52 protein-coding genes (1 of these 52 running past the window's edge) are annotated in these 57671 nt (G+C 62.8%); 28 read left to right on the forward strand and 24 right to left on the reverse strand.

Features of this window, described 5'->3' with window-relative positions:
- Positions 1–38: 38 nt before the first annotated feature.
- From BBX50_RS08710 to BBX50_RS08720, 3 genes are all read right to left on the reverse strand, one after another.
- Positions 39–1592 carry a DEAD/DEAH box helicase gene (locus tag BBX50_RS08710; protein ID WP_065775407.1) on the reverse strand — a complete coding sequence of 518 codons (1554 nt, stop codon included), beginning with the start codon at positions 1590–1592 and terminating at the stop codon, positions 39–41.
- A gap of 294 nt (positions 1593–1886) precedes the next feature.
- Entirely contained in the window at positions 1887–2987 is a 1101-nt protein-coding gene (locus tag BBX50_RS08715; protein ID WP_065774931.1) for a DNA alkylation repair protein, read from the reverse strand.
- Positions 2988–3006: 19 nt separating this feature from the next.
- Entirely contained in the window at positions 3007–3306 is a 300-nt protein-coding gene (locus tag BBX50_RS08720; protein WP_065774932.1) for a hypothetical protein, read from the reverse strand.
- 141 nt (positions 3307–3447) lie between these two features.
- On the opposite strand from BBX50_RS08720, the gene BBX50_RS08725 reads away from it, so the two are divergent.
- Together BBX50_RS08725 and BBX50_RS08730 are read left to right on the forward strand one after the other, a co-directional pair.
- Positions 3448–4122, forward strand: a complete 675-nt coding sequence (locus BBX50_RS08725) for a YafY family protein (protein ID WP_065774933.1) — start codon at positions 3448–3450, stop codon at positions 4120–4122.
- Between the two features lie 127 nt (positions 4123–4249).
- Positions 4250–4699 carry a host attachment protein gene (locus tag BBX50_RS08730; protein ID WP_065775408.1) on the forward strand — a complete coding sequence of 150 codons (450 nt, stop codon included), beginning with the start codon at positions 4250–4252 and terminating at the stop codon, positions 4697–4699.
- Between the two features lie 67 nt (positions 4700–4766).
- Here BBX50_RS08730 and BBX50_RS08735 read toward each other — a convergent pair whose 3' ends face one another.
- Together BBX50_RS08735 and mnmD are read right to left on the reverse strand one after the other, a co-directional pair.
- Complete coding sequence (locus BBX50_RS08735; protein WP_065774934.1) at positions 4767–6350, reverse strand: trimethylamine methyltransferase family protein; 1584 nt, start codon at positions 6348–6350, stop codon at positions 4767–4769.
- Positions 6351–6476: 126 nt separating this feature from the next.
- A complete protein-coding gene (mnmD, locus tag BBX50_RS08740) occupies positions 6477–7193 on the reverse strand; it encodes a tRNA (5-methylaminomethyl-2-thiouridine)(34)-methyltransferase MnmD (protein ID WP_065775409.1) in 717 nt (238 codons plus the stop codon).
- Positions 7194–7232: 39 nt separating this feature from the next.
- Between mnmD and BBX50_RS08745 the strand changes: the two genes are divergently transcribed.
- Positions 7233–8375: an FAD-dependent oxidoreductase gene (locus tag BBX50_RS08745; protein ID WP_065774935.1), complete on the forward strand. Its 1143-nt coding sequence runs from the start codon at positions 7233–7235 to the stop codon at positions 8373–8375.
- 79 nt (positions 8376–8454) lie between these two features.
- Here BBX50_RS08745 and BBX50_RS08750 read toward each other — a convergent pair whose 3' ends face one another.
- Positions 8455–8844 (reverse strand): PRC-barrel domain-containing protein, encoded by a 390-nt coding sequence (locus BBX50_RS08750; protein WP_065774936.1) that lies wholly within the window; start codon positions 8842–8844, stop codon positions 8455–8457.
- A 287-nt stretch (positions 8845–9131) separates the two neighbouring features.
- On the opposite strand from BBX50_RS08750, the gene BBX50_RS08755 reads away from it, so the two are divergent.
- Complete coding sequence (locus BBX50_RS08755; protein WP_083213600.1) at positions 9132–9932, forward strand: DUF1045 domain-containing protein; 801 nt, start codon at positions 9132–9134, stop codon at positions 9930–9932.
- Positions 9933–9946: 14 nt separating this feature from the next.
- Here the strand turns inward: BBX50_RS08755 and BBX50_RS08760 are convergent, their stop codons facing one another.
- Positions 9947–10387 carry an NUDIX domain-containing protein gene (locus BBX50_RS08760; RefSeq protein WP_065774937.1) on the reverse strand — a complete coding sequence of 147 codons (441 nt, stop codon included), beginning with the start codon at positions 10385–10387 and terminating at the stop codon, positions 9947–9949.
- Positions 10388–10564: 177 nt separating this feature from the next.
- On the opposite strand from BBX50_RS08760, the gene puuE reads away from it, so the two are divergent.
- The 4 genes from puuE (at position 10565) to uraH (ending at position 13023) form a co-directional block, all read left to right on the forward strand.
- A complete protein-coding gene (gene puuE / locus BBX50_RS08765; protein ID WP_065774938.1) occupies positions 10565–11494 on the forward strand; it encodes an allantoinase PuuE in 930 nt (309 codons plus the stop codon).
- A complete protein-coding gene (gene uraD / locus BBX50_RS08770) occupies positions 11494–11997 on the forward strand; it encodes a 2-oxo-4-hydroxy-4-carboxy-5-ureidoimidazoline decarboxylase (protein WP_065774939.1) in 504 nt (167 codons plus the stop codon). The genes puuE and uraD overlap by 1 nt, the downstream gene beginning before the upstream one ends.
- 96 nt (positions 11998–12093) lie before the next feature.
- Positions 12094–12591: an ureidoglycolate lyase gene (locus BBX50_RS08775; protein WP_065774940.1), complete on the forward strand. Its 498-nt coding sequence runs from the start codon at positions 12094–12096 to the stop codon at positions 12589–12591.
- A gap of 69 nt (positions 12592–12660) precedes the next feature.
- Positions 12661–13023, forward strand: a complete 363-nt coding sequence (gene uraH / locus BBX50_RS08780) for a hydroxyisourate hydrolase (protein ID WP_065774941.1) — start codon at positions 12661–12663, stop codon at positions 13021–13023.
- A gap of 216 nt (positions 13024–13239) precedes the next feature.
- Here uraH and BBX50_RS08785 read toward each other — a convergent pair whose 3' ends face one another.
- The 4 genes from BBX50_RS08785 to BBX50_RS08800 form a co-directional block, all read right to left on the reverse strand.
- Positions 13240–14376: an alpha-hydroxy acid oxidase gene (locus BBX50_RS08785; protein ID WP_065774942.1), complete on the reverse strand. Its 1137-nt coding sequence runs from the start codon at positions 14374–14376 to the stop codon at positions 13240–13242.
- Positions 14377–14491: 115 nt separating this feature from the next.
- Positions 14492–15808, reverse strand: coding sequence for a guanine deaminase (gene guaD, locus BBX50_RS08790; protein WP_065774943.1), 1317 nt, complete (start codon positions 15806–15808; stop codon positions 14492–14494).
- Positions 15805–17043: a urate hydroxylase PuuD gene (gene puuD, locus BBX50_RS08795; protein ID WP_065774944.1), complete on the reverse strand. Its 1239-nt coding sequence runs from the start codon at positions 17041–17043 to the stop codon at positions 15805–15807. The genes guaD and puuD overlap by 4 nt, the downstream gene beginning before the upstream one ends.
- 73 nt (positions 17044–17116) lie before the next feature.
- Entirely contained in the window at positions 17117–18031 is a 915-nt protein-coding gene (locus tag BBX50_RS08800) for a LysR substrate-binding domain-containing protein (RefSeq protein ID WP_065774945.1), read from the reverse strand.
- A gap of 29 nt (positions 18032–18060) precedes the next feature.
- Here BBX50_RS08800 and BBX50_RS08805 point away from each other — a divergent pair, with 29 nt between their 5' ends.
- A complete protein-coding gene (locus tag BBX50_RS08805) occupies positions 18061–18381 on the forward strand; it encodes a hypothetical protein (RefSeq protein ID WP_083213601.1) in 321 nt (106 codons plus the stop codon).
- Positions 18382–18398: 17 nt separating this feature from the next.
- On the opposite strand, the gene xdhB is transcribed toward BBX50_RS08805, so the two are convergent.
- The 3 genes from xdhB to BBX50_RS08820 form a co-directional block, all read right to left on the reverse strand.
- A complete protein-coding gene (gene xdhB, locus BBX50_RS08810) occupies positions 18399–20735 on the reverse strand; it encodes a xanthine dehydrogenase molybdopterin binding subunit (RefSeq protein WP_065774946.1) in 2337 nt (778 codons plus the stop codon).
- A gap of 2 nt (positions 20736–20737) precedes the next feature.
- On the reverse strand, positions 20738–22213 hold the full coding sequence (xdhA, locus tag BBX50_RS08815) for a xanthine dehydrogenase small subunit (protein WP_065774947.1): 1476 nt from the start codon (positions 22211–22213) through the stop codon (positions 20738–20740).
- Between the two features lie 153 nt (positions 22214–22366).
- Entirely contained in the window at positions 22367–23143 is a 777-nt protein-coding gene (locus BBX50_RS08820; protein WP_065774948.1) for a 3-hydroxybutyrate dehydrogenase, read from the reverse strand.
- Positions 23144–23400: 257 nt separating this feature from the next.
- On the opposite strand from BBX50_RS08820, the gene glpK reads away from it, so the two are divergent.
- From glpK to sbmA, 5 genes are all read left to right on the forward strand, one after another.
- Positions 23401–24888, forward strand: a complete 1488-nt coding sequence (glpK, locus tag BBX50_RS08825; RefSeq protein ID WP_065774949.1) for a glycerol kinase GlpK — start codon at positions 23401–23403, stop codon at positions 24886–24888.
- A 100-nt stretch (positions 24889–24988) separates the two neighbouring features.
- A complete protein-coding gene (locus tag BBX50_RS08830; protein ID WP_244513121.1) occupies positions 24989–26113 on the forward strand; it encodes an LLM class flavin-dependent oxidoreductase in 1125 nt (374 codons plus the stop codon).
- A gap of 101 nt (positions 26114–26214) precedes the next feature.
- On the forward strand, positions 26215–26964 hold the full coding sequence (gene map / locus BBX50_RS08835) for a type I methionyl aminopeptidase (protein ID WP_065774950.1): 750 nt from the start codon (positions 26215–26217) through the stop codon (positions 26962–26964).
- Positions 26965–27113: 149 nt separating this feature from the next.
- Positions 27114–28313, forward strand: coding sequence for an MFS transporter (locus tag BBX50_RS08840; RefSeq protein ID WP_201723460.1), 1200 nt, complete (start codon positions 27114–27116; stop codon positions 28311–28313).
- A 154-nt stretch (positions 28314–28467) separates the two neighbouring features.
- Positions 28468–29727 (forward strand): peptide antibiotic transporter SbmA, encoded by a 1260-nt coding sequence (gene sbmA / locus BBX50_RS08845; RefSeq protein WP_065774951.1) that lies wholly within the window; start codon positions 28468–28470, stop codon positions 29725–29727.
- 21 nt (positions 29728–29748) lie between these two features.
- Here the strand turns inward: sbmA and BBX50_RS08850 are convergent, their stop codons facing one another.
- Positions 29749–30756: a polysaccharide deacetylase gene (locus tag BBX50_RS08850; RefSeq protein WP_065775412.1), complete on the reverse strand. Its 1008-nt coding sequence runs from the start codon at positions 30754–30756 to the stop codon at positions 29749–29751.
- A 225-nt stretch (positions 30757–30981) separates the two neighbouring features.
- Here BBX50_RS08850 and BBX50_RS08855 point away from each other — a divergent pair, with 225 nt between their 5' ends.
- From BBX50_RS08855 to der, 3 genes are all read left to right on the forward strand, one after another.
- On the forward strand, positions 30982–31569 hold the full coding sequence (locus BBX50_RS08855) for an NnrU family protein (protein ID WP_065774952.1): 588 nt from the start codon (positions 30982–30984) through the stop codon (positions 31567–31569).
- A gap of 175 nt (positions 31570–31744) precedes the next feature.
- Complete coding sequence (locus tag BBX50_RS08860) at positions 31745–32413, forward strand: tetratricopeptide repeat protein (RefSeq protein ID WP_065774953.1); 669 nt, start codon at positions 31745–31747, stop codon at positions 32411–32413.
- A 497-nt stretch (positions 32414–32910) separates the two neighbouring features.
- On the forward strand, positions 32911–34338 hold the full coding sequence (gene der / locus BBX50_RS08865; protein ID WP_065774954.1) for a ribosome biogenesis GTPase Der: 1428 nt from the start codon (positions 32911–32913) through the stop codon (positions 34336–34338).
- A gap of 66 nt (positions 34339–34404) precedes the next feature.
- Here der and BBX50_RS08870 read toward each other — a convergent pair whose 3' ends face one another.
- Positions 34405–35322: a sugar kinase gene (locus BBX50_RS08870; protein WP_065774955.1), complete on the reverse strand. Its 918-nt coding sequence runs from the start codon at positions 35320–35322 to the stop codon at positions 34405–34407.
- A gap of 166 nt (positions 35323–35488) precedes the next feature.
- Here BBX50_RS08870 and BBX50_RS08875 point away from each other — a divergent pair, with 166 nt between their 5' ends.
- Entirely contained in the window at positions 35489–37123 is a 1635-nt protein-coding gene (locus BBX50_RS08875; protein WP_065774956.1) for an alpha-glucosidase, read from the forward strand.
- Complete coding sequence (aac(6'), locus tag BBX50_RS08880; RefSeq protein ID WP_065774957.1) at positions 37123–37587, forward strand: aminoglycoside 6'-N-acetyltransferase; 465 nt, start codon at positions 37123–37125, stop codon at positions 37585–37587. The genes BBX50_RS08875 and aac(6') overlap by 1 nt, the downstream gene beginning before the upstream one ends.
- A 111-nt stretch (positions 37588–37698) precedes the next feature.
- Here aac(6') and ade read toward each other — a convergent pair whose 3' ends face one another.
- Both ade and BBX50_RS08890 read right to left on the reverse strand, forming a co-directional pair.
- Entirely contained in the window at positions 37699–39396 is a 1698-nt protein-coding gene (gene ade / locus BBX50_RS08885; protein ID WP_065774958.1) for an adenine deaminase, read from the reverse strand.
- Between the two features lie 131 nt (positions 39397–39527).
- Positions 39528–40853: an aspartate aminotransferase family protein gene (locus BBX50_RS08890; protein WP_065774959.1), complete on the reverse strand. Its 1326-nt coding sequence runs from the start codon at positions 40851–40853 to the stop codon at positions 39528–39530.
- Between the two features lie 276 nt (positions 40854–41129).
- Here BBX50_RS08890 and BBX50_RS08895 point away from each other — a divergent pair, with 276 nt between their 5' ends.
- On the forward strand, positions 41130–43382 hold the full coding sequence (locus tag BBX50_RS08895; RefSeq protein ID WP_065774960.1) for a glycoside hydrolase family 9 protein: 2253 nt from the start codon (positions 41130–41132) through the stop codon (positions 43380–43382).
- 56 nt (positions 43383–43438) lie between these two features.
- Positions 43439–44527: a Gfo/Idh/MocA family oxidoreductase gene (locus tag BBX50_RS08900; protein WP_065775413.1), complete on the forward strand. Its 1089-nt coding sequence runs from the start codon at positions 43439–43441 to the stop codon at positions 44525–44527.
- A 26-nt stretch (positions 44528–44553) separates the two neighbouring features.
- On the opposite strand, the gene BBX50_RS08905 is transcribed toward BBX50_RS08900, so the two are convergent.
- The 6 genes from BBX50_RS08905 to BBX50_RS08930 all read right to left on the reverse strand — a co-directional run bounded on the left by BBX50_RS08905 (position 44554) and on the right by BBX50_RS08930 (position 49993).
- Positions 44554–45588 carry a Gfo/Idh/MocA family oxidoreductase gene (locus BBX50_RS08905; RefSeq protein WP_065774961.1) on the reverse strand — a complete coding sequence of 345 codons (1035 nt, stop codon included), beginning with the start codon at positions 45586–45588 and terminating at the stop codon, positions 44554–44556.
- A gap of 171 nt (positions 45589–45759) precedes the next feature.
- A complete protein-coding gene (locus BBX50_RS08910; protein ID WP_065774962.1) occupies positions 45760–46104 on the reverse strand; it encodes a metalloregulator ArsR/SmtB family transcription factor in 345 nt (114 codons plus the stop codon).
- A gap of 119 nt (positions 46105–46223) precedes the next feature.
- Positions 46224–46967, reverse strand: a complete 744-nt coding sequence (locus BBX50_RS08915) for a HugZ family protein (RefSeq protein ID WP_065774963.1) — start codon at positions 46965–46967, stop codon at positions 46224–46226.
- Between the two features lie 95 nt (positions 46968–47062).
- Positions 47063–48112, reverse strand: coding sequence for a choline ABC transporter ATP-binding protein (choV, locus tag BBX50_RS08920; protein WP_065774964.1), 1050 nt, complete (start codon positions 48110–48112; stop codon positions 47063–47065).
- The gene (gene choW / locus BBX50_RS08925) at positions 48109–48954 is read right to left on the reverse strand and encodes a choline ABC transporter permease subunit (protein WP_065774965.1); all 846 of its coding nucleotides are present in this window, start codon (positions 48952–48954) and stop codon (positions 48109–48111) included. The genes choV and choW overlap by 4 nt, the downstream gene beginning before the upstream one ends.
- Before the next feature lie 82 nt (positions 48955–49036).
- Entirely contained in the window at positions 49037–49993 is a 957-nt protein-coding gene (locus BBX50_RS08930) for a choline ABC transporter substrate-binding protein (protein WP_065774966.1), read from the reverse strand.
- Positions 49994–50241: 248 nt separating this feature from the next.
- On the opposite strand from BBX50_RS08930, the gene BBX50_RS08935 reads away from it, so the two are divergent.
- From BBX50_RS08935 to BBX50_RS08965, 7 genes are all read left to right on the forward strand, one after another.
- Positions 50242–50829: a thymidine kinase gene (locus BBX50_RS08935; RefSeq protein WP_065774967.1), complete on the forward strand. Its 588-nt coding sequence runs from the start codon at positions 50242–50244 to the stop codon at positions 50827–50829.
- Positions 50830–50915: 86 nt separating this feature from the next.
- Positions 50916–51302 carry a cytochrome c family protein gene (locus BBX50_RS08940; RefSeq protein ID WP_065774968.1) on the forward strand — a complete coding sequence of 129 codons (387 nt, stop codon included), beginning with the start codon at positions 50916–50918 and terminating at the stop codon, positions 51300–51302.
- A gap of 164 nt (positions 51303–51466) precedes the next feature.
- Positions 51467–52555 (forward strand): hypothetical protein, encoded by a 1089-nt coding sequence (locus tag BBX50_RS08945; protein WP_065774969.1) that lies wholly within the window; start codon positions 51467–51469, stop codon positions 52553–52555.
- Positions 52556–52613: 58 nt separating this feature from the next.
- Entirely contained in the window at positions 52614–53762 is a 1149-nt protein-coding gene (locus BBX50_RS08950; protein ID WP_065774970.1) for a hypothetical protein, read from the forward strand.
- Between the two features lie 2 nt (positions 53763–53764).
- Entirely contained in the window at positions 53765–55681 is a 1917-nt protein-coding gene (locus BBX50_RS08955) for an AAA family ATPase (protein ID WP_065774971.1), read from the forward strand.
- Between the two features lie 136 nt (positions 55682–55817).
- Positions 55818–57107 (forward strand): DUF6638 family protein, encoded by a 1290-nt coding sequence (locus BBX50_RS08960; protein ID WP_065774972.1) that lies wholly within the window; start codon positions 55818–55820, stop codon positions 57105–57107.
- A gap of 3 nt (positions 57108–57110) precedes the next feature.
- On the forward strand, positions 57111–57671 hold the 5' end (the start) of the coding sequence (locus BBX50_RS08965) for a DUF2333 family protein (protein ID WP_065774973.1). The gene runs 666 nt beyond the window's last position; only the first 561 of its 1227 coding nucleotides appear in the window; its start codon is at positions 57111–57113; the stop codon falls past the right edge of the window.

Here is a 57671-nt window from a genome sequence, read left to right on the forward strand (position 1 = left end):
AGATGTGTATAAGAGACAGGTTCAGCGATTTTCAGATATCAGCCCTGATGACCGCGATTGCCGCCGTTGCCACGGCGCTGGCCCTGGCCGCCTTCGCGACGCTCGCCACCACCACGGTTCTCGTTGCGGCCGCCATGGTTGCGGTCACGCCGTTCGCCCTGCTTCTGGCCAGGACGCCCGTGGTTCTTCTTGCCTTCGTGGTTGCGGTTGCCTTCGCCACGACCGTCGTTCTGCGGATGGCCGTGATCGCGGCGCTCCTGGCGCTGCGGACGGCGTTCGTCGCGCAGAAGGTCGTCACCGGTAAAGCCGCTGGTCGCAGCCACCGGCTCGCCGGCGGGGCGCTCGCGGCGCGCAGGACGGCCGCCGCCATTGTGGTGCTGACCGCCGCCATTTCCCTTGCGGTGGCCGGCGCCGTTGTTGCCGCGGCCGCTGCGGCCCTTGGACGGGCGCGCCTGGTCAGCCGGTGCTTCGCCGCTGGCAACAGCAATGTTGATGCCCATCAGCTTCTCGATGTCGCGCAGCAGGCGGATTTCGTCCGGGGCGCAGAAGGCGATCGCGATGCCATCGCGGCCGGCGCGCGCGGTGCGGCCGATGCGGTGAACATAGGCGTCGGGCACTTCCGGCAGGTCATAGTTGTAGACATGGGTGACGCCGGGGATGTCGATGCCGCGGGCGGCGACGTCGGTGGCGACAAGCACACGGATCTCGCCGTCACGGAAGGCCTTGAGTGCCCGCTCGCGCTGGCCCTGGCTCTTGTTGCCGTGGATCGAAGCGGCCTTGAAGCCGACGTGGTCGAGATGCTTCATCAGCTTCTCGGCGCCATGCTTGGTGCGGCTGAAGATCAGCGACAGGCCGTCCGGGTTTTCGGTCAGCGTCTTCTTGAGAATGGTTGTCTTCAGGTCCTTGCCGGGGACGAAGTGAACATACTGCTCGACCTTGTCGGCGGCCTTGCCCGGAGGCGTCACCTGAACCTTGACCGGGTCGGTCAGGTATTCGCCGGCGAGTTCAGCAATCTGCTTCGGCATGGTGGCCGAAAACAGCAGCGTCTGACGGTTCTTCGGCACCAGCTTGGAAATCTTGCGCAGGTCGTGGATGAAGCCGAGGTCGAGCATCTGGTCGGCTTCGTCAAGCACGAGGTAGCGACCCTGGGTCAGGGTGACCGCCTTGCGGGCGACGAGGTCGAGCAGGCGGCCCGGCGTTGCGACGAGAATGTCGACGCCGCGGGCGAGCTGTTCGGTCTGCTTGTTGATCGAGACGCCGCCGACGACAACGCCGATCTTCAGCGGGGACTTCTTGACGAACAGCTTGAGGTTGGCGGCGATCTGGTTGACCAGTTCGCGGGTCGGGGCCAATACGAGGGCGCGGATGTTGCGCGGATCGGGGCGCTTGCCTTCGGCAACGAGCTTTTCGATCATCGGCAGGCCGAAGGCGGCCGTCTTGCCGGTGCCGGTCTGGGCGAGACCGATGAGATCGTTGCCCTTCAGCACGAGCGGGATGGCCTGCGCCTGGATCGGCGTCGGTTTTTCGAAGCCGTTGGCCGACAGGGTCTCCAGGATGTGCTCGGAGAGGCCGAGATCTTTAAAGGTGGACAAATGCATATACCTTTTGGGGGCGCCAAACGCATTCGCCGGAACCGCATCCTTGCTGTTCCGGTGTCGTTCGGCGTCAAGAACCCCGCGTGAATTGGGAACTTGTGGGTTAAGAAAAAGTCGTCAAGCGCCTGTGCTGTGCCGCCATTGCGGCGATGGGTGCGCTTTTCCTTCTTCACGGCTTTCTGTGTTGCCGAGGGCGCGCTCACGCGGCGGCCTGAAGGTGACGCTGGGCACCATGTCGTCGTTTTAGCCGAAAAAGTCAAGGTCCATCTTTTCGCAGGTGCGAAATGAGGTCTACTCCAGCGCGAGATCGAAGTCGGCCTCGGCCGCTTCCTGGCCGTTCACGAGGACGACGATGCGGTGCGCGCCGGGATAGTATCGACGGGTGGTGATCGGCCGGATCGCATGGCGCTTCTCGATCTCGATCGAAACGCCGGGCGCCAGCATCGCCGACGTCCACTTGAACACTTTCGGCGACCTCGTACCGTTCGCCTTGCGGTGATGCACGGCGTAGTCGATCATCACCTTCTGGCTGGTTTCGGCATCGTGGCTGACGGCAAGCCGTAAGTTCAGGCTCTCGCCGAGAACGATCTCGGAACGGTCAAGCAAGAGCTTGGCCTCGATGCCGGCAGGTGCGGCAAAGCCGAAATTCGAAAGCGCGGCCGGGTGGCCCTGTTTCAGGAGCGTGCGCGAGGCGTGGCGCAGAAGCTGGCGGCGCTCCGGCGAGGCATTGCCGATATGTGCGGCGACGAAGCCCGCCACCTTGTCGGGGTGATCCTTGGCGATGTCGTTGAGGCTGTTGGCAACCGAACGGCGGACATAGCCCTCCGGGTCGTCCAGGAGCGCCGTCAGGATCGGCAGGATTGGCTCCGGGTCGCGGACGAGCTTCGGTAGCCGCATCGCCCAGGGCAGGCGCGGGCGGGTGCCTTCACTCGCCAGTCGCCGCACATGATGGTTGGCATCACCGGTCCAGGTTCCGATCGTGGCAAGGGCGCGGTCCTGATCGCGGTCGATGAAGACGCGAATACCGAATTCTGAGGTGAAATGCGGCGTCAAGGCGCGCAGTAGTGACAGCGAGAGATCGAAGTCCTCAAGTCCGCGCAGGGCGATGTACTGGCTGATCGGTAAAAGCGACCAGCCCGCGATGCCGGAAACGCCCTCCTGCGGCAGGCTCGCTGTGAGAATGGCGGCGGCTTCGGGAAAGGCCTGCGGCAGCGCCTCGACCAGCGCATCGCGGATCTTGAGCGAGCGCTGCATGAGTTCCAGCACTTCGAGACCATCGCCCGCAAGCGCCAGAAATTTCTCCCGGTCGAAGGTATCGGTGTTGCGGTCGAGCTGATCGGCGATGGCGATCACGACGCCGGGATGCAGCAGGTTCTTCAGCGGCTCAGGCATTGGCGGGCGCTCTCCGGGTTCAGATCTTCTGACCGATCGAAAAATGCTGCACCAGCATGACCGCGCTGATCGTCGCCGCATAAGGGGCGAATTCCGGATCGAGGCGGACGCGCTCACCAGCCGATCGGGCGGCTTCCAGCGTTTCCCATTCGACCAGGTCGGCAAACATGCCCGATGTCTCGCAGGAATCGACCGCCTTCCAGGAAACGAAGCCGGGATAGCGCGAAACAGCCTGCATCGCGCGGTGGCGCGTGGCGGTTGCCGCGGGCTTGTCGGTAACGATGCAGACGGCGAGTTCGAGGATGTGGTCGCTGGTCATCTCATGCTCCATGTCAGTTGCCTCTTGATCTAGCACAGGGCAACTGACAGCCTTATGGCCATTATCGACTGCCCCTGCGCTTGTGAGTGCCGAACGGTCGCTGTAGCCCTTTTAAGGTTAGGGGAAGGATGGGACGCCACGATGAGACCTGCCGACCGGTTGTTCCGCATCATCCAGCTCATGCGCGCCACCGGGCGGGCGATGACGGCGCGCGAGATTGCCGAGAAGATGGAGGTCGCACAGCGGACCATCTACCGCGACATGGAGCACCTGATTGCATCGGGGGCTCCGATCGATGGCGAGCGTGGCGTTGGCTATCTGTTGCGCGGGGCCTTTGACGCGCCGCCGCTTGCCTTCACCTTCGAGCAGCTCGAAGCTCTCGCCTTCGGTGCCCGCGCCGTGCAGATGCTGGGTGATGGGCGGCTTGCCCAGGCGGCGCGCGAAGCAATGGAGAAGATCGCCCATGGCCTGCCGCCGGAACACCGTCAGCGACTGACGGCAGCACCGCTTCGTGCCTTCCGCTCGGCGCTCCAGCCGGAGCCGCCGGTTCTGCTCGGAGATCTGCGTCAGGCGATTGCTGAGCGGCGCAAGCTTCGGCTGGCCTATGACAGCCTCAAGAACGAGCACTCCGAGCGCACCATCTGGCCGCTTGGCCTCAGCGTTTTCGGTCATCTCTGGCTACTGACGGGCTGGTGCGAGCTGCGCCAGGATTTCCGGGACTTCCGCGTCGACAGGATCAGCTCTGCTCGCGTCGAGCGGGAGCGCTACGAGGCGACGCCGGAGCGCAGCTTCGAGGCCTATCTCGCGCGGATGTGAAGACCGCCGCGCTGTAAATAAATCGAGCTGGACGGCGTCGGCGATGGAACCGAACCGGGGTTCGATCGTTCTCTTTAAAGGGCCACTTCGGCCCGCCACGATCCACACCTTTCATTGGGAGACAATCGTGCAGAACCGGACATGGATACTGGCCGCGGACGGCAACACCGCGCGCATCGTCAAGGGCGTCAACCTCTTGAAAGAGGAACGCCAGCGGCCGGACGAGGAGACCTTTCACACCGAACCGAAGCGCGTTCAGGACATTATGGCCGACAAGCCCGGCCGGTCGCATTCGTCGGTTGGACACGGCCGCTCCGCGATGGAATACAAGAGCGACCCGGTTCGCGAGGAGCAACAGCGTTTCGTCGCTGACGTTGCCGAACGGCTGGAAAGCTATGCGGCCAACCACGCTTTCGACAGCCTGGTGATCTGCGCCGCACCTCGCACACTCGGTGATCTCAGGAAACAGCTTTCGGCACACGTCAGGGAGCGGACCGTTGCCGAAATCGACCGCAACTGCGTCGCGGCGACCACGGAACAACTGATCGCCACGGCGCGGGCTGCCGTCTTTCCCTGAGTGGGATGCTCTAAGTCGCGCCATCGCTGTGCGGTGAACCGCACAGGAAAGCCCTTGTGGTGCCCCGTCAGAAATCGGTCGGGACGCCGCCCTCTGCCTTGCGTCTGGCAACGAACGCGTCAAGTTCCTCTTCGATCGCCGGATCGAGCGACGGGCGCTCGTACTCGTTGAGCTTCTGCTTGAAGATCCGGTTGGCATGATCGTAGGTCGTCGGCCGCCCTGCTTCCGTCCAGGTCTCGAAGTTGCGCCAGTCGGACAGGATCGGCGAATAGAACGCCGTGTCGTAGCGCTGCAGCGTGTGCAACGTGCCGAAGTAGTGCCCGCCGGGCCCGACGTCGCGCACCGCATCGAGACCGAGCGCGTCCTCGCTGACGTCGAGCGGTGTCAAATACTCCGCCACCATCTGCAGCATGTCGACGTCGAGAATGAACTTCTCGAAGGAGGCCGTCAGCCCGCCTTCGGTCCATCCGGCCGCGTGCATGATGAAGTTGCCGCCGCCCTGCGTCAGTGCCCAAAGCGACATGGCGGACTCGTAGGCCGCCTGCGCATCGAGCGTGTTGGCGGCATTGGTGTTGGAGGTGCGGTAGGGGATGTTATACTTGCGGGCGAGTTGGCCGCCGGCGACCACCGCCTTCATGTATTCCGGCGTGCCGAAGGCCGGTGCTCCGGTCTTCATGTCGACATTGGACGTGAAGCCGCCATACATCACCGGCGCGCCGCGCCTGACCATTTGGGTAAACGCGATGCCGCAAAGCGCCTCGGCATTCTGCTGGACGAGCGCGCCGGCGATTGTCACCGGCGCCATGGCGCCGGCGAGCGTAAACGGCGTGACCACCACCACCTGATTGCGCGAGGACATCTCGATGATGCCCTGCAGCATCGGCCCGTCGAGGCGGAGCGGTGAGGAGGTGTTGATGATGGTGAAGAGCGAGGGCTCGCGTTCCATCTGTTCCATCGAAATGCCGCGGCCGATGCGGGCGATCTCGATGCCGTCGGTGTTGCGCTGCTTCCCAAGCGAATAGACATGGAAGACCTTGTCGGTGAGCTTCACCATGTCGGAGAGGCAATCGAGATGGCGCACCGAGGCGTGGATGTCGACCGGCTCGACGGGATAGCCGCCGGTCGTGTGCACGATGTCGTAGGACTGGGCGAGCTTTACAAGCTTGCGAAAGTCTTCATGGTTGCCGGTGCGGCGGCCGCCGTCACGATCCGCGACGAAGGGGGCGCTGGCGATCTGGGCGAAGACGAGGTTGTTGCCACCGATCGCGACGTTACGGGCCGGATTGCGCGCATGCATTGTGAAGGAGGAGGGAACCGAGGCGATCATGTCCATGATCAGACCGCGGTCGAAGCGGACGCGATCGGTCCCGGGGGTGATGTCGGCGCCCGCTGCCTTCATCCGCTCGCGCGCCTCGGGCAGGATGACATCCATGCCGATCTCTTCAAGGATCGTCAGCGACGCCTGATGGATCGCTTCGAGCGCATCGTCTGACAGCACCGAGGATTTGGTCTGGGTGTTGACGAGATTGAGATATTTGCCGCCTGAGGATTTTCGTGTGCGCTCGCCGCCCCGGCCGCCGGGCCTGCGCCGCCGCTCGAGCGGCGAGGAGGATTCGCCTGTCGCAGCATCCGGAAACTGATCGTTGTTCATGAGAAATCCACCGCGTTGCCGATGGCATTCTGTCGCAGATTTTTCGCGGCAATGCCCCTGCCATTTGCGACAGTTCAGGCCTCTGATGGAGTAAAGGCTGTCAAATCGTCCCAGAGAGAGCCTGGGTCAGCGCTTGTCGCCGCGCAACATTTCGCGCTTGCCGGCAAAGCCCTTGCGCTTTTCGACGGCAAAGCCGGCGCCCGTCAGATTGCGGCGCACGAAGCCGGCGGCGGCATAGGTGGCGAAGCTGCCGCCGGGCGTGGTCTTTTCGAAGACGCGGTGCATCAGCTCTTCCGACCACATGTCGGGATTGCGCGACGGGGCGAAGCCGTCGAGGTACCACGCGTCGAAGCGACCTTCAGCCTTGGCAACGCCCTCCAGTGCCGGGCCACAGATGACGGCAAGACGTACACCGTCACCGAAGTCGATATGAACGTCGCCCCCATGCGCGTCCGGCCAGTGCGTGACCAGCGCCTGCCGCTCCGTATCAATTTCCGGCCAATGGCTGAGCGCGCGGGAAATCTCGTCGGCCGCCATCGGGAAGCGCTCGAACGACACGAAATGCAGCCGATCGCCGGTGGTTGCCGTCGCCTTCCACTGCCGCCAGGTTTCGCAGAAATTGAGGCCGGTGCCGAAGCCGAGTTCGCCGATTGTGAATAGGCCAGCACCGACCCAGCGCTCCGGCACGCCGTTGCCGGAAAGGAAGACGTGGCCGCATTCCAGCCGCCCGTCGGTGCGGCAATAAAAGTGATCGCCAAACTCCCGGGAATAGGGCATATCGCCCTCGTGCCAATCAAGGTTTTGGTGCGCCGGGGGCTCGATCGGGTCTGCTGGTTCTGTCATGGCGAAGGCGATAATCCGCCGGCCGGAGAAGGTCAATCGATGAGCGAGCTTTTGGTCGTCGGCGGCGGCATCATGGGGCTGTGGGCCGCTCTCGTTGCCGCGCGCCAGGGCATGGCGGTGCGGCTTGTCGAGCGACAACGGATCGGAGCTGGCGCGAGCGGTGGTCTCCTTGGCGCGCTCATGCCGCATATGCCTGACCGCTGGAACGCCAAGAAACAATTCCAGTTCGATGCGCTGGTTTCGCTGGACGGGGAAATTGGCCGGCTCGAAGCGGAAACCGGGCTATCGACCGGCTATCGCCGTACGGGCCGGCTGATGCCGCTTGGCAAGCCGCATCTGCGCGACATTGCGCTTGGCCATGAGCAGGACGCGCTGACGCGTTGGCAAGCGGCCGACCGGCAATTTCTCTGGCAAGTCCGGAACGAGGCGCCTGAGGGGTGGCCGAGTGCCAGGGCGGCCGTTTACGGTGTCGTGTTCGATACGCTGGCTGCAAGGGTCTCACCGCGCCGCATGCTGGCAACCTTGCGAACGGCTCTCCTGCAGTTGCCGAACGTTCGGCTCGAGGAGGGAGCGGGTGTGCGCGCAATCGACCCGACGCACGGACGCGCCGAGCTCGATGACGCCAGCCGGGTCACGTTCGATCATTGCATCATTGCCGCCGGTATCGGCAGTTTTCCCTTGATCGACGCCTTGTCCGTTCCATTGAAGGCGACGAGCGGCACTGCCGTCAAAGGCCAGGCAGCACTTCTCAAGGCCGATGTCGATCCTGATCTGCCCGTCATCTTCACGGATGGCGTCTACGTCATCGCCCATGACGACGGCCATGTGGCGGTGGGCAGCACCAGCGAGAATCGCTTCGCCGACCCCTTGTCGTGTGACGAACAGCTCGATGAGCTGCTTCGGCGAGCCTTGGTGCTCGCGCCGCGCCTGGCGGATGCCACGGTGGTGGAACGCTGGGCGGGGCTTCGGCCAAAGTCTGCGGGACGCGAGCCGATCGTCGGGCGGCATCCGGATCACCGGAACATCTTCGCTCTGACGGGCGGCTTCAAGGTGAGCTTCGGTATCGCGCACAGACTGGCGCAGGTTGTTGTCGACGAGGTTGCTGGCCTGCCGACGGCAGATATTCCGGAATCCTTCTTGTGCCAGACTCACATAGCGGCACTTCGCGAGAAACATCTTTAAGGCGAGCGGCAAAGGAAAGGCTCCACCAGCGGCAGAGCCCTGTTCCATTGAACGACGCTGGTGCTTGAGCACTCAGACCTTACATCCAGTAAGGCGGCACGCCATAATAGTCGTAGACGCGGCGGCCGTTCTCCTGGTCCCAATTGTATTCTTCGGTGCCGTGATACTTCGGCGCACGCTCGACCTGATCGCGAGTCACATCCGTGCGATAGCCGCCGAGCTTCTCGTCATAGGTCAGCTTCGCCCAGGGCAGCGGATAGTGGTCTTCGCCGATGCCGAGAAAACCGCCGAAGCCGAGCACGGCATAGGCGACGCGGCCGCTGCGCTTCTCGATGATCACGCGCTCGATCGAACCGACGTGCCTGTCGTCTGGGCCATAGACCTTGGTGCCTTCAACCTTGTCGCTGGCGATCAGGTCATGGGTTTCCTTGATGCTGGCATCCTGAAGGCTCGAATTATGATAGGTCACGCTTCTTCTCCATCCTTGTTTGTCACTTCAGGGGAACGGGTGGTTGGCTGGATGGTTCCGAAAAACCTGTGGGCGCACTTCGGGCGCTAATGGGCAATGTTGCCCCGCTTACTTCGTCAATCTGTCACGCAAATCACCTAAGACGCGGCCATTAGATGACGATGATTGCGGGCCGGATCGATCCGCAATCGTCAGCATGATCGATCGTTGTAAGTTGGAGCGAGATACGGGCGGAAACCGTATGCACCTTTCCTCATCCCGCTCTAACGGACACCCGGAGCCAGTCCATGCGCTACGCCATTTGTTTCACGCCACCGATGTCCGACCCGCTTTCCGGGGTCGCTGCGAGCTGGCTTGGGCGCAATGTCTACTCCGGCGAACCGGCCGAATTGCCGTCGGTCGCAGGACTGAGCGCTGCCGACATCGCCTATCATACGGCCGTGCCGCGCCGCTTCGGTTTCCACGCTGTCATGATGTCGCCATTTCGGTTGCACCCCGACAAATCGGAATCGGAGCTTCTCAAAGCGCTCATGCATTTCGCCGGCGCGCAGACGCCGTTCAAGGTTGATCGCCTGGAAGTTGCCCGTCTTGGCCGCTGCTGGGGCCTGATGCCGCAGGTTCCGAGCACCGCCGCGCATTTGCTGGCAGCCAGTGTCGTTCAGGAGTTCGACGCCTTTCGCGCGCCGCTCAGCGAAGACGATATCGAACGGTCGGATCCGGACCGGCTCACTGCACCGCAGTTTTCCAACCTGCATCGGTGGGGCGATCCTCATGTCATGGATGAGTACCGTTTCCACATGATGCTGACCGGACCGCTTGCCAACGACGCCTTGCGCCATGTTGAGGCGCCGTTGCGCGAATTGTTCGAGCCGTGCCTTGCCATGCCGTTGTCGATCGGCAGCCTGGCTCTCTTTGTCGAGCAGACGGGCGGGCCGATGCGGGTGCATTCGCAGCATCCGCTCGGCAAGATCTCGACGAATGCGCGCGCCGACCGGGCCAAACGCGCCGCCGTCGCCGATCCGTCGCTCGGCTCGGGCGCGATCCGGCCCCTGCCGCTCATCGTTGCGGCACTGATGGCGCACCGCTAGAGCCGGACGAAGAGCTATTTCGCAAACAACATCGGACGCGGATAGGGCAACGCCAGAGGCGGCATGCCCGTTTCCGAAAAGTACCGGATCGATTTCGTCTCTCCATCGGAGATCGGGCGCTGAGTACTGATAATCCGGCATCGGAAGAGGGTAACGACATATTCGACCTGGTCGCCGTTCGGATAGGTGTAACGAAACGCCTTTCCGCCGAAGACGCCAAGGATCCTGTCGATTGAAACCGGGAATCCGGTTTCTTCCATGACCTCCCTGATGACCGCCTCTTCAGGCGTTTCGCCGAGCTCGATTGCTCCGGCCGGCAAACTCCAGCCTTCGCCGCTCGCTTTTTCCTGCAACAATATCTGCCCTTCGGCGTTATTTATGACGGCAGCGACCGATGGGCAGAGCAGGAGGTCGGTCCCGACCTTTTCGCGGAGATTTTGGATGTAGGTTTTCATCGCCTTGCACTGTGTGGTTGAAGCCAACTGCACCTAAGATCGTTTCGCAAAAGATCTCAATTGCGATCTTTGCCCATCGCAACGGCGTGGCGGCGGAGAGCACTGTCGCGGGTAGATTTCGGTATCGACAATCCGGTCGGCGGTGATACCGTTCGGGAAAAACCGAAGGATGATTTGATGTCTGAGACCAGCTATCCGCGCGACCTCGTAGGCTATGGCCGCAATCCGCCGAAGGCGAACTGGCCCGGCGACGCGCGCATCGCCGTGCAGTTCGTGCTGAACTACGAGGAAGGCGGCGAAAGCTGCATTCTCGATGGCGACCCGGCTTCCGAGTGCTTGCTGTCGGAGATCGTCGGGGCGCAGCCTTGGGCTGGCCAGCGCAACCTCAACATGGAATCGATCTACGAATATGGTTCGCGCGTCGGTTTCTGGCGTCTCTGGCGCATGTTCACCAGCCGCAACGTGCCGCTCACCGTATACGGCGTGACACAGGCCATGGCGCGCAATCCAGAAGCGGTCGCCGCGATGAAGGAAGCCGGCTGGGAGATCGCCAGCCACGGCCTGCGCTGGCTCGAATACAAGGACTTTCCGGAAGAGGTCGAGCGCGAGCATATCCGTGAAGTGGTCCGGCTGCACACGGAGCTGACAGGCGAGCGGCCGCTCGGCATCTACCAGGGCAAGCCCTCGGCCAACACGCTGAAGCTGGTGCTGGAGGAGGGAGGCTTTCTCTATTCCTGCGACAGCTATGCGGATGAGCTGCCCTACTGGGTGCCGGGTCTTGCGGCCGACAAGCCGCATCTGATCATCCCCTATACGCTCGATGCCAACGACATGCGCTTTGCGACCCCGCAGGGCTTCAACAGCGGCGACCAGTTCTTCGCCTATCTCAAGGACACCTTCGACGTGCTCTACGAGGAGGGCCGCGAAGGTGAGGCCAAGATGATGAACATCGGTCTCCACTGCCGTCTCGTCGGCCGGCCGGGCCGGGCCGCAGCGCTCGCGCGCTTCGTCGATTACGTCATGTCGCACGACAAGGTCTGGGTGCCCAGGCGCATCGACATCGCCAACCACTGGTACCAGCACCACAAGCCGGAAGGGGCGCGCTGATGTCCGACCGCGAAGCCTTCGTCGCCCGTTTCGGCGGCGTGTTCGAGCACTCGCCCTGGGTGGCCGAACGGGCCTACGACCGGGCCGCGGCGACGGGGCTGACGGCCGGAACCGTACATTCGGCCCTCTGCCAAGCCTTTAGCACCGCGCTGCCGCGCGAGAAGATGCAAGTGCTGCGCGCCCACCCGGATCTGGCTGGCAAGCTGGCGATCGCCGGCAAGCTCACGGCGGATTCGACGGCGGAACAGGCGTCCGCCGGTCTCGACCGGCTGACGGAAGAGGAGCATCAACGCTTCACGGCGCTCAACGACGCCTATACGAAGAAATTCGGCTTCCCCTTCATCATCGCGGTGAAGGGGCTCACCAAGGGGCAAATTCTTGCCTCCTTCGAAAGCCGCATTGACAATTCGCCCGAAGAGGAATTTGAAACCGCTTGCGCGCAGGTGGAGAAGATCGCCCGCCTGCGCCTGCAGTCGATGCTTCCTGGAGACGAAAATGCCTGACAACACCGTTCGATCCGTGTCCTCGTTCTCTTGGAGGGCCGTCGAACTGGAGCTGACATCTGCGATTGCCGTGGAAACCTGCGAGGCCCACGCCTGATGTCGCGCGTGCTTACGATCGAACCGCTGACGCGTGAAGCCTTCGCCCCTTTCGGGACCGTGATCGAAGCCGATCCCGCCACCATGCGCTACATCAACGGCGGCAACACCGAACGCTTCCATGGACTGGCGCGTGCCGACGTCGTCGGCGACGGCGCCAATGTCATCATCAACATCTTCCGTGGCCAGCCGCGTGCGTTTCCCTATGCGGTGACGATGATGGAGCGCCATCCGCTCGGCAGCCAGAGCTTTTCGCCACTCGACGATCGCCCGTGGCTGGTCGTCGTTGCAGAAGACCGAAATGGGCGTCCCGGTGAGCCGCGGGTGTTCCACGCGAGTGGCCGGCAAGGTGTGAACTACGGACGCAACGTGTGGCATCATCCGCTGATGTCGATCGGCGCCGTCAGCGATTTCATCATCGTCGACCGGGAAGGTCCGGGCAATAATCTCGAAGAGTTCTTCTACGACGAACCCTTCGTCATCGAGAGCGCGACCTAGCGGGGTGAGGAAAAGCGTGGGCGGTTTTCCGCCCGCATCCCACGCCAAGTTTATGGGAAGAGAGAAGCGATGAGCAGCACCGGCCGCCTGACGACCCACGTTCTCGACACCGCACTCGGCAAGCCGGCCGAGGGCCTGCGCATCGACCTCTACTGGCTCGAAGGCGAAGAGCGGCAGTTGATCCGCACTGTCCACACCAACAGCGACGGCCGTGTCGACGGGCCGATGGTCGAGGGCATCGGCTTCATGGCCGGCACTTATGAGCTGGTCTTTCACGCCGGCGACTATCTGCGCCGGTCCGGCGCGACGCTGCCGGAACCGGCTTTCCTCGACCGCATCCCCTTGCGCTTCGGCATCGCCGATCCGGCGAGCCACTATCACGTGCCGCTGCTGCTCTCGCCCTATGGCTACTCGACCTATCGCGGGAGCTGAGGGGAGAGCAAAGGGCGGTAGGCTTCGCCCTCATTTCCCGGGGTCTTTGGTGCGAGCGACACCCCACTCTCCGTCATCCTCGCCCTTGTGGCGGGGATCGAGCGACCCGACGTCGGTCGGGTCGAACGACTCTTTCAGCCCAAGGACTTGGGCTGCTGGATTCCTGTGACGAGCACAGGAATGAGGGGTATCCCTTTAGAGCCGGGCTACCAACTCTCAATCCGCCAGGATGCTGTGGTCGACGTCGTTGATGTCGCGCTTGCCGCAGAGCGCCATGGTGATGTCCATCTCCTTGCGGATGATTTCCAGCGCCTTGGTGACGCCGTCCTTGCCCATAGCGCCGAGGCCATAGAGGAAGGGGCGGCCGATATAGGTGCCCTTGGCGCCCATGGCGATGGCCTTCAGCACGTCCTGGCCGGAGCGGATGCCACCGTCGAGATGGACCTCGATCTGGTGGCCGACCGCATCGACGATGCGCGGCAGCATGCTGATCGAGGAATGGGCGCCGTCGAGCTGGCGGCCGCCATGGTTGGAAACGATGATCGCATCGGCACCGGTTGCCGCCGCCATCTTCGCGTCCTCGGGATCGAGGATGCCCTTGAGGATCAGTGGCCCACCCCAGCGCTCCTTGATCCAGGCGACATCCTTCCAGGAGAGCTGCGGATCGAACTGTTCCGCCGTCCAGGCGCCGAGCGAGGAGAGGTCGGTGACGCTTTTCGCGTGGCCGACAATGTTGCGGAAGGTGCGGCGCTTGGTGCCGAGCATCTTCATGCACCAGCCAGGTCGTGTCGCCATCTGCCAGAGATGCTTCGGCGTCATCTTCGGCGGCGCGGAGAGGCCATTGCGCAAGTCCTTGTGGCGCTGGCCGAGGATCTGCAGATCGAGCGTCAGCACCAGCGCCGAGCACTTGGCAGCCTTGGCGCGGTCGATCAGGTTGAGCACGAACTCGCGCTCGCGCATGACGTAGAGCTGGAACCAGAAGGGTTTTGTCGTGACCGAGGCGACGTCCTCGATCGAGCAGATGCTCATGGTCGAGAGCGTGAAGGGAACGCCGAAGGCTTCGGCGGCCTGGGCCGCCAGCATCTCGCCGTCGGCATGCTGCATGCCGGTAAGGCCGGTTGGCGCCAGTGCCACCGGCATCGACACCTTCTGGCCGATCATCGTCGTTTCAAGCGAGCGGTTGGTCATGTCGACCAGCACCCGCTGGCGCAGCTTGACCTTGGCGAAATCCTCCTCGTTGGCGCGGTAGGTGCCCTCGGTCCAGGCGCCGCTATCGGCGTAATCGAAGAAGAGCTTCGGCACCCGGCGCTTGGCGAGCGCCTTGAGATCGCTGATTTCGAGGATTTGCGTCATGGAAACGGCCTTCGTCCAACGGAGATTGAACGAGCCATTACCATGTTTGCCGGAGGCTTGTTAATAGCCAGATCGCAAAGAGGTCAATTTTCTTGACCTCTTTGCGATCTGCGGATCAGGCGGCCACCAGCACCGATTTGGCAGGTTTGCCGGCGACATAGGTCTCGATGATCGCGCGGTCGTCGCCCATGGTCTGCAGTAGGAAAAGCTCATCGGCGAGAGAATTGACCACTTCGGCCCGGAGTGCCATCGCCGGTGTCGCCGCCATGTCGAGCACGATGAAATCGGCGTCCGTCCCGGCTTCGAGCGTGCCGATGCTGCCCTCGAGCGAGAGCGCCTCGGCGTTGCCGCGGGTCATCATGAAGAAGCTGTCGAAGGGATTCAGCCGCTCTCCCTGCAACTGCAGGATTTTGTAGGCCTCATCGAGCGTCTTCAACATGGAGTAGCTGGTGCCGCCGCCGATGTCCGAGGCGACCGAGGTGCGCACCGGCTTGTCGCGGCGGGAAAGCGCGCGGAGCGGAAAGAGGCCGGAGCCGAGGAAGAGGTTGGAGGTCGGGCAGAAGACAGCGACGGACCCGGTCTCGCTTATGACATCGGCTTCCCGCTCCGACAGATGGATGCAATGGCCGAACAGGCTTTTGGGGCCGAGCAGGCCATAGCGGGCGTAGACGTCGGTATAGTCCTTGGCTTCCGGATAGAGCTCGCAGGTAAAGGCGATCTCATCGCGGTTCTCCGAAAGGTGGGTCTGCACATGCAGGTCGGGGAATTCGTGCACCAGCGACCTGGCGACGTCCATCTGCTCCGGTGTCGAGGTGATGGCAAAGCGCGGCGTGATCGCCACGTGGTTGCGGCCCTTGCCGTGCCATTCGCGGATGACGGCGCGGGTTTCGTCGTAGCCCATCTGCGGCGTGTCGAGCAGACCTTGCGGGGCGTTGCGGTCCATCATCACCTTGCCGGCGATCATGCGCATGTCGCGGCGAAGCGCCTCGGCGAAGAAGGCGTCGGCGGACGCCTTGTGTACCGAGCAATAGGCCGTTGCAGTCGTCGTGCCGTGACGCACCATCTCGTCGAAGAAGCGGCTGGCGATGCGCTCCGCGTGGGCGGTTTCGACGAAGCGGCATTCCTCCGGGAAGGTGTAAGTGTTCAACCATTCAAGCAAGTTGGCGGCATAGGACGCCATGACTTGCATCTGCGGGAAGTGCAGGTGGGTGTCGATGAAACCGGGCACGATCAGATGCGGATGGTGGTCGATTTGCGCGACGTCTGCAGGCGCGCTTGCCTTGACCGCGGTGTAAGTGCCGCTTGCGACGATCTGGCCACCCTCGACCAGAAGTGCGCCGTCGCTCTCGTAGCTATAGGCGGCGCTGTCGTCGATCGACGTTGGCGCGCGGTGGAAGCTTAAGAGTCGGCCGCGGATGAGGGTGGTGGTCATTGTGTCTTGCCTTCCTCGACGGCGCTTTCGAACCAGGCTGTCAGCAGCTGGCGCTCGTCCGTCGTCATGTCTGTCACGTTGCCGGGCGGCATCGCATGGCTGCGCCCGGCCTGGATATAGATTTCGCGGGCAAGGGCGGCAATCTCGGCGTCGCTTTCCAGCACCACACCCTTCGGTGCCTGGGTGATGCCCTCATAGACCGGCTCGGCCGCATGGCACATGGAACAGCGGGTCGAGACCGTGTCCTTGACCGCGGGGAAGTGGGCGTTGGCGGCGAAGCGCGTGAAGGCCGGCGCGACCTCGGCCTTCTCGCCGCCGGTCAAAACCTTCGGCACCGTCGACAGCCACATGATCAGGATGAAGATCAGCGCGGTGACGAGCCAGGTCCAGGTCGGCCTGCCCTTGCGGGCGTGGGTGGTGTTGAACCAGTGGCGGATGGTGACGCCCATCAGGAAGACGAGGGCCGCGATGATCCAGTTGAACGCGGTGGCGAAAGCCAGCGGATAGTGGTTCGACAGCATGAAGAAGATGACCGGCAGCGTCAGGTAGTTGTTGTGCAGCGAGCGCTGCTTGGCCTGGGCGCCGAGCTTCGGGTCCGGCGTGCGGCCGGCGATCAGGTCAGCGACGACGATCTTCTGGTTGGGGATGATGATGAAGAAGACGTTGGCCGACATGATCGTCGCGGTAAACGCGCCAAGATGCAGGAAGGCGGCGCGGCCGGTGAAGACCTGAGTGTAGCCCCAGGCCATGGCGACCAGCGCGACATAGAGCAGCGCCATCAGCCCCCAGGTGTTGCCGCCGATCGGCGACTTGCACAAGAGATCATAGAACAGCCAGCCGATGCCGAGCGAGGCGAGCGAGATCAGGATTGCAGTCGTCGCGGAGATGTCGAGCACGTGGCGGTCGATCAGGAAGAGATCGGCGCCGCCGTAATAGACGATACAGAGCATGGCGAAGCCGGAGAGCCACGTCATGTAGGATTCCCATTTGAACCAGGTGAGATGCTCGGGCATCGAGGCCGGCGCGACCAGGTATTTCTGGATGTGATAGAAGCCGCCGCCATGCACCTGCCATTCCTCGCCATAGGCGCCGACAGGCAGGTGATCGCGCTTCACAAGGCCGAGGTCGAGCGCGATGAAATAGAAGGATGAGCCGATCCAGGCGATGGCGGTGATGGCGTGCAGCCAGCGCACGGCAAAGGCCAGCCATTCCCAGGCGATGGCGAACTCGTACATTCAGATCCCCTTTGTCTCAATCCTTTCACCTTGCGCAAAAACAACGGAGCGGAAAAGGGGGCTTTGTGGCTCCTCAAGCTCTATTTGCTTGCAGGAATACCGGCGGGCAGAGTTCGCCGAGGATCCAGTCGCGGAAGATCCGGATCTTCGGCGTGTTGCGCCGGGCGTGCGGATAGGCGAGCCAGTAGTCGCAGCCGTCGCTGCAGCGCAGATCAAAGGGCTGGTAAAGACGGCCGAGCGCCACGTCATCGGGGTAGAACTCCGGTGTCAGAATGGCGACGCCCTGGCCAGCGATGGCGGCGCGCGCCTCGAAGGTTTGTGCGCCAAGCCGGCTGTGCGGCCGTCCCTCGAGATCGGGATCGTCGACGCCGGCCGCCTTGAACCACATCGGCCACCAGGGGTCGCCGGCATCGATGATCCTGAGCTTCAGGAGGTCGCGCGGCTCGTGTACGCCGCCGATGGTTTCGGCAAGCGCCGGGCTCAGCATCGGGCTGAACTCGACGCGCATCAGCGGATGCGTGTCGAGGCCGGGCCAGATGCCGGAGCCCGAACGGATGGCGAGATCGGCAGGCTCGCGGGTAAAATCGGTGAGCGCATCGCTCGTCGTCAGCCGGACGGCAATGTTGGGATGAGCGAGCTGGAAGCTGCCGATGTTGCGGGCGAGCCATTGCGAAGCGAAGGTCGGCGTCGAACTGATCAAAAGCGCACTGTCGATGTCGCCGCGGGCGTTGGAGACGGCCTCCTGCAGCATCTCGAAGGCTTCGGTCACGCGTGGCGCCATGCGCTGGCCGACATCCGTCAGCGAGATCTGCCGGGGGCGGCGCAGGAACAGCGGCTCGCCGACATTCTCCTCGATCAACCTAATCTGGTAGCTAACGGCCGTCTGGGTCATGCCGAGCTCTGCGCCGGCCTTGGTGAAGCTGCCGAGCCTTGCGACCGCTTCGAAGACCCGGAGCGCATTCAGCGGAAACTGCTTCGACATCTTCATGGATAAGTTCTCTTGATGCATGCAGACGGATGTTCGATTGGATTTCGATCCTCCTCCACGGCATCCTTCAAGTCAACTTCCCAAGACGAACAGGTGCTGAAATGACTTGCGATACTTTCGAACATACTGAAAGAAAACCATTTCTCTCGATCGAGCCGATCGTCCGGCTCACCGCTGCTCTCTTCGGCGGCCTCGTTGCTCCGAAGCCCATGCTGGATGTCGGCGCGCTCTCCGATCACATCAAGAGAGATATGGGTTTCATGGACGGCCGCGGCGCCCATGAAGACGACGAGGTGGCTATGGCGGACTCTCACCGCGTTTTTAAGATCGATGAACTGCCGCGAATCTAATCCAGGATCGATGGCCGTCAGGCGTTCCTAAGACGTTCGACGGCCATCAGCACACGCTCCGGTGTTGCCGGCGTATCGAGGCGCGGGCACTCGCGATAATCCGCAACACTCGCTACCGCCATCGACAGCGCTTCCAAAACCGAGATCGGCAGCATGAAGGGCGGCTCTCCCACCGCCTTGGAGCGGCCGATGGTCTTCTCGACGTTGCTCGACCATTCGGCAAGCTTGACGTTGAAGATCTTCGGCCGGTCGGAGGCGAGCGGGATCTTGTAGGTGGAGGGCGCGTGGGTGCGCAACCTGCCCTTGTCGTCCCACCAGAGTTCTTCCGTCGTCAGCCAGCCCATGCCCTGCACGAAGCCGCCCTCGATCTGGCCGATGTCGATCGCCGGGTTGAGCGAACGGCCGACATCATGCAGCACGTCGACGCGATCGACCATGTATTCGCCGGTCAAAGTGTCGATCGACACCTCCGAAACCGAGGCGCCGTAGGCGTAATAATAGAACGGCGTGCCGCGGCCACTGGCGCGGTCCCAGTGGATCTTCGGCGTCTTGTAGTAGCCGGCGGCGGAAAGCTGGATGCGGCCCATATAGGCCTGCTTGATGAATTCGGGGAAGGGGACGAGTTCCTCGCCGATCTTCACGTGGTTCGGCACGAAGCTGACATTCTCTGGCGTCGTCTGCCAGCGTTCGCAGGCAAAGCTGACCAGCCGTTCCTTGATCTGGCGTGCCGCGTCATGAGCCGCCATGCCGTTGAGGTCGGAGCCTGAGGAGGCGGCGGTTGCAGAGGTGTTCGGCACTTTGCCTGTCGTCGTCGCGGTGATGCGCACGCGGTCGAGGTCGACCTGGAAACTGTCGGCGATCACCTGCGCCACCTTGATATAGAGGCCCTGGCCCATCTCGGTGCCGCCATGGTTCAGGTGGATCGAGCCGTCCTGATAGATATGCACCAGAGCACCGGCCTGGTTGAAGGCGGTGAGCGTAAAGGAGATGCCGAACTTCACCGGCGTCAGCGCGATGCCCTTGCGGATCACGCGGCTCGTGCGGTTGAAGTCGAGGATCGCCTGGCGGCGTGCCTGATAGTCGGCGCTCTCTTCCAGTTCGGCGACGATCTGCGCGATGATATTGTCTTCGACCTGCTGGTGGTAAGGGGTGACGTCCCGGCCGGAACCCTTTTCGCCGTAGAAGTTCAGCTTGCGGATTTCGAGCGGGTCCTTGCCGAGCTGGTAGGCGATCTCCTCGATGATGCGTTCGCCGCCGACCATCCCTTGAGGCCCGCCGAAGCCGCGATAGGCGGTGTTCGACACGGTGTTGGTCTTCAGCGGCTGCGAGGTGAGCTTCACATGCGGGTAGAAATAGGAGCTGTCGGCGTGGAACAGCGCCCGGTCGGTCACCGGGCCGGAGAGGTCCGACGAATAGCCGCAGCGCGCCGCATAGTTTGCCTGGACCGCATGGATGCGGCCTTCGTCATCGAAGCCGACATCGTAGTCGACGAGAAAGTCGTGGCGCTTGCCGGTCGCCGTCATGTCCTCGTCGCGGTCGGGGCGGAACTTGACGGCGCGGTTGAGCTTTTTGGCGGCGACAGCTGCGAGCGCTGCGAACTGGTTGCCTTGGGTTTCCTTGCCGCCGAAGCCGCCGCCCATGCGGCGCACATTCACGGTCACCGCATTCGAGGGGACGCCGAGCACGTGCGAAACCATGTGCTGGATCTCGCTCGGGTGCTGGGTCGAGGACCAGACGGTGACCTCGTCGTCCTCACCGGGAATGGCAAGGGCGATATGGCCCTCGAGGTAGAAATGCTCCTGGCCGCCGACGCGCATGCTGCCCTTCAAGCGCCGCGGCGCCTTCTCCAGTTCGGCTTCAGCGTCGCCACGCTGCAGGGTCAAAGGCTGGGTGACGAGTTGGCCGCCATGGGCGACGGCGTCAAGGATGTCGGTGAAATGCGGCAGGTCGCGATAGGTGATCTTCGCCAGCCTCGCCGCCCGGCGGGCGATGTCGCGGGTCTCGGCGATGACGGCAAAGGCCGGTTGACCGTGGAACTGGACGAGACCATCGGCAAGAACCGGCTCGTCGTGCAGGTGGCTGGGGCTGATGTCGTTGGAGTGCGGCATGTCCCTGGCCGTCAGCACCAGGACGACCCCGGGCTCGGCGGCGACGGCCGAGAGGTCCATCGCGGTGATTTCCGCATGGGCGCGGTCCGTCATGCCGAGTGCGCCATGCAGGGTGCCCACGGGTTCGGGCATGTCGTCGATGTAGTCGGCGGTGCCTGCCACATGCTTGTGGGCGCTGTCGTGACGCTGCGGGGCGTGCATTTCGCCGCTGATTGCCTTGCGTTCCTCGAAGGTGGACTTGTCCATGGCTATTTCTCTCCCGCAGCAAAGCGCACAAGCTGCGCAGACTCTCCGCCGCTCTCCAGCAAGAAGCGCATCAACAGGTTCTTCGCTGCCAGCATGCGGTAGTCGCTGGTGGCGCGCCAGTCGGTGAGCGGCTGGTAATCGGTTTCAAAAGCTGGTTGCGCCGCGCGGACCGTTTCCTCGTTCCAGGGTTTGCCGGTGAGCGCGGCCTCAACGTTCGTCGCACGCTTCGGCGTGGCGGCCATGCCGCCGAAGGCGATGCGCGCGGCCCGGACAACGCCGGCTTCCACCGACAGGCGGAAGGCGCCGAGCAAAGCGGAAATGTCCTCGTCGCGACGCTTGGAGATCTTGTAGGCGGCGAAGAGGTCCCCCTCCGGCAGGTGCGGCACGAAGACGCTTTCGACGAATTCGCCCGGCTGGCGGTCCTGCTTGCCGTAGGCGACGAAGAACGCTTCGAGCGGCAGCGTGCGCCGGCCCTTGGTCGAGCGCAGCGTCACGGTGGCGCCGAGCGCGATCAGGGGCGGCGGGCTGTCGCCGATCGGCGAACCGTTGGCGATGTTGCCGCCGATCGTGCCCATGTTGCGCACCTGCTCGCCGCCGATCCGGTTGATCAGCGGGCCGAAGCCGGGAAAAGCTTTGCCAAGTGCGGCATAGGCCATGGTGTAGCTGACGCCGGCGCCGATCGTCAGACCCGCCTCGGTCTCTTCGATGCGCTGCAGTTCGGCGATGCCGTTGATAAAGATAGCCGGGTTGATCGGCCGCATCTGCTTGGTCACCCAGAGGCCGACATCGGTGGAACCGGCAACCACGGTCGCCCCCGGGTTGTCGGCAAGCACCGCCGCCAGGCCGTCGCCGTCGGCAGGCACGATCAGACAGTTGTCGCCCTGGCGGATGGTGATCGTTTCGGTTGGCGCCAGTGCCTTCAGCCGGGCGGTGATCGTTTCGCGTTCTTTCGCAATCGGGTCGAAGATGTCGGAGGGACGCGCCTGTGCAGCCGCTTCGGCGGCGCGCACGATCGGCTCATAGCCGGTGCAACGACAGAGGTTGCCCTGCAGCGCTTTTTCGATGTCGGCTCGATCAGGATCGTCGTTTGCGAGCCAGAGGCCATAGAGTGACATGACGAAGCCTGGCGTGCAGAAGCCGCATTGCGAGCCGTGGAAATCGACCATCGCCTGCTGCACCGGATGCAGCGTCCCGTCCTGGCCGGCAAGGTGTTCGACCGTGACGACATGGGTTGCCTGTAGCGAGCCGAGGAAGCGGATGCAGGCATTGACGCTTTCATAGACGAGCCTGTCGCCCGCAATCCTGCCGACGAGCACGGTGCAGGCGCCGCAGTCACCCTCGGCACAGCCTTCTTTGGTGCCGGTCAGCCGGCGCTCGAGCCTCAGATAGTCGAGCAGTGTCGTGGTCGGCGCGATGTCGGAAAGCGCGACCTCGCGATCGTTGAGGATGAAGCTGATGCTTCCGTTCGGCTGGGGCATGCCATTCATTCCCTGCGGCTACAGCATATTACCTGAAATCACTTTGATCTTAGGTGGTTATGCGGAAAAGCAAAGGGCCGAACGGACTTTTGCGCGCCATCCTGGCGGCGCGCGCCTCATCAAGTGCGCTGCCGTCTTCAGTGATTTCGCCCGCTACTGCGCGGTCCAGCCGCCGTCCATCGACACGTGGGTGCCGGTGACCTGCGCCGCATCGTCGCCGGCAAGATAGACGGCGAGGGCGGCGACCTGCTCGACCGTGATGAACTTCTTGGTTGGCTGGCCCTTCAGCATCACGTCGTTGATCACCTGCTGCTCGGTGATGCCGCGGGTGCGTGCCTGATCGGGGATCTGCTTTTCGACGAGCGGCGTCAGCACGTAGCCCGGGCAGATCGAGTTCGCGGTGATGCCGTTTTCGGCGACTTCGAGCGCCACGGTCTTCGTCAGGCCGAGCACCCCGTGCTTGGCCGCCACGTACGCCGCCTTAAACGGCGAGGCGACAAGGCCGTGAGCGGAGGCGATGTTGATGATGCGGCCCCAACCTTTGGCCTTCATGCCGGGAATGGCGGCGCGAATGGTATGGAAGGAGGAGGAGAGGTTGATCGCGATGATGCGGTCCCATTGCTCGATCGGGAAATCCTCGACCTTTTCGACATATTGAATGCCGGCATTGTTAACGAGGATATCGACGTTGCCGAAGCGCGTCGTCGCGGTGGCGATCAGGTCGGCGATCTCGGCTGGCTTCGTCATGTCGGCGCCGTGATAGAGGACCGTCCCGCTCGTCAGTGCGCTGACCTCGTCCGTCGCTTGTCTGATCTCATCAGCGCTGCCGAAGCCATTCAGCACGATGTTGGCACCGCCCTTGGCGAAGGCCTTGGCGATCGCAAGCCCGATGCCGCTCGTCGAACCGGTGATGACCGCTGTTTTCGTCATTGCTGCTCTCTCCCTTTGCGGCGCCGCGGACTGCCTTTTGTTGCGGCGCAACAGCGCCAGCCTACGCGTAAAACCGCGGCGCTGACAATTGTGTTTTTGAGCTTGCGGCCACAGAGTTGAGACGGGGAATGGTGAAGCCAGTTGCTTGCGTTTTGTTTTCGTTTGACATTCGTTTTGCCATCGTATTGAAGTTTTCGAAATGACATCCCGCCCGTAAGGCAGGGTGAACAGACATGCGTGTGGCCGGGGAGGGGCATATGGGCGGATATATTCTCGCAATCGATCAGGGTACGACCTCGAGCCGGGCGATCGTCTTCGACGGCCGGCAGCAGATTGCCGGTGCCGGCCAGAAGGAATTCAAGCAGCACTTCCCGAAATCCGGCTGGGTCGAGCACGACCCCGAGGAAATCTGGCAGACCGTGCTTTCAACCGTTAAGGACGCGATCGCCAAGGCGGGCATCACCGCCGGCGATCTTTCAGGCATCGGCATCACCAATCAGCGCGAGACCGTCGTCGTCTGGGATCGCGAAACCGGCAATCCCATCCACAATGCCATCGTCTGGCAGGACCGCCGCACCGCCTCCTATTGTGACGGGCTGAAGAAGCAGGGGCTCGAAAAGACCTTCACCAGGAAGACCGGTCTGCTGCTCGATCCCTATTTCTCCGGCACCAAGCTTAACTGGCTCTTGGCCAATGTCGATAAGGCGCAGGGGCGTGCCGCCAAGGGTGAGCTCTGCTTCGGCACCATCGACACTTTCCTCATCTGGCGGTTGACCGGCGGCAAGTCCTTCGTGACCGACGCGACCAATGCCTCGCGCACGCTCCTCTACAACATTGCCGAGAACGCGTGGGACGACGAGCTTCTGAAGATCCTGAAGGTACCGCGTGCCATGCTGCCGGAGGTCAAGGATTGTGCCGCCGATTTCGGCGTCACCGATCCGGCAATCTTCGGCGCCGCCATCCCGATCCTCGGCGTTGCCGGCGACCAGCAGGCCGCGACCATCGGCCAGGCCTGCTTCAAGCCGGGCATGCTGAAATCCACCTATGGCACCGGCTGCTTCGCGCTGCTCAACACCGGCAAGGACATGGTGCGCTCGAAAAACCGGCTGCTGACGACGATTGCCTACAGGCTTGATGGCGAGACGACCTATGCGCTCGAAGGCTCGATCTTCGTGGCCGGTGCCGCCGTGCAATGGCTGCGCGACGGGCTGAAGGTGATCAAGGCAGCACCCGACACCGGGACACTGGCCGAAAGTGCCGATCCGACGCAGGAGGTCTATCTGGTGCCGGCCTTCACCGGTCTCGGTGCGCCGCACTGGGATCCGGACGCGCGCGGCGCGATCTTCGGCATGACCCGCAACACCGGTCCGGCGGAATTCGCGCGCGCTGCGCTTGAAGCCGTCTGCTACCAGACGCGCGACTTGCTTGAGGCGATGCACAAGGACTGGCGCAACGACGGCAAGGAAACGGTGCTGCGCGTTGATGGCGGTATGGTCGCCTCCGACTGGACGATGCAGCGGCTTTCCGACCTGCTGGACGCGCCGGTCGATCGGCCCGTCATCCTGGAAACGACCGCGCTCGGCGTCGCCTGGCTTGCCGGCAGCCGCGCCGGCGTCTGGCCGAGGCAGGAAGAGTTCGCCAAGTCCTGGGCGCGCGACCGCCGCTTCGAGCCGGCCATGGACGACAAGACGCGCAAGACCAAGCTCAAAGGCTGGCGCAATGCCGTCAAGCGCACGTTGAGCTAAGAGTGCCAATGTGCGGACGGTTCGCCCTGAGCATCCAGTCTTGTCCACGATCTGACACACGACGCAATCATGCTCATCCGGGAAACACAGCGTTTCCCGGATGAGCATTTGCTGCCCAGCCGCGCGCCAACTATCTGTTGTCACAACAGAAACAGGACGGGCATCATGGAACTCGGGGCTTTACACATTCGCGGATGTCGATCCGAACGCGGCAGACAAGGGCAGGGAGGGGCAGCGCCGGCTCAACGATCTGCTCGAAGAGATCGAGCTTGCCGATCAGGTGGGCCTCGACGTCTTCGGGCTTGGCGAGCATCACCGCCCTGACTATGCAGCCTCCGCGCCGGCCGTGATCCTCGCGGCGGCGGCCGCGAGGACGAAGACCATCCGGCTGACCAGCGCCGTGACGGTCCTAAGCTCCGACGATCCGGTGCGCGTCTTTCAGCAGTTCTCGACGCTGGACCTGATCTCCAATGGCCGCGCCGAAATCATGGCCGGCCGCGGCTCCTTCATCGAGTCCTTCCCGCTCTTCGGCCAGTCGCTCGACGACTACGACCAGCTCTTTGCCGAGAAACTCGATCTCTTGATCGCCCTGCGCGACAGCGAGAAGGTCACGTGGTCGGGCGAGATGCGGCCGGCGATCAATGATCGCGGCGTCTATCCGCGGCCGCTGCAGGACGCGTTGCCACTGTGGATCGCCGTCGGCGGCACGCCGCAATCGGTGGCGCGCGCGGGCGCGCTCGGCCTGCCGGTGGCGCTTGCGATCATCGGCGGCGAACCGCGCCGGTTCGCGCCGCTCTTTGACCTCTACCGCGAGGCCGCGCGCCGCGCCGGCCAGGATGCGGCCAAGCTGAAAACCAGCATCAACGTGCATGGCTTCATCGCCGATACGACCGATCTTGCCGCCGACCAGTTCTACGGGCCGCAGGCCGAGGTGATGAACCGCATCGGCCGCGAGCGCGGCTGGGGGCCGACCAACCGGACGCATTTCGACCAGGCCCGCAGCCCTGCCGGTAACCTCTTCCTCGGCGATCCGGAAACGGTGGCCGAGAAGATCGTCGAGAACTGGAAGGTCTTCCGCAACGATCGCTTCCTCTTGCAGATGGCCATCGGCCCGATGCCGCACGACCAGATCATGCGCGGCATCGAGCTTTACGGCACCAAGGTGGCGCCGCTGGTGCGCAAGGCGGTGGCGGAAGAGAAGGCTGCGGCTCCGGCCGCCGTCTGATCGCTCGAGGACCGGGGGCGATGTTTGCCCCCGGCCGTCCCGCTCGGTGCTGGCGTAACGCGCAACGACACGCTACATGTGAGCGCGAAAGCGAGACACGGATGACCCTCAACAACGAAGAAGACCTGCTGCGGCTGAAGGAAATCGGCCGCATCTGCGCCAATGCGCTGGAGGCCATGGGCGAGGCGCTGGAACCCGGCATCACCACGGCGGAACTGGACGCGATCGGCCGCAAGGTGCTGGAAGAAGCCGGTGCGCGTTCGGCGCCTGAGCTCTGCTACAATTTCCCTGGCGCCACCTGCATCAGCGTCAACGAGGAAATCGCCCACGGCATTCCGGGCAGCCGGGTGATCAAGGCCGGCGATCTCGTCAATATCGACGTCTCGGCGGAGAAGGACGGTATTTTCGCCGACACCGGTGCCTCATTTCCGGTGCCGCCGGTCACCGCCGCCATCGATCGGCTCTGCCGCGACGGCAAGCGGGCAATGTGGGTGGGCCTGAAGCAGGTGCGGCCCGACCAGCCGCTGGCGGCCATCGGCAACGCGATCGGCGACTTCGCCCGCAAGAACCGCTATTCGCTCGTCACCAATCTCGCGAGCCACGGCATCGGCCGTTCGCTGCACGAGGAGCCGACCGAGATCGCCACCTGGCCCGATCCGCGCGAGCGCCGGCGGATGACCGATGGCATGGTCTTCACCGTCGAGCCTTTCCTGTCGATGGGCGCGCAATGGGCCGAAGGCGGCAACGACGACTGGACGCTCTACAGCGATCCGCGTGCGCCGACCGTGCAGTACGAGCATACGGTCGTGGTGACGCGCGGCGGTCCGCTGGTGGTGACGCTGCCGGGTTGACGCAACGCCGACTTGCCGTCCGACGTTGCAGGCGGCTATGGCCGTGCGACCGCTGTAACCCATTGAAAACGACGATCGTTCGATTTCTTCAATAGGTCCTTCAATTATTGTCGTTTGTGGCCCGCCGTGTTGCGGTGCAATAAAGCGGCATGACCACGCTCGACAGACCGCTTCAGACCAATATCGCCGCCACGGCAACCGCCGGCGCCATTGCCATGGCCGTCGCCATGGGGTTCGGTCGCTTTTCCTACACACCCATCCTGCCGGCGATGATGGCTGATCTCGGCCTGTCTGCTGGTGATGCGGGGCTCATCGCGTCGGCCAATTTCGTCGGCTACCTCGCCGGCGCCATTCTCGCTGCCTATGGCTGGGCGCATGGGTATGAGCGCCGCATTGGCCTGGCGGCGCTCGTCGCTACGACAATGCTTTTGGCGGCGATGGGGCTTTCGTCCTCCGTTTTCGTGCTGGCCCTCATCCGGTTCCTAGCCGGGCTCGCCAGCGCCTTTGCGATGATCTTCATCTCCGGGATCGTGCTTGGGCATGGTCTGCTGGCGCGTTCCGAACATGTGCCGGCGGCGCATTTCGGTGGTGTCGGCCTCGGCATCGCGTTCTCCTCGCTCTGCGTCTGGGCCAGCCCGCTGGCCGGTCACGCCGGGCTTTCGATGTCTGAGGGCGACTGGTTTATCGGCGCCCTGGTCGGGCTGATCGGCACCATCTTCGTTGCTGCCCTCCTGCCGGGCGTTCCTTCCTCCGGCGGCGGCGTCGTTCGGGAAAAGCCGCTTCGCTGGACCCGGCCTCTGACGGTGGTGACGTTCACCTACGCGCTCTTCGGCTTCGGTTATGTGATCACCGCCACTTTCCTCGTCGCCATGGCGGGCGACGCCAGCGGCGGCCACAGCATCGAGTTTCTGGCCTGGCTGCTGACGGGGCTTGCCGCAGCACTTTCCGTCTATCTCTGGCGCTTCGCCGTACGGCGTTTCGGCCTCGCCGGTGTTTATGCGATCGGCCTCCTGGTCGAGGCGGTGGGATTGGTGCTGACAGTCGGCCTGCCCTTGCCCTATGCGCCGCTTGCCGGCGGGCTGATGCTGGGCGCGACCTTCATGATGATCACGGCTTATGGCCTGCAGATCGGCCGACAGCTCGCGCCCGAAAGCCCGCGCAAGGCGCTGGCCCTGATGACCGCCGCCTTCGGCATCGGCCAGATCATCGGGCCGCTCGTTGCCGGCTGGCTTGCGGAGCGCACCGGAAGCTTTGCCGCGCCGACCCTGATTGCGGCCGTCGTTCTCTTCTTCTGCGGCGGGGTCATCGTCGTCGAGCTGAAGCGGATTTCCGCGGCGCTGCGGTCCTGAGTGACGGCGAAAAGCGTGCCTCTGGCACAGCCGTTCGATCGGATGAAATAACAGTAACGTTTACATTACCCGATTGTTGGCGAAGGCGCTTTGCCCTAGTTTCGGCGCTTCGGGAGGCGAGTAGTTCGTCTCCTCCGAAACGAGAGTGCCGCACTTGTTCCTATCCTTCTTTCCGAAGCCGAAGCTCTTTTTCATTTCCTTTGTCGTCTGGTCACTGGTCGCCGTTGCCGTCTGGTATGGTGGGGGCGAACAGCTGGGTGCCGTCTTCGGGATGCCGCCTCTGCCGTCGGATGCGCCGCCGATCACCGGCATTTCAGCCTTCTGGTCGCCCGCCTTCCTCTGGTTCTATCTCTACTTCGCGCTGGTGGTCGGGTTATTCGCGGCGTTCTGGTATGTTTACTCACCACATCCCTGGCAGAACTGGTCGATCCTGGGATCCGCCCTCATTCTCTTCGTCACCTATTTTCAGGTGCAGGTCAGCGTCGCGATCAATAATTGGTATGGGCCGTTCTGGGATCTGATCCAGGCAATCGTCTCGAAGACGAAGGTGGTGAGCGCGGCGGAGTTCTACGGAGAGATTGCCGTCTTTCTCGGCATTGCCATGGTTGCCGTCGCCGTCGCGGTCATAACCCGCTTTTTCGTCAGCCATTACATCTTCCGCTGGCGCACGGCGATGAACGAATACTACATGACCCACTGGGGCAAGCTGCGCCATATCGAAGGCGCGTCGCAGCGTGTGCAGGAAGACACGATGCGCTTTTCCACGACAGTAGAAGGTCTTGGCGTTAGCCTGATCGACAGCGTGATGACGCTGATTGCGTTTACGCCGGTCCTGATCCGGCTTGAGGCGCATGTGAGCGAACTGCCGATCGTCGGCGTTGTCCCCTATCCACTCGTGACGGCCGCGGTGCTCTGGTCGCTGTTCGGTACGGTGTTCCTGGCGCTCGTTGGTATGAAGCTGCCGGGCCTGGAGTTCCGCAACCAGCGTGTCGAAGCGGCCTACCGCAAGGAGTTGGTCTATGGTGAGGATCACGCCGATCGCGCCCAGCCGCCGACGGTAGCCGATCTATTTCAAAACGTTCGCCGGAACTATTTCCGGCTCTACTTCCACTATCTGTACTTCAATATCGCCCGCATTTTCTACTTGCAGATCAACGGTATCTTTTCGCTGTTGATCCTGGCGCCCTCGATCATCGCCGGAAAGATCACGCTCGGTGCGTTGAACCAAATCTCCGGTGCTTTCGGACAGGTCACCTCGTCGTTTCAGTACTTGGTTTCTTCGTGGCCGACGATCGTTGAGCTCTTGTCGATCTACAAGCGCCTGCGTGCCTTCGAGGCGACGATCGATGATGAGCCACTGCCCGAAATCGACAAGAAGTTCATCGAGGTCGGCGGCGAAGAGGAGCTGGCCTGAGCCAGTCCGAACGGGTAGCAATCAGAAGGCGGAGCGATCCGCCTTCTTTTTTGCCTGTTCTATCATCGGCAATGCCTGGGCATAACTGACACAGGCGACGTCGGGCTTGCCGCAGACTTCGCTCAGCAAGCGGTCGAGCGCGCGCCAATAGGCGCCACCGTTCATCTCGACGAAATGAAAGCCGAGCTGCAGCGGAATGCGGTCGCCGGCATATTCGCGGTCGAAGGCTTTTCGGTAAGCCTCGTAGGTGCGTTCCTCGAAACGCGCGCTGTCCTTCTTGTTCTCGACACCCATCGAATGACGGACGAAGAGATTGTAGTCCATGCCGATGACGGGGCGCCGCGACGGGCCTTCGGGGATCAGAGGCAAGCCGAAACGCGGCATCCCCTCTTTCGTGCTCGGCCAGCCCGGGCCCTTGGTCACCAGGCTCGCGTCATAGGTGAATTTCGCGGCTGTCAGGGCGGGCAGCAGGCCGTCGCTCAGCGACAGATAGGGGGCTCTGAAGCCTTTGATGCCGGTCCTTGCGAACTCGGCCCAGCCCGCGGGTTCCGCCTCGGGCTTGCCGGCCTTCTTCCAGGCGTCGCTGAGGGCCGCATTGAAGGTCGCAAACTCGCTCAGCCAGTCGGCCTTGCTCCAGCCCTTGCCGTCGAAATGGCCGCAGGCGTGGCTGGCAATGTCGTGGCCATTGAGATGCGCCTGCCAGATGTGGCCGGCGCGAGCCGCGATCTCCTCCCGGCTCTGGGCAAAACCGACATTGGAGCGGCCGGGCTTCTGGCCCGGCGGCCTGTAGATTGCCTTGCCGTCCGCTCGGGTCATCAGGAAGGTGCAGGAGAGGAAGTAAGTGAAATGCGCGCCGGTGCGCTTTGCCATCGCCAGGCTTTTTTCCCAAAGCGCATTGTCGTGCGCGCCGTCGAAGGAAACGATCACCAATTGCTTGTCGCCAGCCGGAACCGTTGCCGGCGTTGACGGTTCAGCCCCGGCAATGGCGGGAAACAGGGCGAGCGAAAAGGCGAGGGGAATACGGATCATGATCAACTGCAATGATTGGTTTTGTCGCAAATGGTTCGAAAATGCGGCAATCCTTTGATCGGTCTGGAAAAAAGGCGCCAGCAAGGCTACTCCATAGTTCCCGGCGCCGGAATCAGGCGAAGGAACGAATTACGTAGCGAATCAACGCGCTACAGTGTCCGCTGCAGGTTCAGGCCGACAGTCGGTGCTGTATTGATCCGATATCTCAAACAAAAGCGGTGACCCATGGCGATACTCGTTCTCGGCATCATCATCTTCCTCGGCATGCATCTTATTCGCGTCGTTGCGCCCGGCTTTCGCGCCGGCGTCATCGAGAGCCGCGGCAAGGGCGCGTGGATGGGGATCTATGCCATCCTCAGCCTCATCGGCCTCTGTCTGATCATCTACGGCTTCGGCCAGGCTAGCAGCGAAACGGGCATGCTCTACGACCCGCCGGTGTTTCTGCGCCATATCGCGCTTCTCCTGATGCTCTTCGCCTTCATTTTCCTTGCAGCCGGCTTCCTTCCGGCCGGGCGCATCGCCGTCGCGGTCAAACACCCGCAGGTGCTGTCGATCAAGATCTGGGCGCTGGCGCATCTGCTGGCCAATGGCGAGACGTCCTCCGTCCTGCTGTTTGGCTCGTTTCTCGTCTGGGCGGTGATCCTGCGCGTCTCGCTGAAGCGCCGTGAGCGGGCGGGCGAACGGGTTCTGCCGGTATTCAAGTCGGCTATGAACGACGTGCTGGCCATTGTCATCGGTCTCGCCGTTTACGTGCTCTTCGTCTGGAAGCTGCACGAATGGTTGATCGGTGTTCCGCCTGTGGTGATGGGCTAAATAACGTTCGCCCCCTTACAAGCGCCGCAAAATCGGGTAGAAGGCGCAAAATCCATGAGAGTGCGGCGCGTGCGCAAGGACGTGGCGCACATGCTCGAAGAGTTTGAGATCGTGTGCTGTTCCTGTCTTTGGCGGTTTGAACGGCCCACCAGTGCAGGCAAGACCGGGGCAGTAGATGGCGAACCAAGACGACAGCTTTATCCGCGAGGTCAATGAGGAACTGCGTTCCGACCAGATGAAGAGCATCTGGGCCCGCTTTAGCGGCTTTATCGTGGCGATCGCCGTGCTCATCGTTCTCGGCACCATCGGCAAGGTCGGCTACGACTATTGGCAGGACAGCGCCTCCTCGAAGTCGGGCGATGCGTTCCTGCAGGCGCTGAACCTTGCCAAGGAGAACAAGGCAGACGAGGCACTGACGGCCTTGAACGCTCTGGAGAAGGACGGCTACGGCGCCTATCCCGTGCTGGCTCGTCTGCGCGCTGCAACGCTTCAGGCGCAGAAGGGCGAGACGGACGCGGCGATCAAGGCGTTCTCGGCCATCGGCAGGGACGGCAGCGTTCCGGCTGCCATTCAGGACGCGGCGCGGTTGCGCGCCGCCTATCTGCTGGTTGATGCCGGAAGCTATGATCAGGTCTCGGCCGAGGTCGAGCAGCTGACGACGCCGCAGAACAACATGCGCCATTCGGCACGCGAGGCGCTCGGGCTTGCAGCCTACAAGGCCGGCGACTACGCCAAGGCCAAGACTTGGTTCCAGCAGATCGTTGACGACGCGCAGAGCCCGCGCAACGTCTCCGGTCGTGCCCAGATGCTGCTCGACGTGATCGCTGCCAGCGGCAAGGCGTAAGCTTCCGCCCGTCCCAAAGGATGGGCAACCGGGTACATGACCCGTTCGAATCAGCGCATGATCCCGAGATCGATCTCGATCTTGGGGTTGTGCGCTAAAGTATTTAAAGCAGTTCCAGCAAAAGTGCGTAGCGGTTTTGCGTCCGGGACTGCGTAGGACAGACAAGCAGTTCCAGCAAAAGTGCGCAGCGGTTTTGCGTCCGGGACTGCGCAAGACAGACAAGCAGTTCCAGCAAAAGTGCGCAGCGGTTTTGCGTCCGGGACTGCGCAAGACAGACACGCAGTTCCAGCAAAAGTGCGCAGCGGTTTTGCGTCCGGGACTGCGCAAGACAGACAAGCAGTTCCAGCAAAAGTGCGCAGCGGTTTTGCGTTGGGAACGGCTTAGAACAATCAGAACAGTTCCTAGCGGAACTGGCGCCGCCTGGATGCGGCAGAAAACAAGATTTGAGCGCGGTCGTCCAATCGGCTTTCGCGCTCCAAGCGGAAACGGATAGATCCATGAGCTTCACCGTCGCCATCGTCGGGCGCCCCAATGTCGGCAAATCCACCTTGTTCAACCGTCTGGTCGGCAGGAAGCTGGCGCTCGTCGACGATACGCCGGGCGTTACCCGCGACCGGCGGCCGGGCGAGGCGAAGCTGATCGACCTGCGCTTCCGCATCATCGATACGGCCGGTCTCGAGCAATCGGCGCCCGACACGCTGCAGGGCCGCATGTGGGCGCAGACGGAGGCCGCGATCGACGAGGCCGACCTTTCGCTGTTCCTGGTCGACGCCAAGGGTGGCCTGACACCGGCAGACGAGACGCTGGCCGAAATGCTGCGCCGGCGCGGCAAGCCAGTGGTGCTGGTCGCCAACAAGTCCGAGGCGCGCGGTTCCGACGGCGGTTTCTACGATGCCTTCACGCTCGGCCTCGGTGAACCTTGCCCGATCTCGGCCGAACACGGCCAGGGCATGCTCGATCTGCGCGATGCAATCGTCGCTGCGATCGGCGAAGAGCGCGCCTTCCCGCCGGAAGACGACGTGGCCGAGACCGATATCGATCTGCGTCCGACGGATAGAGACGAAGAGGGTGAAGAGGTCGAGGCCGCCTATGACGAGACCAAGCCGCTGCGCGTGGCTATCGTCGGCCGTCCGAATGCCGGCAAGTCGACGCTCATCAACCGCTTCCTCGGCGAAGACCGACTGCTGACAGGCCCCGAAGCTGGTATCACCCGCGATTCCATCTCGGTCGAGTGGGATTGGCGCGGTCGCACCATCAAGATGTTCGACACAGCCGGCATGCGCCGCAAGGCCAAGGTGCAGGAAAAGCTGGAAAAGCTCTCGGTTGCCGATGCGCTGCGGGCCATCCGCTTTGCCGAAACCGTTGTCATCGTCTTCGACGCGACCATCCCATTCGAGAAGCAGGACCTGCAGATCGTCGATCTCGTCCTGCGCGAGGGCCGGGCGGCAGTGCTTGCCTTCAACAAGTGGGACCTGGTCGAGGACTGGCAGGCGGTGCTTGCCGATCTTCGCGAAAAGACCGAGCGGCTGCTGCCGCAGGCGCGCGGCATCCGCGCCGTGCCGATTTCCGGTCACACCGGCTATGGCCTCGACCGGTTGATGCAGGCGATCATCGAGACCGACAAGACCTGGAACCGCCGCATCTCGACTGCGCGGCTCAACCGCTGGCTGGAATCGCAGACGATCCAGCATCCGCCGCCGGCGGTCTCCGGCCGTCGCCTGAAGCTCAAGTACATGACGCAGGTGAAGGCTCGCCCGCCGGGCTTCATGATCTCGTGCACGCGTCCCGATGCGCTGCCGGAATCCTATGTGCGTTACCTGATCAACGGCCTGCGCAATGATTTCGACCTGCCGGGCGTGCCGATCCGCATGCATTTCCGTTCGGGTGACAACCCTTACGAATCGAAGGCGAAGAAGCGGCGCTAGGAAAAGTGTGAAACGGTTTTCCGTCCGGAATGGCGTCCCTTGAGATGAACTGGGCGACCCTGCCGCTCAGGCGGCAGGCAGCTTTTCCGGAGCCACAAGCGCACCGTGATGGCCGATGACGCCGGCGGCGACGCTTGCCGCAAAGGCGGCGGCTTGCGCTGGCCTGTCACCCGCGACAAGACGGGCGACGAAGGCGCCGTTGAAGCTGTCGCCCGCACTCGTGGTATCGACGACGCGCTCGACCGGCGTTGCCGGCACGTGCTCGATCGGCGCATCGCCGAAGGCGAGCGTCACACCCTTCTCGCCATCCTTGACGACGACATTGGCCGCGCCGAGGCCCTTGTAGCGCGCAATCGTCGCTTCGATCGAAGCATCGCCGAAGTGCGTGACCTCATCGTCGAAGCTCGGCATCACCAGGCTCGCGGCACGGGCGCCATCGGTCAGCGTCCGGCGCATGCGCTCGGCATCGTCCCAAAGGCGCGGGCGGATATTGGGGTCGAAGACCACCAGCTTGCCGGCCGCCTTGGCGCGGCGCAGTTCCGAAGGCAGCGTTTCCACCGCATCGGGCGCAAGGATCGCCAGCGTGATACCGGAATAGAGGATGAGGTCGGAGGTTTCGATCGCGCTTCTCAGATGATCGCCATCGTCGGCAAGCAGCTTGGCGGCCGAGTGCGAGCGCCAGTAGGAGAAGCTGCGCTCGCCGTCCTTCAGATGGATCATGTAGAGCCCGACCGAGCGGCTCTCGATCCGGCGCACGGTCGACGTGTCGATCTCTTTTTCCGCCATGAAGGCCAGCATTTCGTCCGACACCGTGTCGGTGCCGACTGCGGAGCAATAGCCGACGGTCCAGTCGGCCGGCATGAACAGGCGAGCGTAGTAGGCGGCGTTGAAGGTGTCGCCGGCGTAGCCTTTACGCAGCAGCCCACCTTCCGCCTGCATGAGCTCGACCATGCACTCCCCGATCGCAAGCATCTTTCCGGCCAACGTCTTTCCTCCCGCGCAGAATTTCGCCTGAGACGGGATAAGGGGCTCCGCCGCTTACGGCAAGAGATTGTTTCCGGTGACGTTGCCGAGCGGACAGGACGGCGTTTACTGATCCGACGGGCAACGCTACACCTTTGTCCGACGGATCGTCTTCAAGGGGGCATTCATGGCGTCTCTCAAGGTATCGGGTGAGGACTGGTGGCGCGGTGCGGTGATCTATCAGGTCTATCCGCGCTCGTTTCAGGACACGGACGACGACGGCATCGGTGATCTGAAGGGCGTCACCCGCAGGCTGACGCACATCGCCTCGCTCGGCGTCGATGCGATCTGGCTATCGCCGTTCTTTACCTCGCCACAGGCCGACATGGGCTATGACGTCTCTGATTATTGCGATGTCGATCCGATGTTCGGCACGCTCTCGGATTTCGATCGAATGCTGGCCGAGGCGCATCGGCTCGGCCTCAAGGTGATCATCGATCAGGTGATTTCGCACACGTCGGACCGCCATCCCTGGTTTGTCGACAGCCGGTCGAGCCGGACGAACTCGAAAGCCGACTGGTATGTTTGGGCCGATCCGAAGCCCGATGGCACGGCGCCCAACAACTGGCTGTCGATCTTCGGCGGCCCTGCCTGGGAATGGGACGGGGTGCGCAAGCAATACTACATGCACAATTTTCTCGGTTCCCAGCCGGACCTCAATTTCCACACTCCTGATGTGCAGGACGCGGTGCTCGATGCCGCGCGCTTCTGGCTCGACCGCGGCGTCGACGGTTTCCGTCTCGACACGGTGAACTTCTATTTTCACGATCGGCATCTCAGGGACAATCCGCCGCTCGTTCCCGATCCGGATGCGACCAGCAACGATGCGCCTGACGTCAATCCCTATGGCATGCAGGATCATCGCTACGACAAGAGCCAGCCGGAAAACGTCGCCTTCCTCAGGCGGTTCCGGGCGCTGCTCGACGGCTACGAGGGACGCATGACCGTCGGCGAGGTGGGCGACGGCGCCCGCTCGCTGAAGACCGTGGCCGCCTATACCGGCGGCGGCGACAAGCTCAACATGTGCTACACCTTCGACCTGCTCGGTCCGGATTTCACCGCAACCCATATCCGCCGCTGCGTCGAGAATTTCCAGAAGTCGGTCACTGACGGCTGGGTCTGCTGGGCCTTTTCCAACCACGACGTGACCCGCCATGTGAGCCGCTTCGCCCAAAGCGAGGCGGAGCGGGAGAGCGTGGCGCGACTGGCAATCACGCTGCTTTCCAGCCTTCGGGGCTCGATCTGTCTCTATCAGGGCGAGGAACTGGGACTTCCGGAGGCGGAGCTTGCCTTCGAAGACCTGCGCGATCCCTATGGCATCCGTTTCTGGCCGTCCTACAAGGGACGGGACGGGTGCCGGACGCCAATGGCCTGGGAAGAGGCGGCGCCCAATGCCGGCTTTACCGGCGGCAAGCCTTGGCTGCCGGTGCCCCCCGAACACCGGCCCCTCGCGGTGGATGTGCAGGCAGCGGAAGCCGATACAGTGCTCGGCCATTACCGGGCGACACTCGCCTTCCGCAAATCGCAGCCCGCGTTGCGCGATGGCGCGATGCGTTTCCTCGACAGCAACAGCGATCTTCTGGCCTTCGTCCGCGAAAAAGACGGCAAGCGGCTGCTGTTTGTCTTCAATCTCACGCGAGAGCCGCAGGAGTTTCTCGCACCCGATGCCCTGAAGCCCGTGGAATTGCCCGGATATGCGGCGCGCCTCGAAGCGGGTAGCATTCGGCTTGCCGGTTTGTCGGCCTTTTGCGGGACGTTCTGATGCGCGTAGTGTTGATGGATGGCGAAACCATCGGCCGCTGGGTCGAGATGCGCCTGGCGCTCTGGCCGGATACAGCCGAAGCGGAGCATCACGTCGAGGTTGAATCCTGCCTTGCCGAGAGCGAGCGCTACGCGTCCTTCCTTTGTGAGGACGAAGCCGGTGTCGCTGCAGGCTTCGCCGAGGCGTCGATCCGCCGGGATTATGTCAATGGATGCGAAACTTCGCCGGTCGCCTTTCTTGAAGGGATCTACGTCCTGCCGGGGTATCGGCGCCGTGGTGTGGCGCGCGCGCTGATAACGGCGGTGGAACGCTGGGCAACGGCCCAAGGCTGCCAGGAACTTGCCTCGGACACGGCAACGGACAATCTCAGGAGCCAGAGCCTGCATATGGCGCTCGGCTTCGAGGAGACAGAACGGGTCGTCTATTTCCGCAAGGAACTGTCGGCGGCCGGGGCTGACAATTGAGGGGAAGCTAGAGCGCCGTGCGTTCATATGAACGCACCAAGGACGCTCTAGCACTTTGATTCTAGAGCATCTTTCCGCCTCACGTGAATCCACTTGAGGGATGCTCTAGTCTCACCCTATCAGCATGAACTTGTCGACATCGACCAGTCCACGGTCTGAGATCTTCAAGTGCGGGATAACCGGCAGAGGCAGGAAGGCGAGCTGCAGGAAGGGTTCTTCCAGCGTTGCGCCGAGCGCAAACGCGGCCTGCCTCAGGTGGTGCAGCGTATCGCGCACGGACTCGTAGGGTTCGAGGCTCATCAAGCCCGCGATCGGAAGCGCGATCTCGCCGGTCACCTTGCCGTCCTCGACGACGACGAAGCCGCCCTTGATCTCGCCGAGCCGGTTGGCGGCGATCGCCATGTCCTCGTCGTTGACGCCGACGACGCAGATGTTGTGGCTGTCATGGCCGACGGTCGAGGCGATTGCGCCCTTCTTCAACCCGAAGCCTTGCACGAAACCGTTGGCATGATTGCCGTTGACGCCGTGGCGCTCGATCACCGCCACCTTGATGATGTCGCGGCCGAGATCGACGCCGGTCTGGTTGCCGACGGCCGGCAGACGATAGCGGCGGTGCTCGGTGATGATCTTGCCCGGCAGAACGCCGATGACAGACGTATCGCCGTCGGTGACGGGCACACCGAAGGCGCTGGCATGGACGTGGCCGGCCTTGACGCTGTCGAGCCCGACGGGATCGACCAACTTGCGAGTGGTAAAGAGGGCGTCGGTGACGCGGCGACCACCGGAAAACACCGTCTGAGCCCTGCAGTTCTCCAAGCTGTCGATGACCACGAGGTCGGCGCGCCAGCCGGGAGCGACGAGGCCGCGGTCGGAAAGTCCGAAGGCGCGCGCAGCCGAGATCGAGGCGGCGCGATAGATCGCCAGCGGCTCGACGCCGGCTGATATGGCCGTGCGGATCATGTGGTCGAGGTGGCCCTGTTCGGCGATATCAAGTGGATTGCGGTCGTCGGTGCAGAGCGCCAGATGCGGCGACAGGCGCTCGGTGATGATGGGGATCAGCGCATGCAGGTCCTTGGAGACGGAACCTTCGCGCACGAGGATGTGCATGCCCTTGCGGATCTTCTCCATCGCTTCTTCAGCGCTGGTGCATTCGTGATCGGTGCGGATGCCGGCCGAGAGATAGCCGTTCAGATCCTTGCCGGAGAGCAGCGGCGCGTGGCCGTCGATATGCCCGCCCTGGAAGGCCTCAAGCTTGGCGAGGCAGACAGGATCCTTGTGCACGACGCCGGGGAAATTCATGAACTCGGCAAGGCCGATGACCTTGGGGTGGCGACGGAAGGGCAGGAGCCTTTCGATCGGCAGGTCGGCACCGGACGTTTCCAGATGTGTTGCCGGCACGCAGGAGGAGAGTTGGACGCGGATGTCCATGATGGTCTCGAGTGCGGAATCGAGGAAGAACTGAATGCCCTCGGTGCCGAGCACGTTGGCGATCTCGTGCGGGTCGCAGACGACGGTGGTAATGCCGAGCGGCAGGACGCAGCGGTCGAACTCGTGCGGCGTCACCAGCGAGGATTCGATGTGCAGGTGCGTGTCGATGAAACCGGGCACGACGATGCGGCCTGATATGTCGATTTCCTCGCGCCCCTCATAGCTGCCGAAGGTGCCGACGATGCGGTCGCCCGAGATTGCGATATCGGAAGCGACCAGCTCGCCGGTCACGAGATCGAAGAAGCGCCCGCCCTTTAAGACGATGTCGGCAGGTTCGCGTCCGACGCCCTGATCGATATAGCGTTCCAGTGCTTCGGACATGAGGCAGCTCCACTTCTTCTTGTGCATGCGGCACGGCCAGCGCGGCTGGTCGTGATCGGATGGGTATTCTGGATAAGAGTAACCCTTCCCCCGTCGCCGGGGGAAGGGTCAAGATTGCTGTGCAAAGCCGCTTAGATGTTGCTGTTGAGAACGGCGCGCAGCTTGCCGAACAGCTCGTCGATCTCTGCCTTGCTGATGATCAGCGGTGGCGACAGGGCGATGATGTCGCCTGTCGTGCGGATCAACAGGCCGCTTTCATAGGCCTTGAGGAAGGCGGAGAAGGCGCGCTTGGTCGGCTCGCCCGCGATCGGCTGCAGCTCGATCGCGCCGATCAGGCCGAGATTGCGGATGTCGATGACATTGGGGCAGTCCTTCAGCGAGTGCAGCCCCTCTTCCCAATAGGGCGCCAGCTCGGCGGCGCGGGTGAGCAAGCCTTCCTCCTTGTAGGTGTCGAGCGTGCCAAGGGCGGCGGCCGAGGCGATCGGATTGCCGGAATAGGTGTAGCCGTGGAAGAACTCGATCATGTGCTCCGGGCCATTCATGAAGGCATCATGGATCTCGGAGGTGACGAAGACTGCACCCATCGGGATGACGCCGTTGGTCAGGCCCTTGGCGGTGGTGATGATGTCGGGCTTCACGTCGAAATACTGTGCGGCGAACGGCGTGCCGAGACGACCGAAACCGGTGATGACTTCATCGAAAATCAACAGGATGCCGTGCTTGGTGCAGATGTCGCGCAGCTTCTGAAGATAGCCCTTCGGCGGGATCAGCACGCCGGTGGAGCCGGCGACCGGTTCGACGATCACGGCTGCGATGGTGGACGCGTCGTGCAGCGTCACGATGCGCTCGAGTTCGGTTGCAAGGTCGCCGCCATGCTCCGGCTCGCCGCGGGTAAAGGCGTTCTGCGCCGGCAGGTGGGTGTGCGGCATGTGGTCGACGCCGGTCAGCAGCGTGCCGAACATCTTGCGGTTTGAGACGATACCGCCGACCGAAACGCCGCCGAAGTTGACGCCGTGATAGCCGCGTTCGCGACCAATCAGCCGGAAGCGCGAGCCGTCGCCCCTGGCACGGTGATAGGCGAGCGCCAGCTTCAGGGCCGTGTCGACCGATTCCGAACCGGAGTTCGTGTAGAGAACATGGTTCATGCCCTCGGGCGCGATATCGACCAATCGGTTCGCCAGCTCGAAGGCCTTGGGATGACCGAGCTGAAACGCCGGCGCGTAGTCGAGCTCGCCCGCCTGTTCGCGGATCGCCTCGGTGATCTTCGGGCGACAATGGCCGGCGTTCACGCACCAGAGCCCCGCCGTTCCATCAAGGACCGCGCGACCGTCATGGGTCGTGTAGTACACGTCCTTGGCGCCGACGAACAGGCGTGGCTCCTTCTTGAACTGCCGGTTTGCGGTGAACGGCATCCAGAAGGCGCGCAGATCATTCGGCGTGTTGAGGCGGTTCGACATTCCAGTTCTCCTCGGTCTCTCTTCTCGTCAGGCGCGGCTTCCGCCTGCATTTTTTACCCTTTGGTCAAACTATCAGGGCGCCGGGACGCGTCAAGCCTTGGGCGCTCTGCACAAAGGGCCTCGGAGGCGGCGATTTTTTGTCGCGGCTCCGGAAATTTTCTCAAGCTTAACCTGTTTGCGGCAACGCTCTCCTGCCATGCCTCGCCGGGTCCATGGCGCCTCTTCTGTAAGGCCTCTCCATCCAAGACCTGGCCAGGCAAACTCGGAGTTCGGAACGTGTTGAGGTTGGGGATAGCACACGCGGTAATTGCCGCGCTCTTCCTGCCGGGCCCGGCGGCGGCCGCCGAACTGATCGACGACGGCCGCTTCGAGGAGGCCCACGACACGTTCTGGGCGAGCGACGGACTGACGCTTTTACGGGAGAGCGGTCGGCTCTGTGTCGAAGTTCAGAGCGGCGGCGAAGCCTGGGGCCAGCTGATCGGCGTCAATGGTTTGAAACTGGAGCCGGGGCGCGTCTACCGCCTGTCGCTGACGGTGGCGACCAAGCCGGCGCGCGCAGTGCCGGCAAGGGTGCAGCGGGCTGCCGACCCCTGGACGGCAACGGCCGAATTCACCGTCGCGGGTTCGGCAAGCGGTACATCACTTCCGGTGGAGTTCGAGGCTCTCGAACCGGAGGAGGCGCAGCTCGTGTTTCCGCTGGGTGGAACCGAGGGCGGCCAGGTGTGCCTCGACGACGTTTCGCTCGTGGCGACCGGCGCTCCTTCGCGTGCGGCCAAACGGGCGACGGAGGGGCCGGTCATTCGCGTCAATCAGCTCGGCTATCTGACCGACGGTCCAAAGCGGGCGACGTTCGTTGCGGAGGCGAAGCGGCCGATCGATTTTCAGCTGCTGGATTCCAGGAACAGGATCGTCGGCAAGGGCAAGACACAACCACACGGCTTCGATCCTACAGCCGGCGTCGAAACGCAGATCGCGGACTTTTCCGCGTTCGCGACCCCCGGTGACGGCTATCGGCTTGTCTCGGGTGATTGGGCGAGCGACCGCTTTTCGATCGGCGACGATCTCTATGGGCGGTTGCGGGTCGATGCCCTGTCCTGGTTCTATCCGCAGCGCAGCGGCATTGCGATCCAGGGGGCGATTGCCGGCAAGGCCTATGCCAGACCCGCCGGTCACGTCGGCATCGCGCCGAACCAGGGCGACAAGGCCGTCCCATGCCTCAATGGTGCGCAAGCCGAGACGCTCTATGGCGACTGGTCGTGTCCTTATCAGCTTGATGTGACTGGCGGCTGGTACGATGCGGGCGATCACGGCAAGTATGTGGTCACCGGCGCCCTGTCGGCAGCGCAGCTGCTTGCCGCCTACGAACGCGGCCTTGCCTTTTCCGAGGGCTCACCGGTGATCCGCGATGGGCTGTCGCGCATTCCCGAGGCCGGCAACGGCGTTCCCGACATTCTTGACGAGGCGCGTTGGGAACTGGAGTTTCTTTTGCGCATGATGGTGCCGGATGGCGAGCCGCTCGCCGGCATGGTGCACCACAAGATCCATGACACGGGCTGGACCGTAGCCCCGATGTTGCCAGGTGATGATCCGCAGCCACGGGCGCTCCATCGTCCTTCAACCGCGGCAACGCTCGACGTCGCGGCTGTTGCTGCCCAGGGCGCGCGGGTCTTTGCCGAAGAGAACCCGACGTTTTCGGCACGGCTGCTTGCCGCCGCGCGCAAGGCATGGGTGGCAGCCAATTCCAATCCGCCGCTGTTTGCGCCGACGTCGGACGGGCTGATGGGCGGCGGCGACTATGACGACGACAGCATTTCGGACGAGCTCTTCTGGGCGGCGACCGAACTTTACCTGACGACCGGCAATCGCGAGTATCTCAGAACCCTGCGGGCATCGCCGCTGTGGACGGCAGATACCCTCTCTCCTGCCGGCGCTTTCGATTGGCGCAACGTTGCCGGTTTCGCGCGGCTGCAGCTGGCCCTTTATGGCAAGTCCTTGCCGATGGCGGATCGGGAGAAGCTCCGCAATTCTGTGCTTTCGGCAGCGCAACACCTGCTGTCGCTGCAACAGGCCGATCCCTTCGGCATTGTCTACCGGCCGCAGGACAGGCGCTATGACTGGGGATCGAACCAGTTGATGCTGCAGAACATCGTCATGCTTTCGGCTGCCTTCGATCTTTCGGGCGACAGGGCATTTCTCAACGGTGCGCGCGAGGGCATGGACTACATTCTCGGCCGCAATGCGCTGGGCCTGTCCTATGTCACCGGTTACGGCACCCGCTCGCCGCAGAACCAGCACAGCCGCTGGTACGCGCGCCAGCGTGATCCGACACTGCCAAATCCGCCGGTTGGCTCTCTTGCAGGCGGCCCGAATTCGACCATTGTCGATGATATCGCCAGGGCGCACCTGCGCGGCTGCCCGCCGCAGACCTGTTACATCGACGATATCGAAGCCTACGGGTCCAACGAAATCGCCATCAACTGGAATGCGCCGCTCGTCTATGTCGCGTCGTTCCTTGCCGATGCCCGCTAGGAGGTAGCGTGACCGGGATAGCCTTTGTCGGAACCGGCTTCGTCGCCGACTACTATATGACGACGCTCGCCAACCACCCTCAGCTCCGCCTCGCCGGTGTGTGGGATCGCGACGCCGAGCGCCTCGACGCCTTTACGCGCTATTGGGCGGTTTCTTCCTATGCGTCGCTGGAGGCGGTCTTGGCCGATCCTGCCGTCTCGATCGTCGTCAATCTGACGACGCCGGACAGTCACTATACGGTCAATCGCGCAACGCTTCTCGCCGGCAAGCACGTCTATTGCGAAAAGCCGTTGGCGATGACGGTGGACGAGGCGAGCGAACTCGTCGCACTTGCCCGCGATCGCGCACTGGTGCTTTCCGGCGCGCCTGCCAACGCCCTCAGCGATGCGCACGCGCTTTGCGCAAGCCTGCTGCAAGCCGGCGCCATCGGCACGCCGCGGCTCGTCTATGCGGAGATGGAGGACGGTCCGGTCTTTAAAGCGAACTGGCGCGCCTGGCGCAGCCGCTCGGGCGCGCGTTGGCCGGGCGTGCATGAATTCGAGGTTGGGTGCACGCTCGAACATGCAGGCTACGCCGCAAGCTGGCTCGTCTCGCTCTTCGGGCCGGTCGCCGAGGTCAGCGCGGTCTCCGCACTGACCTTCCCGGACAAGGGCCCGGGAACCGAAACGCTGGCGCTCGGCCCCGATTTTTCCGTGGGTTGCCTGGCGTTCCGCTCCGGCGTGACAGCCCGTGTCACCTGTGGCCTGGCGGCGCCGCGCGACCGCTCGCTGACTGTTATCGGCGACAAGGGCACGATCTCCGTCCGCGATCTCTGGGACAATCGTTCGCCGATCCATGTGGAGGCGTTCGGCGCGAAACGGTCGCTCACCCACCGCGGACTTGACTGGCTGGAGTGGAAACTCGGCCGCAAACTGCCGGTTCGGCTCTATCCCGGAACGAAGGTGCGTTACCCGAAGGCTCCATCGGCAGCGACTCTTCCGGCCTTTCCCTCACAGATCGATTTCATGCGCGGCATCGCGGTGCAGGCGCAGGCGATTGCAGGTGGGGAGACGCCGTACTTCTCAGGCGCCACGGCACGGCATCTGACGGAGGTCGTGCTCGCGCTCAATAGCGGCTGGCGCGATTATCGTCCTCTCGATATGTAGGCCGGGTTCGCCAGGAGTGCCGATCCTCAGGCCGCGGGTGGCCTTGCGCGGATGGTCTCGATGATTTCCAGGGCCTCGATGCTGCGCGACAGCGGCATCAGCATATGGTCGCGCCGCCCTTCAAGGATGGCAGCGCTCGCGGCCTCGATCTCGAATTGCAGGCCGTTGCCGGGAAAGCCATAGTCGAGACGCTTGAGGCCGGGCAGGGGGACGCGCCTGGCAACCTTGAAGAGGGTGAGCCGCTTGGATGCCAGCAGACTGCGGGCGGGCCTGCTGCTGGCGACGAAGAGACGGCTTGCTTTCAGGAAGGGCGCATCGATCGCCAGTGTGCCGCGATCGCCTTCGATGATGAAACGGTTATGGCCATTGCGGTCGAAACCGCAGGCGAGCTCAGCGTGGAAACCGTCATAGACCAACTTGACCTCTGCCGAGAGATCGACGCTGGAGGGCGCGCTTTTCCAGGTGCCTCCGATTGAGGCCGGCGCTCCGAAGAGATTGAGGCAGAGTGCAATCGGATAGACGCCGAGATCGAGCAGAGAACCGCCGCCGAGGGCCGGATCGAAGAACCGGCTCGCCGCGTCGAAGGGCTTTTGGTAGACGAGCTCCGCCCGCACATGCCTGATGGGGCCAAGCGTCTCGCTCGCCAGCAGCTGGCGAACCCTTGATATCGCCGGAAGGAAGTTGGTCCACAGCGCTTCCATGACGAAGGCGCCGCTGGCGGTCGCTGTTCTTGCAAGCGCGCGCGCATCGGCGAGCGTTGTCGTCAATGGCTTTTCGATCAGCACCGCCTTGCCGGCGGCAAGCGCGACGGCGGCGTGCTCGCGATGCAGCGCGTTGGGAGACGCGATGTAGATCGCGTCGACATCCGGTGCGTCGGCTAGGGCCCGGATATCCTGATAGCCGCGAATGCCGCCAAAACGCGCAGCGAAAGCATCGGCCTTCGCAGCGCTGCGGGACGAGACGGCGACAAGGCTCGCATTGGCCGCAAACTGAAAGTCCGACGCAAAACTGTTCGCGATTGTACCGGTGCCGGCGATGCCCCAACGGACCCTGTCACGCATTCTCGATGTCCGCTGTTGCCTGCGATCTGTTGCGCGACATGGTGCCGTGCAAGTCTCAAGGCTCGGTAAACGCAGAGACTTTCGCGTTGCTCAACAGTCGCCGCAAAAGAATAAGCCCCGCGCGATTTCTCGTGTGGGGCTGTTCGAGCGGGTCCGCGCGTGCGGACGAGATCAGGCCGACTTGCGGACCGGAGTCTTTTCTGCGGTGGCGTTCTGGTCGTCGCCGTAGATCTGGGAAAGCGTGCCCAAAATCCGCATGACCGCTTCCGATGAGCTCGAATAATAAATCGTCTGCGCATCGCGGCGCGTGCTGACCAAGTTCTGGGCACGGAGCTTCGAGAGGTGCTGGGAAAGAGCCGACTGGCTCAGCCCAACTTTGTTGGCCAATGCGCCGACTGCCATCTCTTCCTTAACGAGGGAATCGAGGATGAGGAGGCGCTTAGGATTTGCCATGGCCGAGAGGAAACCGGCTGCTACCTCGGCTTCATCGTGTTTTTCAGGCGTGAGTGGCTGCATTGCGTGCTCCATGCGAAAATTACATCACACGTAGTTATGGTTGACGAAGCAAGATAATTAGTCGTGATGCATAAAAGGGCAACCACCTACTGCAAGAAATGGGGGTAGCTCTCCAGCGATTAACCGTAAAGTTCACGCAAAATTGCCCGTAAATTGGAACTATCTTCGATAGGCGCCGGAAATTCCAGGCGTTTCAGTCGATCACCCTCGGCCAGATCGAGCCCGGCGGCGTCGATGCCGACGATCTTCCAGTTGCCTTCCGGTGCGTTGCAGAGCTTGACGGCATAATGTTGCACCGCGTCGGAGTGGTCGGCATTCATATGTTCGATCGCGCTTGCCTCCTTGGCAGCGAGCGAGGCGATCGCCGGCGTGTCGATCACCAGGTCTTTGGTCGTCAGGACATAGGCGCGGCCGAAGCCGCCGTTGAGGCTGGCGCGCAGCGGTACCAGCCGGAAGAAGCCGAAATCGGGGAAATCGACATAAAGCTTCGACTTGGGGTGGCGGCGAACGAATCGCTCGCGGATGCGCGCATGCGCCTCGCTGTCGCGGGCGACCTGCTCGGCGGTGCATTGCACGGTAAGGCGCGGATGGGCCAGTGGATCGCCCTTGCCGGGCTCGCCGGTCAAAAGCGAGGCCCTGACGTCGGCAAGCAGCGCCTGGGTGTGGGTGGACAGCTTCGAAATCAGGATTACCGGCACGCCGTCGACATCTATGCCGACGAGGACGCGGCTGACGAAAGGAAAGCCGCCACTGTCAGGCTCGATTGCGGCGAGCGAGCCGCTGCGCGCGCCACGCAGAAGCGTGCGGGCGAGGGTGCGGGCTTCGTCGTCGGTGTCGCGCAATACGCTCGGCTTGTCGCTCATGTCTTTGAACCTTTCCTGCCATGCTATCATCGCTCGGGAACAAAAAAAGCCCGGAGCGCTTCTCCGGGCTTTTATTGGCTTGTTGAGCGGCTTCGTCAACTTTTGTTGCGATGGCGCGTCAGTCCCTCAACGACATCCTGAGCATTGATCGTGCCGACGACCGATCCGTTGTCGACGACCCCGATGCTGCCCGGCTGGCGCGACATCGCGTCGAGAATATCGACGAGCGGTGTCGTCGGCTTGGCCGTGGCTGTGACGCCGGCAACCGTCGCGCCGCGCTGAACGCCCGTTTGCATCACGTCCATCGCCGTCAGCATGGTGATCGGGTTCATGTGCTGAACGAAATCGGCGACATACTGGTTGGCCGGATTCTTGACGATATCCTGCGGCGTGCCGCACTGGATGATGCGGCCGCCCTCCATGATGGCGATGCGGTTGCCGATGCGGAAGGCTTCGTCGAGATCGTGGCTGACGAAGATGATCGTCTTCTTCAGCCGCCGCTGGAACTCGAGCAGTTCATCCTGCAGACGGGTGCGGATCAGGGGATCGAGTGCCGAGAACGGCTCGTCCATCAGAAGAATCGGCGCGCCGGTGGCAAAGGCGCGGGCAAGCCCAACGCGCTGCTGCATGCCGCCCGAGAGTTCGTTGACCTTGCGCCCCGCCCACTTCGTCAGGTTGACGAGCTCGAGCTGCTCGCCGACACGCGCCTTGCGCTCGGCGTCCGGCATGCCGGCAAGCTCGAGACCGAAGCCGACATTGTCGGCAACGGTGCGCCAGGGCAGCAGCGCGAACTGCTGGAACACCATCGAGACCGTGTGCATGCGGAAATCGCGCAGCGATTTGGCATTGGTGCGATAGGGATTGAGCGCACCGTTTGCGGTCTTCACCTCGACGTCGCCACGCACCACCGGGGCGAGGCCGTTGACGGCCCTGAGCAGGGTCGACTTGCCGGAGCCCGACAGCCCCATCAGCACGAGGATCTCGCCTTCGGTGATTTCGAGCGAAGCGCCGGCGACGCCAAGCACGAGGCCGGTTTCGGCGCCGATCTCGTCGCGGGTCTTGCCCTGGTCGACCATCTGCAGCGCGGTTTGCGGGTTGTTGCCGAAGATGATGTCGACATTCTTGAAAACGACGGCGTTGGTCATGCGCCTTCTCCTTCGTCGGACGAGCGGAAAAGGCGGTCGAGAATGATCGCCAGGATGACGATGCAGAGGCCGGCTTCGAAGCCCTTGGCGATGTTGACCGTGTTCAAGGCTCTTACGACCGGAACGCCAAGGCCGCTGGCGCCCACGAGTGCGGCGATAACCACCATCGACAGCGACAGCATGATCGTCTGGGTGAGGCCAGCCATGATCTGCGGCATGGCAAAGGGCAGCTCCACCTTGCGCAGCACCTGGCCGGGGGTCGCGCCGAAGGCCTGTGCGGCTTCCACCAGAGACGGCGGCGTCGAGATGATGCCGAGGCGCGTCAGCCGGATCGGTGCGGGAATCGCGAAGATTACCGTGGCGATCAGGCCCGGAACCATGCCGAGCCCGAAGAGGATCAGCGCCGGGATCAGATAGACGAAGGTCGGGATCGTCTGCATCAGGTCAAGGATCGGCCGCATGACGGCATAGACCCAGGGGCGACGGGCGGCTGCGATGCCGAGCGGCACGCCGACGGCCATGCTCACGGCGGTGGCGGCGAGCACAAGCGCCAGCGTTTCCGTCGTTTCCTTCCAGTAGCCCTGGTTGATGATCAAAAGCAGGCCAAGGCCGGTGAACAGCGTTATGCCGATCGAGCGGCGGAACCACCAGGCGAGCCCGGTGATGACGGCGACGACGATCAGCGGGTGCGGGGCATAAAGGACCCAGAGCAGCGAGTCGGCGACGGTCTGAAGGAAGCGGGCGAGCTGGTCGAAGAAGAAATCGAAGTTCGTCGTCAGCCAGTCGACGAATGCCTTGGCCCAGCCCCCGATGGGGATGCGGTTATCGGTCAGATATTCCACGAAGGTAATCCGTCTCGTCAGGTCAAAAAGGAGCGCGTGACGCGGTGAAAAAAGGCGGGGTCTTTCCCCGCCTTGGTGCCGATCAGAGGCCGAGCGCGGCCTTGACCGCGGCGAGGCCGTCGCCGCCATCCTTGGCGGTCACACCGGCAAGCCACGGATCGACGGCACCAGGATTGGCTTTCAGCCATTCCTCGGCCGCCTTGTCCGGCTCCTGCCCGTCGTTCAGGATCTTGCCCATGATCTCGTTTTCCATCTGGAGCGAGAACTTCAGGTTGGTCAGCAGCTTGCCGACGTTCGGGCACTCGGTGGTGTAACCGGCGCGCACGTTGGTGAAGACTTCGGCGCCGCCGAAGTTGGCGCCGAAGATGTCGTCGCCGCCCGAGAGATAGGTCAGCTTGAAGTTGGCGTTCATCGGATGCGGTTCCCACCCGAGGAAGACGACCGGCGAGCCGTCCTTTTCGGCGCGGGCGACCTGCGCCAGCATGCCCTGCTCGGAGGATTCGACCACCTCGAAGCCCTTGAGGCCGAAGGTGTCCTTGTCGACCATGTCGATGATCAGGCGGTTGCCGTCATTGCCCGGTTCGATGCCGTAGATCTTGCTATCGAGCGCGTCCTTCTTGGTGGCGATGTCCTTGAAGTCCTTGATGCCGAGCTCTGCGCCCTTGGCGTTCGTCGCTAGCGTGTACTTGGCGCCCACCAGGTTCGGCCCGAAGGATTCGACCGATTTGTCGTCGAGATAGGGGCGCACGTCGTTTTCCTGGGTCGGCATCCAGTTGCCGAGGAAGACGTCGATGTCCTTGTTCTTGAGCGAGGTGTAGGTGACCGGGACCGAGAGAACCTTGATATCGGTCTGGTAGCCGAGGCCCTTGAGAACGGTCGAGACCGTCGCTGTGGTTGCAGTGATGTCCGTCCATCCGACGTCGGAGAAACGGACGGTACCACAGCTTTCCGGCTCGGCAGCTGCAGCCTGCCCGGCGGAAAGCGCGACGAGCGAAACGGCGCCCGCCAGCATGACTTTGAGAGAGAGTCCTTTTATCATCGTTGTCGTTCCCCTGCCTCTATTATTGTTTTAGCCAAACACCATTGGATAGCGAATTCAAGCGCTTTGATGTCGAAGGAAGTGTATTGCGTCAATATGCTGACGGGGTGCACGATGCGACGCTGCATGTCGCAATGTCCACGAAATGGTCTAGTCCGGCGAAAAACTGTGGGTGCCGCAAACGCGCTCTGGCCTTCCTGGGCAAGCCTCGTCATTACCCGGAGAACGGAAAACCGGACGCGGTGACAATGGCCAAACTCTATTTCAGCTATGCGACGATGAATGCCGGCAAGAGCACGATGCTGCTGCAGGCTTCCTACAACTACCAGGAGCGCGGCATGCGCGTGGTGATGCTGATCGCCGCGCATGACGACCGGGGAGGGGTTGGTCGCATCTCGTCGCGCATCGGGCTTGGCGCGGATGCCATCCCGTTCCACGGCGACGACGACCTCTACGCGCTGATCGAAACGCTGCATAAGGATGGTTCAGGCGAGATCGCCTGCGTCTTCGTTGACGAGGCGCAGTTTCTCAATGAGGCGCAGGTCTGGCAGCTCGCCCGCGTCGCCGACCGGATCGGCATCCCGGTCATGGCCTATGGCCTGCGCACCGATTTTCAGGGCAAGCTGTTTCCGGGCTCGATGGCGCTGCTCGCGATCGCCGACGAACTGCGCGAAGTGCGTACCATCTGTCACTGCGGCCGCAAGGCGACGATGGTCGTGCGCCTCGACGGTCAGGGCAAGGTGGTGCGCGAGGGCGCCCAGGTCGAAGTTGGCGGCAACGAGAAATATGTGTCCTATTGCCGGCGCCATTGGGACGACCTGATGCGCTGCGAGTGACGGAGACAGCTGCGACCGACTGACCTGTTGCGGCCGCCGCCGTCGCAGTGCCATTCTCGTCCGGTGTTGTCAGCAAGAGGTTTTCGATGCGGCGCCTGCTTCCCAGTCTTTTCCTCTGTCTTGGTCTCGGAACATCGGCTGCATATGCTGGTGGCGATGCGACGGCGGGGGCCGCGGTGTTCCGCAAATGCGCCGCCTGTCACACCGCAAGCGAGCCAGTCAACCGGGTGGGACCGAGCCTTATGGGTGTCATCGGCCGGCCGGCCGCTTCGGTTGACGGCTACAGCTATTCGGATGCTATGAAGGCCTTTGGCGCCGAAGGGCATGTCTGGGACGAGGCGACGCTGAGTGAGTATCTCTTGAGCCCCAAGGCGATGGTCGGCGGTACCAAGATGAGTTTTCCGGGTCTCAAGAAGCCGCAGGACATTGCCGACGTGATCGCCTACCTGAAGGCGCCGCCGGCCGCCAAATAGGCAATGCTTTCGATATCTCAAGCACTTCGCTGTCGTGGCTGACCAAAAAGCTGCCGGGGAAGGCTTGTCCTCTTCCCGTAAACATCCTTTATATAACTGCAATCGAAGGCTGAATAATTTGGCCGTGCTGGCGGATCTTGCCACGATGGATCGAGGGGGAAGAAATGGCGACTCTTCAGAATTTTGACGCGGAGATCGAGAAGACGAGAAGCGTCGTCAATGAGATGCGCGGCAAGCTCGAACAATCCGGCGTCGTGCTGGAGCAGTTTGCCAAGGCTGAGACCAAGCTCGGCGACGTCAATTTCGACATCGAAAACGCCCGCATCCAGGATGTCCTCAACCAGCAGAAGGTGATGGAGGCGAATATCGCCGACCTGATCATCGGCCTTGAGGATGCGACCAACGTCTTCGGCTCCGAATTCGAGAGCATGAAGAGCTACACGGGCTACGAGAAGTTCATCGGCATCTTCTCCAAGCAGAAGATGCAGCGCATGCGCACGGACCGGGTGCGCAACATGTCGCTTGCCGGCAACCTGCAGGAACTGCTGTCGAAGTCCGACATGATCGTCGGCATCCTCAAGGAACAGAAGTCGATCCTCGACCAGCGCTACAAGACCTCGGAACAGAGCCTGATCCAGGTGATCGAGCGCCGCAAGGGCACGATGTCGAACCTCGAAGCCGTGCAGAAGCGCATCGAGGAGCTGAACCCGCTGCTGCTCGACATCGAAAACCGCATTGCCGCCTCGACCGAGCAGAAGGTCCGCACCGAGCTTGAAGGCGAGCGTTCTGCGCTTGCCACCGAGTACAATGAGAAGCAGGCCAAGGAGCAGGAACTGCTTGCCGAAAGCCAGACGCTCGAACGCTATACCTCGATGTTCCAGACCTTCGTCGATTCGCTCAACAACCAGATCGCCGCGCAGAACACGCTGATCAACAAGCTGACGATCGATACCGAGCAGCGCATCGTGCTCTACAAGGCGCTGGAAGATTCGCTGAAAACGGCGGCCCAGCAGGATGTCGCCCACAAGATCAATACGCTCGGCAGCCAGGTGGACACGGCCGCTGAAGAGACGATGGCCGGCATTGGTGCAGCCGCGCAGCGCCACATCGGCGATCTCCTCGAAATGCATGAAAAGAACATGCTTTCGACGCAGGATATCCAGCGCCGCAAGAAGCTCGCCGACGACGCCTTTGCCCGCCGCTTCCAGTCGGTGATGGATAAACACAACACTGCCAATTACGTGAAGCAGTGATCGGCCGGCGCATGATCCGAACCGAGTTTGCCGTCCGGAGCACGCCACGGGGATTTGCATGAAAGTCGCAGCTTCATCCGCTGTCGGACAGTATTTCGCGTCGATCCACGCGGCACTCGCCGGGCTCGAACTCTTTCTCGGCGACCGCAACTCGCCGCTTTATCGCAACACCGTGGTCGGTGAGGTGATCGTTCCCTATCTCGGCCGGCTGAAGGCCTCGATCGACTGCTGGGAGAACCGGATCGGGTTTGTCGACCAGTTCCGGATTTCGCGGGCCGAAAGCGGTTTTCCGGTGTTCCAGAATGTGCTTGAGCTGGAGAACGATCGCCAGACGGCGGCGAAGCGTCTGGCCGATATTCCTTCGGCCGATGCGCTGCGCGAAGAGATGGTCGATTTCGTCCTCAGGCAGAAGGCTTTTCCCGAAGCGCTGCAGGCGCGCATGGCTGAGCGGCTCTATCTCGAGCAGATCGGCAAGGGTGAGATCTTCTCGCCCTTCATCCTGCCGGAAACCATCCGCGTCGCCGTCAATTCCAAGACGATGCGGCCCTATTATGTGGTGAGTTGGGGCGCGTTTGACGGCACCAGCACGCTGCCGATGGTCTACATGGCGACGATCGAGGATTCGTCTGAAAAGATCGTCGAGATGCTGGTGACCGAAGACGGCAAGCTCAATCCGCAGGTCGAGATCCCGCTGCCGGTCGGAGGCCTGCTCAATCCCGACCTTGCCAGCCGCTTCGACGATTTCGCCTCCAAGAACAGCAGCTATTCGCTGACCCCGGTGACGATCGCCACCAATCTCGACAAGGATTTTGACGAGCTGCACCCGAAGCAGCTGCGCCGCATCGTGCTCGGCCCCTTCTATTCAGCCGGGATCACCGAAAACAATGCGCGCATCAACGACATCCTCTCCAAGGTGCGGAAAACCGAGAATGCCTGGCTTCTGACCTGGACGGTGCAGGAGGTCTTCTCCAAGGCGGAGCGGCCGGCCAAGCGCGGCTTCTGGTCGACGACGCCGGCGCAGGAGGAATTCCACATCGACACTGCCAATCTGGAAGCGACGCGCATGGGGGTCTCTTCCTATGAAAAGCACGCGCTGGTGCCGCATGACGCCTATCAGGCGCTCTATGCCGCCGGCGAAGCTGAACAGGTGTTCGGTGACTACAAGGTCCACGTCATTTCCGGCAACCAGGTCGTAAGCGAGGTTTGACGATGACACTCAATACGGGGCTGACGACGCTGCACGAGGACGAGATCGCCAAGCACCAGGCGGTGGCCCAGGGGCTGGTGACCAAGCTCATCATCCTTGAGCGCGATGATCCTGCCGCCGGCACGACGCTTGCCGGCACGGGCCGCCGCTTCGTGTCGACCGTTTCGACCGGCGGCCAGCGCCGCACGCGCGAGGTCGAGCTGACCAAGACCATACAGTCGGTGCGGCAGGGCGACCCGATGTTCTCGCCGGCGCAGCACGCGGTGCTCTACCGGACCCGCCGCGGCATCCAGGTGGCACTTGCCGTTGCCGATGTCTTTGCCCGCCAGACGAGCCTCGAACAGCTCCAGGCGAAAAACGCGACGTCGCCGCTTGCCGGAGACGAGGCGACCCAGTTCAAGGCTCTGCTGTCGGCATCGGCCTATGTCGCTGCCTTCACGCTTTCCGCCTATCTCGGCTCGACGCTGTCAGGCGAGGGGGAGCCGGTCGATGATGCTGTCGAACCCGACTTTCTGTTCGACACGCCGCAGGATGCATTGAAGAGCCTCGTCGCGGCGCTCGATCGTGGCATCGCCGGGGCACCCGATGACCTGGCGCTGACCGCCCGGGCGCGCGCCTTCTCGCGCGTGGCGATCGAGGGGCTGATTGCGCGCAAGGCGCGTTTCACCGGCCTGCAGAGCTTCGAGACCGTGCATATCCGGCTTGACCAGGATGACTTCACGCTGAACGGCTTCGACGTCGCACCCGGCCAGAAGCGCAAACCGCTGGTCATGACCTTCAAGAAGCCCGAGGAGATCATCGGTAACCACATCGCCAAGTACCAGGCGTTGAAGCTTGCCAAGATGCTGATGGCCTACGACTTCGACCGGCAGATGAACCCGTTTGTCGAACTTGGCGGCTTTCTCTTCACCTTCATCGGCGACGGCATGCCCGGCACCGGCAAGACGATCCTGATCCAGATGCTCGCCGGCATGCTCAACGACTATTGCGAGATTGCCGGCTACGCCTTCCATTACGAGAATTTCGGCGTCGACCAGATCTCCTCCTACCAGGGCAAGTCGGGCCAGAATTGCAAGGAATTCGTCAACAACGTCATCAATCCACGGGCGATCGGCTTTGGCACCATCGACGATGTCGACCAAGTGGCGGCGAAACGTTCCGACGACCGTGCGTCTGCCGGCCAGCACGAGGTGACGGCTGTGCTGATGGAGAGTTTTGCCGGTGCCTCGACCGTCGTGCGCGGCAATTGCACCTTCGGCATGTTCTCCAACTATCCGGAGAATGTCGATGACGCACTGCGCCAGCGCGCCGGTGCCCGCTGGCTGGTGGACGGGCCGCAGACCGAGGACGACTATGTCGACATCTTCGCGCTGCTGGTCGGCAAGAACCACAAGATGCCGCTTGGCGAACACCAGCTGTTCGAGGGCCAGGAGATCAAACGGGCGGTGTCGCAGTCCTATGCCGAACACGCACGGCCGAAGGAGGATGGCCTCATCGCCGTCTGGGAGCGCTACCAGAAGGAGAGGGGCGCGCTTGCCTCGCTCGCCGATGTCGGCGCCTATTTGCATATGATCAAGGAAGCCGAGCCGCGCTTTACCGGCCGGGCGATCAAGAACATCACCGACGCGATCAAGCTCAGGGCCATGGATGTCGAGTTGCCGGATGACTGGTTCAAGGATGCCGGCTCCTTCATGCACAAGGGTTACGACGAGAAGAAAGCGATGATCGAGGCGCTGCGCGGCCCGATCACCATCGAGATGGTGCTGCAGGAAATCAACCGCTACGCCGACAGCGAGTTCCGCTACACCGACAAGTCCGACGATGCTGCCGTCACCGACATCATCCGCCGCGAGCGCCAACGCGAAAAGGCGATCCGCGAAATCGAGGCAATGAAACGCGATGGCCGGTGGCAGGGGTGATGGTTTCTGGGGCATATCATGCCTGTGCCATGGTCAGTTCCGGAGCTCAGCTGCGGGGCACGACGCCGTCCCCTCTCCCCGCTTGCGGGGAGAGGGGACGTGGCCCACGCGGGACCTGCGTTGAGGGGAATGCCGCATGAAACGCCTGCTTGAGGCCGAATTGATCTACGGACGGCTGCTCGAAATCTCCGAGCCGCATTTGATCGCGCGTTACAACAAGGCGCTCGAAGGCTTTGGCCTGCGTCCGACGGCGCTGACGCGTTTCAGCATCGACATGACCGGGTTTTCTCCTGAAATTGCCGAGGAGCTGGGCGATCGCGACTATCTCGATCCGAACCGGGTCAACCGCCGTTTCATCATCATGACGCCGGATCAGGCGGAGCTGCCGGTCGTGCATACGAGCTTCTCCAACACGGCGGCGCTGATGCACGAGTTTTTCAACGCCAACAGCCGCGCAATCAATGCGGTGACGATCAAGGATGCGCTCTACGGCGAAATCGAGGATTCGGTTTCGATCGTCGACGACATCGACGATCTCCTGTCGATCAACGAGGTACGCTTCCGGGTGCTTTCGGCCGAGGACATGCTCGGCAAGGCGGCCGAGCTGCGCGGTCTGGTCGATCGTCTGAAGAAGGTGCCGACGGCCTGGACCGACGACGAGATGCTGAACCGCATGGTCGAGCTTGCCAAGCTGACCGGCGACATCCGCCAGAACGCACTGGTGCCGGATCAGCTTGTCTTCCGCCACGAAGCCTTCTGGGCCAACCATTTCGGCGGGGTCTACGTCTTTCTCGACGACAAGACGACGACTGTCATCTGTGACCCGTCTGTTCCCGGCTTCCGCCGGTCGCGGCCCTGGCAGGTAAGCTATATCGCCATCAACGACCACGCCCGCATCTATGATTTCCTCGCATCGACCAAGCGGCTGCAACTGCCGCAGGCCTCCTGGGTCGAGGATTCAGGGCTCTATCAACATCGCGCCGACATGGTCGTGCGCGGCCTGATCCACGAGACCGAGCCGGCGGCCGATCTCGCCAATGCCGACCGGATCTGGCTGCAGACCTGGATGCACCGCAATGCCGCTGCTGTCGCCAAGGACGGCGCCTATCCCTTCCTGCAGGAGATGATCCGCACGGTGGCCGCCACCGGTACCATCAAGATGCAGGACGTGGCGCCGGCCAACCGTTTCATGCTGGTGCGTGCAGCACCCGCCCATCCCGATCAATGGCTGGTCAATCGATTGATATCGCAGCTCGTTCCCCGCGATTTCGTCTCGCGCTTCGTCTTCGACAAGCAGGGCTTTTACGACGCCTACGAGCGTTATAGCGAAAGCTTCAAGGAATATGTTGTGGCGACGCTTACCGGCACATATCTGAAAGACAAGGCGGCCTTCCGCCACAAGCTCTACGGGCTCAGAGAGGAATAGGACATGTTCGATCCGATCGTTGCGTTTTTCCAGCGCGTCTTTACCGCGATCGGCCGCGGCATCGGGCTCGCCGTTGCCTGGCTGCTCTGGCCCTTCGTCGCGGTCGGCAACTGGTACCGGCAGCGCAGCTGGATCATCAAGGGGCCGATCGGCCTCATCCTGTTAGGGCTCATCCTGTTCTACGGCTACTTCATCTGGCAGACCCAGGCCTGGACAAACTTCAGTGAAGACTATGTCGACCGTTACAGGCTGGCGGAGCGAAAGATCCCTGCCGGCTCGCCGATGAGCGGTCCCGGTGCGACTTCGACCGGACAGTCGACAACCGGTGGTGCCGCCAACAACCTTGCGGGCGTGGCGACGCAGCCGATGGAATCGACGCCGGAAGCGCTGGCGGCCGTTCAACTGCCGGCCGGCACCGTGTGCCAGACCTCGGCGATCGTCGACGTCACGGCCGACCTCATCGATTTCAACGTCAACGAGAACGCCTGGATCTCGTCGATGCTGCTCTACAAGCTCGGCTTCTTCGGGCTCGACTGGGACGACACGCCCTGGCTCGACAACAAG

The sequence above is a fragment of the Ensifer sp. LC11 genome, assembly GCF_001695835.1.
GTDB lineage: Bacteria > Pseudomonadota > Alphaproteobacteria > Rhizobiales > Rhizobiaceae > Ensifer.

Coding starts and splice junctions, on each gene's coding strand:
- BBX50_RS08805 (WP_083213601.1), top strand. CDS start 18,061: ATGTTCGATTGGATTTCGATCCTCCTCCACGGCATCCTTCAAGTCAAC.
- BBX50_RS08830 (WP_244513121.1), top strand. CDS start 24,989: ATGAGCATTTGCTGCCCAGCCGCGCGCCAACTATCTGTTGTCACAACA.
- BBX50_RS08960 (WP_065774972.1), top strand. CDS start 55,818: ATGAAACGCCTGCTTGAGGCCGAATTGATCTACGGACGGCTGCTCGAA.
- BBX50_RS08715 (WP_065774931.1), bottom strand. CDS start 2,987: ATGCCTGAGCCGCTGAAGAACCTGCTGCATCCCGGCGTCGTGATCGCC.
- BBX50_RS08915 (WP_065774963.1), bottom strand. CDS start 46,967: ATGAGCGACAAGCCGAGCGTATTGCGCGACACCGACGACGAAGCCCGC.
- BBX50_RS08820 (WP_065774948.1), bottom strand. CDS start 23,143: ATGACGAAAACAGCGGTCATCACCGGTTCGACGAGCGGCATCGGGCTT.
- puuE (WP_065774938.1), top strand. CDS start 10,565: ATGTCTGAGACCAGCTATCCGCGCGACCTCGTAGGCTATGGCCGCAAT.
- mnmD (WP_065775409.1), bottom strand. CDS start 7,193: ATGACAGAACCAGCAGACCCGATCGAGCCCCCGGCGCACCAAAACCTT.
- BBX50_RS08955 (WP_065774971.1), top strand. CDS start 53,765: ATGACACTCAATACGGGGCTGACGACGCTGCACGAGGACGAGATCGCC.
- map (WP_065774950.1), top strand. CDS start 26,215: ATGACCCTCAACAACGAAGAAGACCTGCTGCGGCTGAAGGAAATCGGC.
- BBX50_RS08890 (WP_065774959.1), bottom strand. CDS start 40,853: ATGTCGAACCGCCTCAACACGCCGAATGATCTGCGCGCCTTCTGGATG.
- BBX50_RS08745 (WP_065774935.1), top strand. CDS start 7,233: ATGAGCGAGCTTTTGGTCGTCGGCGGCGGCATCATGGGGCTGTGGGCC.
- puuD (WP_065774944.1), bottom strand. CDS start 17,043: ATGTACGAGTTCGCCATCGCCTGGGAATGGCTGGCCTTTGCCGTGCGC.
- BBX50_RS08800 (WP_065774945.1), bottom strand. CDS start 18,031: ATGAAGATGTCGAAGCAGTTTCCGCTGAATGCGCTCCGGGTCTTCGAA.
- BBX50_RS08940 (WP_065774968.1), top strand. CDS start 50,916: ATGCGGCGCCTGCTTCCCAGTCTTTTCCTCTGTCTTGGTCTCGGAACA.
- BBX50_RS08775 (WP_065774940.1), top strand. CDS start 12,094: ATGTCGCGCGTGCTTACGATCGAACCGCTGACGCGTGAAGCCTTCGCC.
- BBX50_RS08840 (WP_201723460.1), top strand. CDS start 27,114: ATGACCACGCTCGACAGACCGCTTCAGACCAATATCGCCGCCACGGCA.
- BBX50_RS08935 (WP_065774967.1), top strand. CDS start 50,242: ATGGCCAAACTCTATTTCAGCTATGCGACGATGAATGCCGGCAAGAGC.
- BBX50_RS08950 (WP_065774970.1), top strand. CDS start 52,614: ATGAAAGTCGCAGCTTCATCCGCTGTCGGACAGTATTTCGCGTCGATC.
- uraD (WP_065774939.1), top strand. CDS start 11,494: ATGTCCGACCGCGAAGCCTTCGTCGCCCGTTTCGGCGGCGTGTTCGAG.
- BBX50_RS08910 (WP_065774962.1), bottom strand. CDS start 46,104: ATGCAGCCACTCACGCCTGAAAAACACGATGAAGCCGAGGTAGCAGCC.
- BBX50_RS08900 (WP_065775413.1), top strand. CDS start 43,439: ATGACGACGCTCGCCAACCACCCTCAGCTCCGCCTCGCCGGTGTGTGG.
- guaD (WP_065774943.1), bottom strand. CDS start 15,808: ATGACCACCACCCTCATCCGCGGCCGACTCTTAAGCTTCCACCGCGCG.
- BBX50_RS08945 (WP_065774969.1), top strand. CDS start 51,467: ATGGCGACTCTTCAGAATTTTGACGCGGAGATCGAGAAGACGAGAAGC.
- uraH (WP_065774941.1), top strand. CDS start 12,661: ATGAGCAGCACCGGCCGCCTGACGACCCACGTTCTCGACACCGCACTC.
- BBX50_RS08875 (WP_065774956.1), top strand. CDS start 35,489: ATGGCGTCTCTCAAGGTATCGGGTGAGGACTGGTGGCGCGGTGCGGTG.
- BBX50_RS08755 (WP_083213600.1), top strand. CDS start 9,132: ATGCGCTACGCCATTTGTTTCACGCCACCGATGTCCGACCCGCTTTCC.
- BBX50_RS08720 (WP_065774932.1), bottom strand. CDS start 3,306: ATGACCAGCGACCACATCCTCGAACTCGCCGTCTGCATCGTTACCGAC.
- xdhA (WP_065774947.1), bottom strand. CDS start 22,213: ATGCCCCAGCCGAACGGAAGCATCAGCTTCATCCTCAACGATCGCGAG.
- BBX50_RS08930 (WP_065774966.1), bottom strand. CDS start 49,993: ATGATAAAAGGACTCTCTCTCAAAGTCATGCTGGCGGGCGCCGTTTCG.
- ade (WP_065774958.1), bottom strand. CDS start 39,396: ATGTCCGAAGCACTGGAACGCTATATCGATCAGGGCGTCGGACGCGAA.
- choV (WP_065774964.1), bottom strand. CDS start 48,112: ATGACCAACGCCGTCGTTTTCAAGAATGTCGACATCATCTTCGGCAAC.
- BBX50_RS08850 (WP_065775412.1), bottom strand. CDS start 30,756: ATGATCCGTATTCCCCTCGCCTTTTCGCTCGCCCTGTTTCCCGCCATT.
- BBX50_RS08760 (WP_065774937.1), bottom strand. CDS start 10,387: ATGAAAACCTACATCCAAAATCTCCGCGAAAAGGTCGGGACCGACCTC.
- xdhB (WP_065774946.1), bottom strand. CDS start 20,735: ATGGACAAGTCCACCTTCGAGGAACGCAAGGCAATCAGCGGCGAAATG.
- BBX50_RS08860 (WP_065774953.1), top strand. CDS start 31,745: ATGGCGAACCAAGACGACAGCTTTATCCGCGAGGTCAATGAGGAACTG.
- BBX50_RS08905 (WP_065774961.1), bottom strand. CDS start 45,588: ATGCGTGACAGGGTCCGTTGGGGCATCGCCGGCACCGGTACAATCGCG.
- der (WP_065774954.1), top strand. CDS start 32,911: ATGAGCTTCACCGTCGCCATCGTCGGGCGCCCCAATGTCGGCAAATCC.
- glpK (WP_065774949.1), top strand. CDS start 23,401: ATGGGCGGATATATTCTCGCAATCGATCAGGGTACGACCTCGAGCCGG.
- BBX50_RS08725 (WP_065774933.1), top strand. CDS start 3,448: ATGAGACCTGCCGACCGGTTGTTCCGCATCATCCAGCTCATGCGCGCC.
- BBX50_RS08855 (WP_065774952.1), top strand. CDS start 30,982: ATGGCGATACTCGTTCTCGGCATCATCATCTTCCTCGGCATGCATCTT.
- BBX50_RS08735 (WP_065774934.1), bottom strand. CDS start 6,350: ATGAACAACGATCAGTTTCCGGATGCTGCGACAGGCGAATCCTCCTCG.
- BBX50_RS08785 (WP_065774942.1), bottom strand. CDS start 14,376: ATGACGCAAATCCTCGAAATCAGCGATCTCAAGGCGCTCGCCAAGCGC.